The sequence below is a fragment of the Paenibacillus sp. FSL M7-1414 genome (assembly GCF_038003195.1).
GTDB classification, from domain to species: Bacteria; Bacillota; Bacilli; order Paenibacillales; family Paenibacillaceae; genus Paenibacillus; species Paenibacillus amylolyticus.
In genome coordinates, this window is record NZ_JBBOOS010000001.1 from 3,229,605 (window position 1) to 3,287,275 (window position 57,671).

Below are 57,671 nucleotides of genomic sequence, written 5' to 3' on the forward strand. Positions count from 1 at the left end.
TTGAACAGCAGGGGGTACGCTTCCTGTACGATTCACCAACCAACCAGCAGTTTCCGATTCTGCCTGATCGTTTGCTTGAGAAATTACGCAACGGTTATACGTTCACCTTCTGGGAAAAGGTTGACGATACACATAGCGCGGTGCGCTTCTGTACCAGCTGGGCAACGCAGCAGGAAAATGTGGATGCACTGACTCGTGACATCACTCAATTATTGCACGGAGAGATCCACGTGCCAGAACGGGTCGAAGCATTGGTCTAATCTTGTTCAAAAATTAAGGAGAACAGCTCCGATTTCCTTTCATAAATACGAGTATTTTGAAAATTCCAAAAGATATTACGCAGAATTCTGATACTGAACAAAGGACAACTCATTGTGGTTGTCCTTTTTTGGTATGCCTTTTGTGTGATAGTTGTGAGATAGAGAGTGAATACTCGGTTACTCACTCAAGGCCATGTCATATTTCTCTTTCAGCCGTCGGATATCGGCTCTTGGCGGCGCACCGAACATGCGTGCATATTCGCGGCTAAATTGAGAAGCACTCTCGTAACCAACCCGAAACGCTACATCTGCCGCGTCAGCAGATTCGGCCATCAGAAGTCGCCGGGCTTCCTGTAATCTTAATTGTTTCTGGAATTGTAATGGGCTCATAGCTGTGATCTCTTTGAAGTGACGATGGAATGAAGAGACGCTCATACTCGCGGTCTCAGCCAGATCTTCAATGCGAAATGGCTGTTCCCAATGATGAACGATGTACTCAATCGCTTCTCTGATCCGATAAGTGCTGCTACCTTCAACCGCAATCTGCGCCAGTTCTCCTCCGTAAGGCCCTTGAAGGAGACGGAACAGGATTTCTTTAATGTACAACGGAGCCAGAAACGGAAGCTCTCCCGGCGTATCCAGCAATCGAACAAGTCGGAGTACAGCATCCTGAATGGACGATTCCATCTGACCTACAAACATGGCTCGTCTGGCGTTTTCGTTGAATGTTACCTTGATATTACATTCGTTAAGTACTTCGAGAATTTGGTTCGGTGTGAATTCGAGCTTAAGACTTAAGTAGGGTGCATCTGCGGATGCCTTGATAATCTGCCCGATGACCGGAAGATTCATGGAAGCAATCAGGTAATATTATAAAGCTTACCGTACAGAACCAAAAGAGGGCCTGAGAGGATCAGGCAATCAATTAAGACGATTGATATACCGCTTGCAGCCCATGACTCGGCATACTAAGAGTATGTTAACAGAGCCAAGCGATTAAAGTTTATCGAAAAGTTGGGTGAACAAAGTGATGAAGTGGTTATCAAACCATGTGAGGCAAATATTAATTGACAGGCTCGAATCACAAATTAAGTATGAAGAAAATTCCGTACATCGAGAGATATACTTCACATGCTGGTTAGAGCTAGTGACCGAAGAGGTCGACACAACATCAGTTTACAGCACAAATTCAAGGAGAGTGTAAATTAGGGCACACAGGTCTAGGGGGAACGCGCTCCATCGTCTCTGAAAGAGGAATAGAGTCGCCATCTGGCGGCTTTATTTGTGATTGAGTGATTAGTAAATTGACAGTTCCTTTACATTAAAGTTATTATAGATACATTAGATCCTTAATTGAAAAGGAGATTATAATCTATGAATAACGGACATTCATCCGGTCAAGTGAACGAATCATCGAGTGGTCACTCCGCTCCTTTTGCTACGTTACAGGGCACACCTATCTTATCATTGCTCCAGCCATCCCAAGGTGAACGTATTCTTGATGTGGGTTGCGGTAATGGCGATCTGACAGCGAAAATCGCAGCCGCAGGAGCGCTGCCAACAGGTATAGATTTTTCAGAAGAGACGATTAGGCAAGCTAAACAGAAATACCCTGATATGAATATTCAAGTAGCAAATGCTTGTCATTATCGGACAGAAGAACCGTTTGATGCGGTCTTCTCTCATGCCGTTCTGCATTGGATAAAGGATGCTCCAGCTGTAGTACAATCAATACAGTTAGCGCTCAAGAGGGGCGGGCGATTCGTGGCTGAGTTTGCTGCAAATGGTAACACGGCTATATTAATTACAGCGGTACAGGAAGAACTGGATGTCCGTGGATACAAATGGGAAGGACGGAATCCTTGGTATCACCCGACCATTGGCGAATATGCTAATCTTCTGGAGCAACACGGATTTCGAGTTAGTCTGGCTCAGCATGTGGATCAATTTACCCCGTTCAAGCCAGGTGCCAGAAAGTGGTTGACCAGCTTCGCGGAGTATTTATTCAGTGGTATCACACCTGCGGAACAGGATGTTATTATGGAAGCAGTTGAGAAAAAAGTACAGCCACAACTGATGCGGGATGGACAGTGGTATCTGGACAGAAGCCGACTGCGAGTTGTAGCTATTAAGGAATAGGGGAATACGGGATGAAAATGGACAAACCCAAGATTCAGGAGCAGTTGCTCGAACCGGAAACGATTGCATTCCTGGAATCAAAAATGGAGTACAAATACAAACTGATCGAGAACATTACATTGGATCAACAGGAAGCGAGTAAGGTTTCCTTTGAAAATGTTGTATTTAGACATGTGACTATCTCGGAGTCTACCTTGGAACAATTTGAATTCACCGATGTCAGGTTCGAACACTGCGACTTCTCCAATGTCAATCTCTCAAGTGCCTTCATGCACCGGATCGAATGGCATAACTGCAAGTTTGTCGGAACGGATTTTTCCAATAGCCGATTGCAAAATGTCAGTTTCCTTCATGGTCTAGGCGACTACAGCAATTTCCGTTTTGCCCATCTAAAACAGGTCTCCTTCTCGGAATGTACCTTGATTGGTGCGGACTTTGCCTATCTGGCACTGCAAAAAATAGAGTTCATTCAATGTAACATCGACCAAGCTTCCTTAACGGGGACCAAAATGAAGGATTTGGATCTTAGCGATTGCGAATTTGACTCCTTGGTGCTGACCATGGAAGATCTCAACGGTTGTGTGATTTCACCACATCAAGCCGCCACATTTGTAGGATTAATGGGTTTGATTATCAAATAAAGGGCATGATCACATTTACGGGGTTGCCAAGATAGTGGAAGTGTGTATAATTGGAGTCACATTAGAATAAAAACAGGTTTTCTAGGGTTCCGCGATGGATGTGTCGGTCTGGTCCGAGAGAAAACCCGCAACCTGTTGGTTGTGCCACGGAGGGATAAAAGCCTGGGAGATGAACTGCTACATGCAGTTTGTTTCCCGGGCTTTTTTTGTTTTTACGCTAATGAACCTTACGGGTTGTACAAAAAATGTAGTAGAGAAGGAGTGTTACAAGAATGAATAAAACGTGGATGTCGGTTGTGATTGCTGCTTTGTTTGAAGTAGGTTGGGTCATTGGATTGAAACATGCCAGTGGTCTGCTGGAATGGGGGGTTACGTTGGTTGCAATTATCATTAGTTTCTCCTTGATGATTGCAGCTTCGCGGACACTGCCTGTGGGAACCGTATATGCCGTATTCGTTGGCCTGGGTACCGCTGGCACGGTACTTGCAGAGATTGTTCTGTTTAATGCGACTGTTCAAACCGGAAAAATGGTACTCATTGGTGTACTTTTACTTGGCGTAATTGGTCTTAAAATGCTGAGCAAAGAGAAGAATAAGGAGGTGCAACTATAATGAACTGGGTATTTCTTATCTTGGCAGGTATATTTGAGATGATCGGAGTGCTGATGATAAACAAGTTGCACAAAGACCGTAATCTCATTTCACTGGTTCTATTGGTAGCCGGGTTTGGTTTAAGCTTCATGTTCCTGTCCATTGCAATGGAAACTCTTCCGATGGGCACAGCATATGCCGTATGGACGGGAATCGGGGCCTCCGGTGGTGCCATTCTGGGCATGGTGTTTTATGGAGAAGCTCGAAATGCCCTTCGAATTCTGTTTATCGCTATGGTGCTCGGATCGGCAGTTGGTCTTAAATTGGTCAGTTAAACAAAGTGATTTTAAAAAGATAATGTACAAATTACGTTTTTAATGGTAACCTTATACGTTACGTGTGAAATAAAAGATGCGTCATATTGATAGATGTGCGTAAATGAAGGAGACAACATGACATTTAAGGACTTAAATATTATCCCCTCTATTATGGAAGGGTTAAGCAAAGCAAACTATACTAATCCTACCCCTATACAGGAACAGGCCATACCAGCTGTATTAGCTGGCAGAGATCTGCTGGGATGTGCACAGACAGGAACAGGCAAGACGGCAGCATTTTCAGTGCCGATCATTCAATTATTAAGCGAAAGATCCAAAGGGCAAGGATCGAAGTCCGCACGACATATTCGCTCATTAATTTTGACACCAACACGAGAACTGGCGATTCAGATCGCGGATAACATCAAGGTATATAGCCGGTATACGGACATTCGTTGTACGGCAATCGTTGGCGGCGTTTCGCAAAAAGTACAAGAGCGTGCGCTGAATCAAGGTGCAGATATTATTATCGCAACGCCTGGCAGATTGAACGATCTGATTAACCAGAAACGTATTGATCTGAAGATGGTTGAGATTCTCGTTCTGGATGAAGCAGACCGGATGTTGGACATGGGCTTCATTCATGATGTGAAAAGAATCATTGCCAAAATGCCTAACAAAAAGCAGACGCTGTTCTTCTCAGCTACGATGCCTCCTGAAATCACCAAAATGGTTAAAACCCTGCTGGTTGATCCAGTCAAAGTAGAAATCACACCGGTATCTTCAACGGTAGACCGCATTGAGCAGTCTATTTATTTGTTGGAGAACGGCAAGAAGCAACATATGTTGAACCAAATTTTGGAGGATAAATCCATCGTCACGGCATTGGTGTTCACACGCACGAAGCGCGGCGCTGACCGGGTTACACGTGATTTGGCCAAAGCGAATGTTACGGCACAGGCTATTCATGGCAACAAGTCTCAGAACGAGAGACAACGGGCACTGAACAACTTCAAGAGTGGTGCAACACGTGTATTAGTTGCGACGGATATCGCGGCAAGAGGAATTGACGTAGAGGAACTTTCACATGTCATTAACTTTAACCTGCCTAACATTCCGGAAACGTATGTTCACCGTATTGGACGTACAGGGCGAGCTGGCAAAAGCGGGATGGCCATATCGTTCTGCGAGAAGGATGAACTTCCATTCCTGAAGGATATCGAGAAAGTAATCAAAAAGACGATTCCTGAAGTGAAAGGTCATCCGTATCCAATGACAGGTGTACCTGTGTTTGATAAAACCAGCAAAGCATCAGGCAGTAAACCTTCGTTCAACAAATCGGCTGCAGGCAAACCGGCGAAGTCCAAAGCTAACCCGGCACGCAAGCCCAAATCCGAATGGTTTGCCAAGAGTGGTAAATCAAACAGTAGTCGTTCAAACGACGGTAGACCCAATAGCAGTAGATCAAACAGCAGTAGCAGTAAATCTAACCATGGCTCATTCAGCCGCAGCAGCAAAACTAGGAATGATAGAGCCAATTAAGATCTAAATAAATCCAGATAAAACCTTCTCCATTCATTTGGAGGAGGTTTTATTATGTGCTTTTATGTACAACGAGCTTATTTACATACGAACTTACATTCGGTATCATTATATCGTCTACTGGTGAAAGGGAGGTACTGACTTGAAGGATACGATGATTGAATACAGTTTGAGCAAGAAAGGTGCGACCAAGGATTATCCATTTGGGCCTGATCCAGTCGCGATTAAGGTTGCGGGTAAGATGTTCGCGCTTATTTTTGAAAACAAAGAAAAGAACTGTCGTTTAAACTTAAAATGTGACCCCATTATTGCAGAGAACCTGAGAGAGCAGCATGAAGCAGTTCAACCGGGATATCATATGAACAAAAAACACTGGAATACCATTACGCTGGATGGTTCACTATCCGATGAAGATGTCTACGTCATGATCGATCACTCTTATGATATGGTTATTAAATCCCTTCCAAAAAGCGTTCGGGAATCTTTGGCCGAATGAGGAGAACGTATACCACTTTCTCTACACCTCATTCATCATGTTATTGACATTTAAGAGGTAGGTGAAAAGGCTAATGGTCTGCTTCTCTAACAGAATGAATATCCTATGAAAATGAAGACATATTTGAAGTCCATTTGGTTCCATTACCTTGGAAATAAACAAGATCGAACGGCCTTGTTTAATGTGGCTTCCCTTGTTATCAATGCGGTAACAGGGATAGGCAAGTTAATCCTGGGCATATATCTGCTTTCGGGATGGTTCATTACAAATGCTGTATATTATCTGATTCTGTGTGTGGCAAAAGGACAAGTGCTCCATAAATATACAGTTACCAAGAGAATGGACTCTCCCGAAGAAAGATATAGATTAGAACTTACGGTATATAAGCGCGGAGGTCTGTTCCTGTGTTTACTAGGCGTGTCCTATTCGATGGTCTGCCTGCGAATGTATCTAATCGGCGATGCCTTCATATATGAGGGTAACATCGTGTATATCGTATCTACAGTTGCTTTTACCAAGCTGGTTTTTGCCGTGTATGGTACCTGGGCGAACCGTCATCTCCATAACCCGATCATATCTACATTGAAAATGATTAACTTCACCGATGCGATGGTATCCATTGTGGTGACCCAAGCGACGTTACTTACCATGCAAGGCTCACCTCTTGCATTAAAAACCAGTAGCTTGTTTGGCATGGGGTGCAGCGTTTTATTTTGTTTGATGGGGGTCTGGATGATGTTCCACAAAAAAAAGGAAACAAGCACGGACCCAAACCAATCTCCTGGCACTGAATGTTAACATTGAAGCATTAAGAGCAGGGGAAGGTAATTTTGGTTGACGTTTCAGCATGTTGATCAATACATATCGAATGAATTGCACATGACGGAATAGACGAGTGTCATCTATACTTAAGTGACAACGGAAGTAGGCGTATTGGCAATCCACTAAAGGAGTGATATCTATGGATCAACAACAACAATTGGCAATGGTACAACGTATGCGTCAAAATGTCGTCGGTACAGGTGCAACTCTTCAACCCAGTTCCACGTATGCGGTCACAGTAAAAGAAGTCATGATTCCTACAACTAAAGGGGATACACGTGTACTTGTGTATACACCGGATAGGGAGCATTCCACGCCTCTGCCGGTCTTCTTTAATATGCATGGGGGTGGTTTCATCTTGGGACAAGCAGAGATGGATGATCCATGGTGTCGCTTGATCGCTGATCGATCTGATTGTGTGGTCGTTAATATCGATTACAGTCTTGCACCAGAGCACAAGTTCCCAACAGCGGTCGATGAATGTTACAACGTTGTACAGTGGGTCAGCGCCAATCCGGAATCCTTATCTGTTCACCCGTCTTTATTCGCTATTGGGGGGCATAGTGCTGGTGGTAATCTTGCTGCAGCAGTGTGTTTACTGAATCAGCAACGAGGTAGCGAGCTGCCAATTGTTCTGCAAATTATGGATTATGCCGTGTTGGATGTGGCTACAGATCCGGCCGAGAAACCGAGTTTTGCAGAAGCCATTCCAGCCGATATCGCCAGAACGTTCAATGCCATGTACCTTGATACGCCAGAAGATGCGCAAGACCCGCTGGCTTCACCTGTGCTCGCAATATCAGTGGAGGGTCTTCCAGAAGCATTGATTATTACCGCGGAAAAAGATTCACTAGCCCAAGAAGCAAGAACATATGCAGCAAGGCTGGAAGCAAGCGGTGTGAAGGTGACACTTAAGGAGTACGAGGGAGCCGCTCATGGATTTACGCATTTTGGCGATCTCCAGATGGCTGAGGATGCCTGGTACCTGATGAGTGACAAGATCAGAGAAGCATTTTCCAAATAACGTGTATCAGAATGACGCTTAGAAGGAATATAGTTACCTTGGAGTCGCCTAATGGCGGCTTTTTTCGTTCATTGGTGTGATTGCTTCAATGGCTTGGCGAAACCAAGCTTCTGAGCTTGCGGATGTGTTAATAAACTAGATTAGGAGCCTTATTGAGATTATAACGATATCGTTAAGGGTAAGAGTTGTTAAATTAGAGGAAATAATGACCAATACCAGGAGGTTTATTATGAACCAATATAACAGTCCATCCGATATCGCGATTCTTGGCATGGGAACGGCTCTACCTGCTCACCCCGTAGCACAGTCAGATATTGCAGAACTAATCGCTTCTTCTCTTCAGGATCGGCCAGATTTGGCCCGTTTTGCCAGACGAATATTCAAGTCCTGTGGTGTTGAAACACGATATACCGTGGAACCGAGCTATCTGGGTTCACTCGAAGAATGCCGTTATCTGCCCTCTGGTGAGCGATCAGACATCCCGACAACCGAAGAACGAATGAATACATACAAGCGAGAGGCGCTTCCGCTCGGGGTTGAGGCTGCAGAGAAAGCCCTGGAGGATTCAGGCGTATCTCCAAAGAGCATCACACATATCATCACGGTCAGCTGCACAGGTCAATATCTGCCGGGTCTTGATGTTATGCTCATCCGTCATTTGGGTTTGTCTGCCCGAGTTAATCGACTGCCGCTAATCTTTCAGGGTTGTGCCGCAGGGCTGAAAGCCATTCAGATGGCACGAGATGTGGTGCAGGGAGCTCCCGGATCACAGGTCCTTGTGGTCTGTGTAGAGTTGTGCACCATTCATTTTCAGCCCGTACAAGATCGGGAAGCGCTGTTTGCAGCTTCATTCTTCGGAGACGCTGCTTCTTCTTGTGTAGTGGGCACACCAGAATCTCAGCACAAGAATGTTTTGAGTCTGGGAACGGGTTATTCTGTGCTTCTTCCGGATTCGACTGAAGATATGACCTGGGAGGTGGGGAATCTGGGGTATGACCTGTATCTATCCCCTCGTATTCCGAAGCTGTTAGGTGTTCATCTGGAAGAGGAACTGCGTCTCTTATTGCAAAGTGAACAGCTTCCTGAACTATGGGCCATTCATCCGGGAGGACGCGGGATTGTGGACTCTGTGCAGAATGTAATGAAGTTGCGAGACGAGCAAACGAAGTATAGCAGGGATGTCCTCAGAACGTATGGTAACTTATCCTCCAATACCATTCTGTTTGTAATGAACGCGATGCGTGAGGACATGAAGGTACAGGGTCAATCCTCCACAGATGGTGTAGCCATGGCATTTGGACCGGGACTCACCGCAGAGTTGATGAAATTCACTTATGTACCCTCATTATCTTCAGTGATGGAGGAGCACGATCATGTCCTTTTTTAGAACATTGTCCATTCGAGCCAAGGAAGATGAACTGATGGATGACTTCTCTCTGGGAGGGGAGGAGCTGCGTGAAGCGCTTAGACATCTGAGACGTCTTAACAAAATATTTGCAGCACCTGGCCCAACTCTGGCTGGTGTAGAGAAGTTGTGGAACTCAGTCGGTAAGCCGAATAAGCTGACCTTGCTGGATGTGGGGGCAGGTTCAGGAGATGTGAACCAGAAACTACTGCAATGGGCAGATCGTCAGGGTGTTCAGCTGGAAATTACGTTGGTTGATCTGACGGAAGAAGCGTGTGAGGAAGCGAGACAACTATTTCGTCACGAACCCCGAGTTCGGGTACAGCGTGCCGATCTTACACAACTGCCGGATGCTTCCGCAGATATTGTGACAGGCTCCCAGTTTGTACATCATTTTGACGGAGATCAGCTGGTCGATATGGTTTCTCATATGCTAAGAGCATCCAGATACGGTGTCGTTATTAATGATATTCACCGTCATCCCGTATCCTATAAGGCGGTCTGGATTACTACACGGATGATCTCGCGCAATCGTTATATTCGTCATGATGGGCCTCTTTCCGTAGCCAAAGGTTTTACAGGGAGGGATTGGAAGGAACTTAAACAACGTCTCAATCATGATACGATGACCTATGAATGGAAGCCCTTATTCCGATACTCTGTTGTTATTCCCACGAAAGGCAGGTGATCTTACGTGTCGAAATCGATAGATGTGATTGTCATCGGAGCCGGAATTGCCGGCAGTACATGTGCAATGCAACTGGCAGGGAAAGGACATCGGACCCTTCTGCTGGATCGCCAGGAGTTCCCGCGGCACAAAACCTGCGGTGAGTTCATGTCACCCGAAACCAAGGAGATGTTAGAAGTTCTGGACATTCACCTTCTGGACCAGTCGAAGAAACCTAGCACGATGGATCATGCCAAAATCGTTATGCCACAAGGCGGAGTGATCGAAGCACCGCTGCCGGGATTCGCATATGGCATAAGTCGATATGAGCTGGACCAGATTTTGCATCAGAAGGCTCTGGAGGCCGGAGCCCAGATTGTGACCAAAGCGACCTTAACGAGCATCGAGCAGCTTGAGGATGCCAGTTATGAGGTTCAGGTGAAACAGGGAGATGAGCGGATCAGCTACAGAGCCAAAGCCGTTATCGGGGCACATGGGACCAAAAAGCCGCGCGGGATGGCTTCCGCACCTGATCTGCGGGACCAAACCGTATACGTTGGCGTTAAGTCCCACTTCAGCGGGATAGAGATTCCCGCACGGGTAGAGTTATATTTTTGCGAGGGTGGTTACGTGGGCATTTCTCCGATTGAGGATGGTATTGTGAATGTCGCCGCATTGTTGACACTGGATACCGTCCAGGGAAGTGGCAAATCTGTAAACGATATTTTACAGGCGGCATCCCTGACAAACGTGAGCTTGGCGGCCCGTTTAGCCGAGGGAAAACCTGTAGATGGAACGCAAGTGTCGATTGCGCCGTTGCATCTGTCCAACGTTCCTGAGCCGTGGTCCCAATATCCGCATATTGGGGATGCCATGCTGATGATACCGCCCTTATGTGGAGACGGAATGTCCATTGCCCTTCGCTCCTCACTCCTGTGTGCAAGGTGGACTGACAAGTACCTGCAAGGCGATATTGAACATGCCGATTGGCAGAGTAATTACACGCTGGAAGCAAGCCGTGAATTCACCCAATTGCTCAGACGCGCAAGAAGAATTCAAAAGCTGGCTTTTGCCAAAACCAATAAATTCTATCCTGGTCTGGCCCGCATGATCCCCGGTCTAGCCGCTTATGTTGTGAAGGCCACACGGCTATCCGAGATGAACGCAGCGCGCTAATAGGCTGAAAGTTTACTCAATACTTATGCAAGGAGGTTGCTGAAGGCGGCCTCTTTTTTTGGCGTACAAACATTAATTTTGTGGAGACAGTTTGGAAATTCGGGAAATGCTCGTATAATAGAATCTAATGTAATGATAGAGAGTTAATTCAGATGAAATGTCGGGAGGCACTATTTAAGATGAACTATTCATTTTCCAATCGTATCGCAGCACTGCAACCATCCATTATTCGTGAGATTCTGAAGGCTTCTTCGGGGCAAAATGTGATTCCATTCTCTGCGGGAAACCCAGCTCCGGAAACCTTTCCTATTGAGGCGATTCGCACATTCACTCAATCCATTCTGGAGCATGACCCGGTCACAGCTCTGCAATATGGGATTACGGAAGGATATGTTCCCCTCAGGGAAGCGTTGACTCAACATTTGAAGACGGGTTTTGATACCGGTAAACCATCCGATCAATTGTTCATTGTATCTGGAGCGCAGCAGGGGATTGAACTGGCCTGTAAAGTGTTCTGTAACGAAGGGGATACAATCATTTGTGAGAGTCCGAGCTTTATTGGTTCCCTGAACTCCTTCCGGGCATCCGGTGCGAAGCTTGCCGGTGTTCCGATGGAGAATGACGGTATGGATATCGAGAAGCTGGAACAGGCGCTGCAAACGGAGCCCAATGTGAAACTGATCTACGTGATTCCGAGTTTTCAGAATCCGACTGGTGTAACGACGAGCCTGGAGAAACGTAAAGCCATATACGAGTTGGCTAAGAAGTATGGCGTGATGATTTTGGAAGATAACCCGTACGGAGAACTTCGATTCAATGGAGATGATGTACCAACGATCAAATCTATGGATGATGAAGGTCTGGTGATCTATGTTGGATCATTCTCCAAAATTCTGTCGGCGGGACTGCGCGTCGGTTTTGTACAAGCGCCACATGAAGTGGTGGAGAAGATGGTTGTCGCCAAACAGGGAGAAGACGTACATACGGCGATGCTTCCACAGATTCTGGCATACAAGTTCATGACAGAGTATGACTACGCGGGGCATATTAACAGTATTCGTGAGGTCTATCGGAGAAAAGCAACATTGATGATGGACAAGCTGCAAGAGCATATGGGTGAGTCCATTACCTATACCCAACCGGATGGTGGACTGTTCCTCTGGTGTGATCTGCCAGCACATGTGCCCATGCTTGATTATGCCAAGACAGCGGCAGCTCAAGGTGTTGCGGTTGTACCGGGAAATGCATTCCTGGTGAACGAGCAAGACCCTTGTAATGCCATCAGACTTAATTTCTCAACCCCTTCAGACGAACAGATTGTCAAGGGTGTAGAGATTTTGGGGCAGGTATTGAAAGGGTATAACGCTTAAAAATGCTTCAATGTAATATATTTACGAAAAGCCGCCAATTGGCGGCTTTTTTGGGCTTTTTCTCGTCCTTAATTATCGATTAAAGCACTTAATTCTGCCTGAAATACCTTTTGATTCTTCTGATTGAAAGTACTCAGCAGCACCGTAACAATCCCATTTCCTTTTCGTCTGGGAGTCAGTCCAATGACTTCTGCAATGACATGAAGTTCATCATCTGGAAAGACCGGTTTCAGGAATTGAATGTTATTCATTCCGGTGCCCGCCACGACATGTTCTCCATAGACCCCGACCTCAATCCATAATTTAAAGGAGATATTCATCGTTTGCATGCCAGAAGCAATTAAACTGCCGAATCGGCCTCGCTTGGCCTTTTCCTCATCCAAATGCATGTACTGTGGGTCATAGATTGTGGCAAACTCAATAATATCACTCTTGGATAATGCCAAGGATGTGGTTTCGTAGCGCTGACCTATTACATATTCACTAAATCTCATGAAGGCACCTCGGTTTCTTTAATATGTTTTATCGTAGTTGATGTTTTGCTAAGAGACATGACTGGACTGACGTGTTAAAATGCTAGTGAACTATCCCGTGTGTATTGCTGTGTTACTGCCATAATGAACTAAACAGATGAAACTGTCTTTGAGGAGTATATATGATGACAACGATTAAAGATGTAGCCAAGATGGCTGGTGTAGCCAGTTCGACCGTATCTTGCGTACTCAACGATAAAGGAAATGTAAGTGAGCCGACAAGACTTCGAGTGCTTGAGGCAGCGAGTCAACTCAATTATGTTAGGCATGGTCCTGCATCGGAATTAAAACGAAATAGTACACAAACCATTGGTATTATTGTCCATGACATGTCCAGCCCGTATTTCTCGGAGTTGGTGAATGGAATAGAAACCGTCGTTATGAGTCATGGATACGATATGATCGTATGTAGTTCGTTGGGTGGAGAGAAGTCGACAGCCCATCGTTACATTCGTGAACGAAGAATTGACGGAGCTATTGTTATTGCTCAGAATATTCAAGATCAGTTGCTGATTGAAGCATCTGAAGCAGGGTTTCCGATTGTTGTCATGGATCGGGATCTGGATGCTCAACATATTGTAAAGGTTTTGATGAGTGATACGCAAGGCGGTTACTTGGCTACCCGTTATCTGATCGATAAAGGGCATCGGACTATAGCTTATATTAGTGGCCCGTCACAATCGGAATGTAATCTCCATCGTTATCAAGGTTATTTGAAAGCCCTGAAGGAGGCAGGTATCGAAGAGAACCCCGAATGGAAAATTGGCGGACAATACATGAAGCAAGATGGGTACGATGCAGCCAAGAAACTGCTTGAAGGAGAGTTGCCATCCGCTGTATTTTTTGCAAATGATGAAATGGCCATCGGCGGCTTGGAAGCCTTCAGGGAGCATGATATCTCAATACCTGAACAGTTATCCGTAATTGGCTTTGACAATATACCTGCATCTCAGTACATGAATCCACCTCTAACCACATTTCGTCAGCCGAAGAGGGATGCAGGCCAGCTTGCAGGTCATGTTCTCTTCCAACTGCTGAACGGAGAGATCGTAGAGACGTTATATACACTGGACATCCAATGCGTGGAACGTGATTCTGTTCGGCTCCTCAACCTGAGTTGAGGAGTTTTTTTGCATTCTATAGAATTTTAAATACTTAAAAAGAAAGGAGAGTAGCCATTAATGCATAATATAAAGATGAGGAGTATTTTGCATTGGAAATAAATGGAGGTTGATACGATGGGCGTACCCACTTTTTTGGAGACAGGCCATATGCAAGAAGGTTTTCCCATTCGGGTAATTCATACAGGAAATCAGTTCAATTATGCTGCGCACTGGCATGATGAGGTTGAACTGGTTCTCGTTAATGGTAAGAGCGCCAGAATTGGCGTGAACGACCACGTGTGTGAGTTGGAAAAGGGGGATGTGCTGCTGATCAAACCAGGGGATGTGCACTGCTTTTTGCCGGGGACCGAACATTTGACCATTATCTTGTTCCGACTCGAATTGTTAACCGGGAGTTTCACGACCGAAGCCGAAATTCAGGATCTCGGACAACTTTTCAACAAAACAACTGTTATTCCCTCGAATACGGGAAGTCAGAGCAATCTGACTCAATATATAGATGACATCATTACCGAGAAGAAAAATCAGAAGCCGGGATACCGATGGTTAATGGTATCCAGGTTGTATGATCTCATCATACTTTTATTACGTACCAAAGTACCGGTTACCACCGACGAATCTTCATCTTCAGGATGGGCATGTACTTCCTCCAAAAAATTTGAATTCCTTGAATCGGTCTGTGAATACCTGGAGGAGCACTATGCTGAGCCCATTAAGCTGGAACAGGTGGCAGAACATATTAAATTCAGCAAGTTCCATGTCTGCAAGCTGTTCAAAGAGATCAAGGGAGTAACACTGATGGAATACTTGAATCATTTTCGAATTATCAAATCCGAGTGGGCCTTATTGTTCCGTCAGGATACGATTCTGGAGATTGCGATCGGACATGGCTTTAACAATGTTAACTCCTATAATCGTCTTTTCAAAAAATATAATGACTGCACACCGTCCGAATTTCGTAAGAAACATCGTACGAATATCACAAAATATGGAGGGTAATGCACAATATTTGTGGAGAAAGCCCTCTCCAAAATCAATATACTCTAATAAATTGTAAGCGTTTCCTTTTTGAAGGAGGGGGCCTATGAAGAAGTGGTTTAAGCCAACTATTGTATTTGTATGTGCAGCGATGTTGTTAGCTGGTTGTCAGTTCAGTCCATCGAGTGAAACCAAGCAACAGGAGATTACCGTGTGGAGTTTTACGGATGAAGCAGGGTACGCCATCGAAAAATTTGAACAGAAATATCCTGACATCAAAGTGAACTTTGTCAACATCCCCGGTAATTTCTATATCACCAAGCTGAAATCTGCGCTACAGACAACCTCGAAGGCTCCAGATGTATTTATGATTGAAAATGCGAATATTCGAGAGCTGATTGACGTTCCATATCTGGAGAATTTATCAGCTTCACCGTATAACGCCAATGAACTTATCCAGGAACAATATGCTTTTGTTCAGGCCAATGAACAGGACAGTGAGGGAAATGTCAGAGCGATAGGTTATCAGGGAACACCAGGGGGCATCTACTATCGTCGGGATTTGGCGAAGAAATATCTGGGCACCGATGATCCTGAGAAGGTGGGTTCACAGATCGATACATGGGAGAAGATCTTCGAGATTGGAGAGAAGGTACAGCAACTTAGCGGGAATAAAGTACATGCATTGGCGAATTGGAATGCTATATCGAATTCATATGATGGTATACCTTGGGTGAAGGACGGCAAACTTGTTATCGATCCAACGTACTTGGAAGTGCTCGATCTTGTACGTGAAGCACGTGAGCGAAATGTACTTGCCGAGTATGAAGATGGAAGTGCCGGTTACGCTGCATCTATGCAAAAAGGTGAGGTCATGTTTTATCCCGGGGCAACCTGGGGTTTGCAATATACGTTCAAGGCAAACGCTCCGGATACCGAAGGGATGTGGGGCTTAGCCCAGGGACCGTCAGCCTTTAGTTCAGGTGGAACCTATATCGCGATGTACAGTAAAAGTGAGAAAAAGGATTTGGCCTGGAAGTTTATTGAGTTCTATAATTTTGACCACGATTTTCTATCCGAGTTAGCGAAAGAACAGGATTATTTCACCAGCAACATGGTTGTGAATGATGAACTTGCCCCGTCTCTCTCATCGTCCTATCTAGGAGGACAGAAGCATTTCGAGTTTTTCTCGGAGGCTGCAAAACGGGTACCAGTATACGAACGCACCAAATATGATGCCACGATTAATAATGATATCTACAAGATTGTACTCCAGTTATATCTCAACAAGGACATTCAGACCAAGGAAGAAGTCGTAAAGCGAATCAAACGTGATGTTACCTTGAGATTTCCGGAGCTGGAAGTGGATTAGTAAGCGATTGAATATACACATCCGATGATAACTGGGGGGATAGAACATGTTTGCCAAAACGATTCGCAAGGACCATTACGGCTACTACTTCATTGCTCCGTTTTTTATTATTTTCACCACTTTTGGGTTGTATCCCATTTTATATTCGCTCTACATCAGTTTCACCAACTTTGATGGAATCACGACACCTGACTTTGTAGGGATCGGTAACTACGTTGCCGTATTACAAGACCCGTTGTTCTACAAAACCTTGTTTAATACGTTATTCATCTGGGGCGTATCTGTAGTTCCACAGCTCACAATCTCACTTGTGTTGGCTTTTATCCTGAATGATAAGTTGCTCAAAGGACGGGACTTTTTCAGAGCCGTATACTTTTTTCCCAACATCGTTACGGCGGCATCACTTGGATTGCTTGTCAGCTTGATTTTTGACTGGCAGTCTGGCGGACTGAATCATTTTTTGGTGCAGACCGGCATAATACAAGATCCAATCAACTGGAAAAATGACCCCTGGTTTATGCGTCTGATTGTATCATCCATTTTGTTTTTTCAATACTTCGGTTATTCCATGGTTATCTACCTTGCAGGTCTTCAGGGCATTGATCCTTCATTGCTGGAAGCTGCACAGATGGATGGCGCGAAAAAGAAACATATTTTCATCCATATTATCGTGCCGATGCTCCGTCCAATTATTCTGTTTCAGATGATTACATCTATTATTGGGGGCATCCAGATTTTCGATCAGCCATTTACACTAACCAACGGCAATGGCGGTCCTGACCGAGCAGCCATGACGAGCATTATGTATCTCTATAATGTAGCATTTCAGAGCACACGATTTGGTTACGGCGCTGCCATAGCATTTTGCCTGTTTATTATCATCATATTGTTGTCCGTTGCATCCTTCATCATGACCAAGCGGAAGAGCCGTTCATAGGGAGGGGAGTTCTTATGCAAACTGCAAAATCAGTTGAACAACCAAATGCGGCGATTCAGCAATATGCCAATACAAGAGGGCTGACGGCAGGCAAAATCATCATCTATCTGTTGCTGACAGGTCTTGCCGTGCTCTGCATTATTCCATTTTATCTGATGCTTATCTATTCCACACATAACAATGCAACGATTGCTTCAACGTTCACATTTCTTCCCGGATCATTCTTGATTGATAACTATATGAACATGGTATCCAAAATCAACATATGGCGTGGGTTTGCCAACAGCATATTTATTGCCGGAACATCGACCGTATTATCTCTGTATATTGGGGCCTTAACTGCGTATGGATTTGCTAAATTTAAATTCAAAGGACGAAACGGATTGTTCCTGTTTCTGTTAGCAACCATGATGGTACCGGGTCAACTGGCTTTGATTGGCGTATATCGACTATTCAGCATGATGGGACTTCTGGATAGCTATGCTGCAATTATTTTGCCGGCTGCGGCTAATGCATTTAATGTATTTTTTATCAAACAGTTCATGGAGAGCAGTATCCCGGATGAAATTATTGAATCTGCGCGGGTGGACAGTGCCGGTGAGTTCCGGACGTTCAATCAGATTGTACTGCCTATCCTGGGGCCGGCAATCGCCGCCCTTGGCATATTCACGTTTATCGGATCATGGAATAATTTCCTGACACCGCTGGTGCTATTTTTCTCTCTGGATAAATATCCGCTTCCGGTATTGGTTGCGCTAGTGCAGGGGTACTATGGGATGGATTATGGGCTCTTGTATTTGGGTGTAGCGATCTCAATCCTGCCTATTATTATTGTATTCTCTATATTTTCCAAACAGATTATTGGAAGTGTTGCTTTGGGTGCTGTGAAAGGATAGCGATCAATAGAAAATAGGGAATTTCAAGGAGCAAGATCAACGGATTCATAGGAATGAATAGCGTTCTAAATCATCAGAGTCGCTCATGAGGGCGGCTTTTTTGGCATTCTATATTTTGCGTATATATCCCAACTGATAAGTAAAGGATACCTTTAACTGAGAATATCTGGACGGAGCGTTTACGGAAAGGGGAGGCGTCATGGACACATCAGCGATAACACAACAGGACCTGCCGTTAACCGGAAATCTTGCTATTGATCAAGAAATGTTACGCTCCGTTTTTGCGGGTTGCTCGGACGTTGTATTTCATACATTCCAAACCGCGTGTCTTACATCAGCGTTATGCGTATATTGTGTTGGTGTATGCGATACGGAGCGCCTGGAACGACAGGTACTAACCCCCCTTCAGGAAATGGGGATCGAAGCTGCGCAAGTTCCGCTAGCTTCTGTTAAGCAAGTTGAAACGACTACTCAAGCAGTACAGGCCATATTTGAAGGAGAAGCTCTGTTACTGCTGGACGGTTCAATAGGCGGAACTACATACCCTCTATACCTAGCTGCAAATCGTTCAACGGAAGAACCGTTAGCTGAATCGACCGTGCGTGGTGCACGGGATGGGTTCACAGAGTCGTTGACCATGAATATGTCTTTATTGCGCAAACGTCTCAAGACACCTGCATTGAAGATTCATACACGTAACATGGGAGATCGTACAAACACCAGTATTTCACTTGTATACATGGAGGGGATTATTGATCCCAAACTTGTAAAGGAAGTGGAGACACGACTTGCCGATTTAAAGCTCCGAGACGTACTGGAGAGTCAGTACATTGAAGAAGGCATTGTTGATCAGCGATATTCACCATTTCCACAGATGATTGCGACGGAGCGTCCGGATGTCGTTGTTTCCAACTTGCTGGAAGGTCGTTTTGCTATTCTCGTTGACGGAACTCCGTTTACCCTTATCGCACCAGTAACCATTTTTTCCATGTTACAATCCCCCGAAGATTATTATCAAAATGTGTTCATGAGTGTTTTTGTACGCTGGCTGCGATACATTTTTTTTGTTTTATCCATGCTGCTTCCATCGGCTTATGTAGCGATTACGACGTTTCATCAGGAGATGATTCCTACGGTATTACTTCTCAGTATTGCTCGGGCGAGAGAAGAGATCCCTTTTCCTGCCCTGGTGGAAGCACTCATTATGGAAATTGCCTTTGAAGCATTGCGTGAGGCTGGCGTCCGATTGCCCAAGCAGGTCGGATCAGCGGTCAGTATCGTGGGTGCCTTAATTATTGGGCAAGCGGCGACGAGTGCCGGAATTGTCTCAGCCCCCATGATTATCATTGTCGCGATAACCGGTATCGCTTCTTTCATGATCCCTCGCTATGCTGCCAGCATCGCGACTCGTCTACTACGTTTTCCCATGATGTTTCTTGCAGGAACGTTGGGACTCACGGGTGTCATGCTGGGAGTCATCTTGGTTGTCATTCATCTAAGCAGTCTTCGTTCATTTGGAACACCTTATCTCTCACCGGTAGCACCTACGATGGCTAAGGAACTTAAGGATGTATGGTGGCGTCCATCCCCAAGGAACAAACCACACTAGAACAATCTACAATCGAGCAAACAAGGGAGCGGGATTACATATGTTGACGGACAAAGGGAAAATATCGGTGACTCAATTGGCATTTATGGTCTTTCCCGCCATTATTGCGACGGCTATCCTGTCTGTGCCTGGAATTACAATGCATTATGCAGGACATGACATGTGGATGACTCCAATTATAGGTTCTATTGTTGGATTGGCTGCCATTGGTATTTCCGTTGGACTTGATCGTCTGTACCCAGGAAAAACACTCATTCAATCCAGTGTATTGATTATTGGTCGGATTCCGGGCAAGTTATTCGGCCTGATATATATCGCTTTTTTGCCCCACCTGACGGGCTTGATTATTCGGGAATACGGTGAATTCATTGTCAATAATGCACTTCCGCGTACACCTTTGTTTGTTGTGATGGGTACGATGGTTGTTGTATGTGCGATTAATGTCAGACTTGGGATCGAAGTTGTCGGACGAACCGCTCAGGTGTTTGTTACCCTGCTGATCGTTCTGCTGGCTTTGATCTTTATATTGTTGATTGGTGAACTGAATCCTGCCGAGCTGTTTCCTTTTATGGAGAAGGGTCCAATTCCCATTATTACGGGGGCTGCTGCACCTGCTGCATGGTTTAGTGAATATATCGTGTTGGCTTTTCTGCTACCTTATGTGAATGAAAAAAAACGAATAACCCGGGTCATGCTGGGTTCCCTTGTGTTTACAACAACTGCAATGACAGTGACCAATCTGTTTTGCCTGTTTTTAATTGGTGATTTAACGGATACATTTGTATTTCCGGTCATGATCGCAGCAAGATACATAACCATTGCGGACTTTTTGCAACATATCGAATCCCTTATTATTGCCATCTGGATTTTCGGTATTTTCGTTAAAATTTCCGTTTTTCTATATATCTTTGCTACATCAACCGCGGAATGGTTTGGTTTGCGAGACTACAAACCTGTGGTTGGTCCACTTTCGTTCGTGTGCATGGTATTTGCTTACTGGGTTGTGTCCGGTGGATCCGGTATTTCCAGTTTGGTTAGCGCTTCAGCCAACTTGTATACGATCAGCATTTTATTAATCCTTCCGGCTATGATCTACGGTGTCGCATGGCTGAAGAAAGGGTGGGCACATTTTCGGAAGAATCGAGCGAACACCTGATTGATGGGGGAGGAGCACTTGCGAATATATAGAGTACTACTAATGCCAATATTGTGTTGTGTGCTTTTAAGTGGATGCTGGGATCGCATCGAGATAAACGATTTGGCTATCGTGCTGGCTACAGGGATAGATTATGAAGATGGCAAAGTACAATTGACTTCACAGATTTTCATTCCGCGAAAAGCGAGTGCAGGAGATAGCAGTGGGAGTGGAGGTAGTCCAAGCGGGGTTACAATGATTCGAACAGCGGAAGGACGTACAATTGCCGAGGCATTGAATCGGTTACAACGTAAAGTTCCCCGGAATATGTTCTGGGGCCACTGCGAAGTCATCATCATTAGTGAGCAAGCCGGCAAACGCGGTATCCGCGAGTATATCGATTTCTTCCTGCGTTACCCTCAGTTCAGGGAGCATGCATATGTCTTTTCCAGCGAAAAGGCTGCGAAAGATATCCTTGCGTTACTTGATCCACTGGAGCGAAGTTCTGCTGAATCGCTACGTGAGATGGCCAATCTGAAGTTAGGTACACGTGTTACTGCGCTTGAACTGGCTAAATCTATTGAAGGTCCGAGCAGTTCAGCCATTTTGTCTCGCATGTTAATCTTACCCCCGGAGCCCGATCAGGATAAACTGACGACTACGCCATATGTGAAAGGTCTGAGTATGTATAAGAAGGATCGTTATGTCAAGACGGTCAAAGAACCACTAAGTGTAGGTGTATTACTACTTGCAAAAGAACTGAACAGCATTATCATGCCCGTTGAGTTTGAGCCGTTAAAGGGTTCTTTTTCGATAAGACTCATTGAAAATAAAACCTCCTTGAAGCCGCGAATTGTAAACAAACAGTGGAGTATGAAGGTCGACATCCAAACCAGGGGGGAAGTGGTGTTAAATACGACGGATGCCAATCTGACTGATCCCGCTGTATTAACTAAACTGGAAAAGGAATGGTCGGCTAAACTGACATCTTTGGCTCATGATGCTTTAGTCATGTCCCAGAAAGAGCTGCGCTCCGATTTCTTCAAATTCGCAGTTGAATTCCGCAGATATTACCCGCATCAATGGAAAGCGCAGGAGAAGAACTGGGAAACCATCTATCCTGATATGGACGTGGAAGTCAACGTAGATGCACATGTAGTACGTACCGGAAAATCAACAGGACCACAGGGGATACCTAATGAGGACGAAAGTTGAACAGAATCGGCTCCTGTACAAGCCTGGAAGAGAGGTGATTGCATGAAACTAGGCTCAATCCTTGGAATATTGATGCTGGCGACTGCGATAGTGTATGGAGAGTGGAAGAGCAGCAAAGAGAAGCGAGCCAGAATAGTGAGCGCGGGATTTACTGCTGTGGCGGCAGTAATTGGGATCATTCTTCTCTTTCAGCCCCGTTTGCCTGGTCCTACCCAGTTTGTGAAGCTTATATTTGGAAGTGTGGATAAATTTATAAAATAAGATGATGGGAAAAAGAAGGACCAAGTCTCTGCGTACTGGTCATAGCCCCGTCAAGTAGACAATAAAAAAAGAGAAACTCCATTAAGCGGCGACTTTTTCCCGGAATTCAATTGGGGAGAGGTCGCCGAGTTTGTTTTGGAAACGGTCCTTGTTGTAAAACAACATATACTCTGTAATTTGGATCCTTGCTTGTTCCAGATTCTGAGGCTTCTCCAAATATAACTTCTCCGTCTTTAAGTGGGAGAAGAACGACTCAATACATGCATTGTCATAGCAGTTCCCACGCCGAGAATGGCTTCCTGTTAGCTTCTTCTCTTCAAGCAATTTGGCATAGCTCTGTGTTGTATACTGGAATCCCTGGTCGGAATGGAGTAAGGCCGGTCCACATTTCAGTTTCTTTACCGTTTCCATCACAAGTTTTAAGTCATTTCGCTCGGAGAGTTCCCAAGCTACAATCTCGTTGTTGTATAGATCCATCACAACCGAGAGATAAGCAAAATCATGCCCGATCCGGACATATGTAATATCCGTCACGAGTTTCTGCACAGGAGCTGCCGCCGAGAATTCCCGATTTAAGACATTACGGAATAGAACTGACGGTTTCCGGCCAGCAAATGGACGTTTCTTGCGAATCACGGAACGAATCTGGAGTTCTCTCATTAAGCGGCGTACCTTTTTGTGATTCACCACAAGGCCTTCCTTTCCTAACGCGGTTCGCATACGTTTGTAGCCGAAATAAGGACGAAGCCGGTGAATGCCTAAAATATGTGCTTTTAGATCCGTATCCCGATCTGCTCGTTTCTCTCGGAGGACGATATTCTTCTTCCATTTGTAGTAACCTGCACGAGAAATTTCAGCAATTTTACACAACCAAACCACAGGTGCCCACTTACTTATTTCTCGAACGGACTGGCACCGGGCTTCGAAATCCAGCTTCCCTCTCCGTGCAAATTCGGATTGAGCTTTTTTAGATATTCTACCTGCGCTTTCAGATAAGCATTTTCTTCTTCTGCACTGCTAAAATGCTTCTTCGTCCAACGTCCTCGATAATCCTCAAAACTCTCTCCATTTTGGCTTTTACGTACCCAAGTAATAATCTGGCTCTCACTCTTAATACCAAACTTCTCCATGATCCGACTGTATGTCCAACCTTCTTCCAATCGCAGACGAACAGCCTCTTTCTTCGTTTCTTCACTATATTGATTAAAAGTTTGGCCCTTTTTCGCTGGCATAGCAAAAATCCCCTCCGGTTTTCAGTGTTGAGTTCATTTTATCATGATCTCTTTTTTCACTGTCTACCTTGAGGGGATAATACCATACCAGAGGCGCGGTCCTTCTTTTATTTAAGTTGTAGCCAGTTAGAAAGTTTACTCTTTGATCACAGAAGCATTTACGGCATCTTCCATTTTCGTATTGTAGGAACGGAACAGACCCAGACGCCAGAACGCGGCTCCTTTGAGGTCATAACGTTTGGCGAGACCCAGCTTATCATCAACAGAGGACGGCGTTTCACTGCTTAGACTGATACCGAGCAGAAGTTTACTCTTTGGGACACCGGCCTGAATGGCTAATTGAATCGCCTGATCTACAAGACTATTTGGCTCAGGTACCTGAGATTTGGTGCCAACCGGATTATACTGATAGGCCATAATGATAAGATCATCTGCAATAGAGGCAAGTGTTTTGTAATCATAACCTTTATAAGCACTATTTAGCGGCGGTACTGCCAGAGATAAAGCTGTGTCCTGGGGCAAGGAACTTTTTAATTGTTTCACGTAAGCATTGAGCAGCTTCTGTTGTTCTACCGCATCCAGTTTAAAGCCCAATCCTTCAAAATCCAGAACAACTCCGCCAAAACCATGCTCTGCGACAGCAGCAGTTATGCCTTCAATCGATTTCTGCCGCAGGCTCTTGTCGCTCAGAACTTTGGTCAGTTCGCCATTTCCGTCCAAGGCATACACCATGAGCTGTGGTTGGATCTGTTGATCTGCTGCATCAGCAACGATGGACTGCGGTGTAATATCACCCGCAGCAGCAGGGAGACGGTACTCATCTCCTTGGAGCGTAAACTGACCTTCACGATCAATGCGGCTCCAGCCAAAGGCTACGGAATTCATGGAAGTAATAAGGTCCTTTTCTTGAAAGGATTGCAATGCATAGAAGGCTCTCAGGTGCATCTCGCGTTGTGGGGAGACAAGGGAGACCGTCTTGGTTGCTTGATTCCAGCTTACTTGTACACCAAATTGGTTACTGAACGAACTTAGTGGAATAAGTACGCGGCCCTCCCGCTGAACGGGTGCTGCAGCAAGTGTAACTTTTTTTCCATTTACGGTCGCTGTGGTGCTGCCAACTTGTAATAGTACCTCGGTAGTTTGTCCTTTCACAGTGTTCGTTGCTTTTACAGTCTGTGATTTGCTGTTCCAGGTAATATCGATACCTAGGGCTTCCCCGACCGTCCGAAACGGAACGTAAGTGACACCTCTATCAATACGTGGAGCTGCATCAAATATCAGGGGCACATCATCCAATTGAACTGAGATGGCCGGGGCAGCATAGGCTCCACCGATATTGGGGGTACTTCCAAGAATAGAGAGAGCAATTACGGTAACCGCAGCGATGTTTCCTACACGTTTAATAAGCATCGTTTGTGTCCTCCAACTCCGTACATAATAGTAGAATTATATTTTGAACAGAATCTAGTAATCTAACATATGTAGCATAACAAAATTTTCATATCGTTCCAATATAAGAGTCTGGAATATAGTCATATATACCATATCGCTGTTTAATGGATTCTTCCAACCATAGTGTAATTGAATGATAGCTTTGGTGAGTTGTTGGCTAGAAGTCCAAACACAATAGTACGCTACGAATATACTATCCTATCCCAACATTAGGAGGTAGATTGATGAGCACATTTCTGGATGCAAGAACATCACAAAATGCCAGTTTGGCCAACTCAATAGCTATTCCAATATTATTCCTGAACACCCCACAGCTCTTTGGTCAAATTGGTCTGCAAACTGCCGGAGCAGGAGCCAATCCCAGAGTTCAATTTAAAGGGACGGTTTCTGTACAATTACCTTTAGCTCTTGTGGGCATAACGATTACCGTTGTAAGAGGTACCTTGTCAACGGACCCGGTTATTTACTCCGCAACGTCCACATTTGGTTTAAGTGTATTGGCACCACAAGTAATTACATTCTCTGGAAATGATTTTAATCCACCGATTTTACCACAATTAACTTACACTGCTTTTGTAAGCTCCAACTTGCTGGGAACAATCCGCGTTGGTCCCGAGAATTTTGATGGATTTGTGGTCTCTGATTAATAGCTCGCTCTAAAAATAGTTATGTTATCGTAAAAACAACCCCATATCTCTAATCTACGGGAAACCGATTAGAGGTATGGGGTTGTACGTGTTTGTTCAATCTGAAACGACATATCCGTCGAAACTCTCGGGTCCCACCCGAGTAGTACCGAGCAGGTTTGTGCTGATAAATGCGGTATAGGTTAATTGAGGCATAAGCGGTGGGTTATAGTCAGTGGAAGAGAAGACAATCACTTCAGGGTTAAGCAGACCATTCAGACCATATGTGTGGTTTCCCGAGTATACAATTGGATCGGTTGCGATTATTCCTCTTACCACAGTAATCCTCACTATAAAAAGTGCACGCGGCAATTGCACCGTGATGGTTCCTTTTAATGAAACTCTTAGATTGGTTCCGGCTCCAGCGGTGATGAGACCAATCTGGCCGAATAATTGTGGCGTAAAAATCACTGGAATCGGTATGGAAATGGAATTAAACAACGCAGCATTTTGCGATGATCTTGCATCCAGAAATTGAGTCAACGTATATACCTCCTATCTGTTTCAGATAGAATAATATATTCATCATTCAGATTTTCGCATGGACGGAGGGTGCAGCGCTGGAGATATTAAAGACAAAACGACTGCCCATAGGACTGGACTCTTTAAGCCATACAATGCCACCCATTAATTCAGCGAGTTGTTTACAGATGGACAGGCCAAGCCCCGCTCCGCCATACTTTCCTGAATTACCATGAATCTGGGAATAGGATTTGAACAACAGATCCTGACGGTCCTGCGGGATGCCGATGCCCGTATCCTTTATTTCGTAGGATGCATGGAGAGTACCTTTTGTATCAGCAGATACCTCAGTAGAGATGCATACTTCACCTGTCTCCGTAAATTTTAGCGCATTCCCAACGAGATTGATTAAAATCTGACGAACTTTGTGCTGATCGCCCATAAGCATCAGATGATCATTAATATTATATTCTGCGTACAACCTAATTCCTTTTTTCTGTGCTTCAGAAGAGAATAATTGTAATACATGTTCAACTGTTTCAGTGACACTATAGGGCTTGATCTCCAGAGAGATCGCACCAGCTTCTGCTTTGGAGTAGTCCAGAATCTGATCCATCATCGACAGAAGGCTGGCGCCACTTGACTCAATGACATTAACATATAACGATTGATCCTCACTTAGCCTGGTCGATTGCAACAGATTGGCCATTGCAAGAACACCATTCATTGGCGTCCGGATTTCATGGCTGAGAACGGCCAGCAAATTTTTCTTTTCTTCAAGCACTTTTGCAGCGGTCTCTTCCGCCTGTTTTAATTGTTGCAGAGTTGTTTCCATCTCAAGAAGACTCGTGAAAAAGGAAGACAAGGAGAGAAGCAGATCCACGTCCTTTTGTTGATAGGAATAGAAATCCTGATCAAATGAGCAAAGGGAGCCGTAAATTTCTCCGTTCTCATTATGTATAGGCACACCAACAAATGAACACCCACCTACGAATTCGGTTGCGTCCATATGTCTGGTTAATGGATGTGTTAGATTATTATTGATTACTAACGGGCCTTGGGAATGTTCAGTCACAAGTGCACAGTATGACTCGGCGTTATCAACGACCAGCCCCTCACCCAGAATTAGTTTGTCACGATTATATACGTTCAGAACCTTGGTGGATAGATGATCCAACTGGGCAATACAAAACGTGTTTGCAGGAATTAACCTGCTTGCCGTGTCCATGACATTAGCAGCCGAATCATATAATTTATGTGAGACAAGGGATAGTACATCAATGAATTCTGTTTTTAACATATTGATTTGACTCCTCCTGATTGTAGAAATTCGTTGTGCACTGTATTCAGTATATATGAATTTGAAGAATCGATCATGTATGGTTTTGACAGTGGAAGACGGAAATGAGAAAATATAATGCTGTGCAACATGTATATATTAATAAAGTTTTGGAGGCAAATCAATGAATCAGCGTTTTCGAATTACCCGATCCATGCAAGATAGTAATGCCGAACAATCCATCTCGCTGGAAGAGTGCAAACTCTACTTCGAATCCCAACCCGATTTTACCTATTCACCGGTTCTTAACATTGTAGGAGCAGAGAGCACCATGACCATTGAGGGGGACTTTTTTATGTGGGACCTTGAGGGTGCACAGATTGCTTTTCGTTTGTACATGGGGGATCTGTATGTAGCTATTTCTAACGAAGCTATTGTACCCAAAATGATTGAGATTGCAACAGATCTACGTGCAGATATCGTTGAAGGATAAGAAGTAGAGAACTAGAGTTTGATAAAAATGTAATGATGTTAGTTGTAGTATGTTTTAGACATCCCTGTAAAAATGAGACTAAAGATTCATTTATATTCCATATGTTAGATTGTAATATATGGAATATAAAACATTTTACAGGAGGGTAATGAAGTGAAAAAGACCAAATTAATACTTGTTGTATTCCTGAGCATGATCCTTGCCTTATCAATAACTGGAATAGGATCGAGTTCAAAGGCTTCTGCAGCTACGGCACGTACACCCATTGTATTGGTACATGGATTGACCGGTTCAGATAGCAATTTTACAGCAATTGAGAGTTATTTGCGTAGTCAAGGGTGGACAAGAGACGAATTATTCGCGATTGACCTTCCTAGCAAACAAGGAAACCAGCTGTTGAACTCCGCAGCAATTAGTCGATTCGTAGATGATGTTCTGCGCCAAACGGGTCATACAAAAGTCAATATTATAGCTCATAGCATGGGTGGAGCTAATAGTCTCTATTACATACTTAACCGTGGAGGCGCTTCCAAAGTGGATAAGTTGATTACCCTTGGCGGGGCTAATCGATTGACCACAACGACAGCTCCGAGTGGAATAAAGGTGACTTCGATCTATTCCACCAGTGACACGATTGTGTCCCCGGTACTTTCCCGTTTGAACGGGGCGAACAACGTTTCGGTTTCCCTCGTATCCCATATCGGTCTGCTGTTTAACTCGCGGGTGAATGCCCTGATCAAAACTGCGTTGAATGAGTAGCTGAACATACAAATGTGCATTCTTTCATAATATTCTGAATGATTGACTTGAACACGACTGGCCATTCATGGTTAGTCGTGTTTTCGTATTACCCGGAAATGGCTCGCTGAGGTAAGTTTCAAAAATAGGTACATCCATTCTATAATTAGAAATCAGAATAAAAATGGAACAAGTTAAAGGAGTCTGTATACATGCAACCTCAACCGAATGATCGGATTAAAGTTCATCCAGGCTTTTGGGCTGGATTACATCAATTAGGGATTGGTGCTGATGACATCGCTCGCACAGCACAACTATCTCTTGAGACAATAAATAAACCTGTAGTGACCCAATCTCAATACTTCGCAATCTGGCAGGCCTACTCTGATCTCAATGGGGACACCGCCGAGGGCATCATCAAACTTGCAACCGGATATGAAATATCGAAGTATCCTCCGCCTGTACTGGCGATGTACCATGCTCGTGATTATCGTGATGCGTTGAATCGCATGGTGCGTTACAAGCAAATGTGTCCTCCCGAGAGTTTGCAGATTACCGAAGCAGGGGAGGAATGTATCATTGAACTAGGATGGTTACATAAGGAGCAACCAGGTCCGCCATTACTGGTCGGTATTACGCTGGCATTTCTGATCGAACTTGGACGGAGGGGCACAGGACAGCCTTTGATTGCAAAACGGGCTGAGTTCTCCCAACCGATGGGTGACGTAGCCACCCTTGAGGATTACTTCGGCTGCCGAGTCGATACGAATTCCAACTATAATCGGCTGACGCTGGAACGGAAAGATCTGAGTCTTCCATTTCTATCGTATAACGAGGAGTTACTGGAGATTCTGACCCCGGCACTGGATCGGTCGCTGGACGAACAAGAGAGCAATCGTTCCGTTACTGAAGTGGTCAAATGGATTATGAAACGCAGCCTCACAGGAAAGCGCCCTGACATCCAGACGGTCGCCAAAGAGCTTCGCATGAGTGATCGTACTTTGCAGCGGCGACTGACGGAGGAGAACACAAACTTCAAGCAATTATTAACCGAGGCCAGACGTGAGCAGGCTCGAGCGTACCTTGCAGATCCTTCACTTGATATCAAAGAAGTGGCATTTCTGGTTGGGTATGAAGATCAGAATTCGTTCTATCGTGCTTTCAAGATCTGGGAAGGGGATACACCTTCAAATTGGCGTGTCAGGCAATAACTCTGGCGCAAAGTGCTAGTTACTAGATCCTTCAGACTGCGTAATATTGTATCTATCCGGTGTATGAAGCTTGTTGGCAATGTTCAAGAAACGGTTACCGGATAGTTGTAATCAAGAAGGAGAAATGCAGGATGGATATGGGACTAAAAGAGAAAACAGCCTTAGTTACAGGATCAACAAAAGGAATCGGTAAAGCGATTGCTATAGAACTCGCTCGAGAAGGTGTTCATGTTCTGATTAATGGACGTAATGATGAAGAGGTAGAACGAACCGTTCGCGAAATCAAGTCCACTTTTCCGGAGACCTCTCCGCAAAAGGCTACGGCTGATCTTGTGGATCTGGCGCAACGCCAAGCTTTATTCGAGAAATTTCCTGAAGTTGATATATTAATCAATAGCATGGGGATATATGAAATCATGAGTTATGAAGACGTAAATGATGAAGTGTGGGAGAAATATTTCCGTACCAATGTTCTGGCTGCCAATGGCTTATCCCAATTTTATTTACCTAAAATGGTGAAGAACAATGACGGACGTATTATTTTCATTGCAAGTGAAGAAGCCCTTATGCCTTCAGGCCAGATGCCTCAGTATTGCATGACCAAGTCAATGCTGCTGTCATTATCCAAAAGTTTGTCCAAACTGACAGCAGGAACCGAGGTTACGATCAATACGATCCTGCCAGGTCCAACACTGTCCGAAAACGTACAAGAAATCATTGAGGGCATATACCCTGATGAGGCACTGACTTTTGAGGAAAAAGAGAAAGACTTTATGAAGAGTAATCTGCCACAGTCCGAATTACAGCGATTCATCAAGCCAAGTGAAATAGGCAGACTCGCTGCATTTGTATGCAGCCCATATGCTTCAGCCTTCAGAGGCTCTCCCATCCGGATGGACGGGGGCATGGTTCCCACCATATTTTAAAATTGTTCAGGATACAGGATATCTATCCATAAGATGTCGCCAGCATTGGCGACTTTTTTATTTGTAAATGATCTATGCGAGGGGCGTCAATCGAGTTTATAATACAGGTATGATTTTCGAAAACGATTTCTGTTCATTGGAAGCGATTACTTTTATCGATTATATGAATCTAAAAGGGGACACTATCATGATAGAAGCAATAAATCTGGAAGGCATATGGAAACTCCAACTTGATGAACATAAGGTAGAACGTGGTCTGAATTTCTCAGACGTTATTACATTGCCAAATACTACATCTCATGCGGCCAAGGGCAAGAAAAACGAGAATGTGTTAATCGGTGCGCTGACGGATGAGTACTTATTTGAGGGTTATGCCTGGTTTTCACGAGAGATTGAAATTCCCGAACACTTGGCTGGAAAATGTTGCTTCTTGCATCTGGAACGAACACGAGTAACCACAGTTTGGATCGATGGGGTGGAATGCGGAACACAAAACAGTCTGAACACACCTCACCGTTACGAGATTGAGGCAGGGCTAACCGCGGGGACTCATACAATTACCATTCGAGTGGACAATACCAATTATCCAACCAAAGGTGGTCACCTTACATCCGAAGACACGCAGACGAATTGGAACGGCATCACCGGGAAATTGGAACTTCAATTTTTCGAGCGTGTTTTCCTGGATAATGTTCAGGTCTATCCCGATCTTGCGACTCGATCTTTCGATATCAAGGCAGTACTTGTTGGTGACCTGCAAGAAGTACGAATCGTGGTTTCGGCTGTTGCAGTCAGTGCAGATCCGGTGTATACGACCGAGGAACAGATTTTCGCCCCGGATTCGCAGGAAATCCAGCTGACGTACAAGATTGGTGAAGATGCGATGTTATGGAGTGATGATGAACCTAACCTGTACCAACTTCATATTCATCTGCAAAATCAGGACGGCGAAGTGCTGGATTCCACCGAAGTATGGACGGGATTACGGGAATTCCGGGCTGCCGGAGACAAATTCACCATTAATGGTCGCAAAACGTTTCTTCGAGGCAAACATGACGGGCTGATCTTTCCGCTCACCGGATACGCGCCAACAGATGTGGATGAATGGGTTCGTATTCTCGCTATCTCCAAGTCCTACGGTATCAATCACTACCGTTTCCATACCTGTTGTCCTCCGGAGGCTGCTTTTATTGCAGCGGATCTGCTCGGCATCTACATGGAGCCTGAGCTTCCGTTCTGGGGAACCATTACGGATGAATCTTCGGATGGGCATAATCAAGCCGAGCAGGATTACTTGATTAGCGAAGGATTTGCGATGCTGCGTGCTTTTGGTAATCATCCTTCGTTTGTCATGATGTCCATGGGGAATGAACTATGGGGAAGCAAGGACAGATTGAATTCGATCCTGAAGGCATACAAAGCATATGATCATCGTCATCTATACACCGAAGGTTCGAATAACTTTCAGTTTGTGCCGGACATTCTGGAGGAAAGTGAATTCTTCTGCGGGGTTCGTTTCTCCAAAGAGCGCCTGTTCAGAGGTTCATATGCGATGTGTGATGCTCCGCTCGGTCACGTGCAGACCGACCTGCCAAATACATTGAAAGATTACGATTCAAACATTGTACCTGAGCAAGGCAGCGATGCTGACCCTTCTGGTCAGACTGGGGACAAAGAGATTCAGATTCAGTATGGGACAGGTTCCAAAACAGTGCAGGCCGAAGCTGGAAGTGACCAACTTGTCTCACACGTACCAATCATCTCGCATGAAATTGGACAGTACGCCACGTTTCCTAATTTCGAGGAGATCAACAAGTATACGGGTTCTCTCAAAGCCAAGAATTTCGAAGTATTTCGAGAGCGTCTGAATGCCAAAGGACTGGGACATCTGGCGGAAGCATACTTCAGAGCCTCTGGTAAACTCGCGGTCGCATGTTACAAGGAAGAACTGGAAGCTGCTTTTCGTTCGCAGCAACTAGCCGGGTTCCAGCTGCTGGATCTTCAGGATTTCAGTGGTCAGGGAACGGCGCTGGTGGGTGTACTGGACGCATTCATGGATTCCAAAGGCATGATTACACCTGAGGAGTGGAGAACGTTTTGTTCCGACGCTGTGTTGTTGGCGAGATTCCCCAAATATAATTATCAAGCGGGTGAATTGTTCGAAGCACGCATTGAACTAAGTTACTTCCGGAGACAAGCATTGGATGGCCTTCAATTGAAGTGGGAAATTCAAAGCGAGCAGATCGAAGGAAGCGTCCTATTGGAAGGGAAAGCAGACTTGCCAGCGACCCATGGAGAACATTATGTGAATGTCGCGGATCTCAGCATTCGCATTCCTGAAGTCTCCAATATGACCAAAGTGGAGCTTAGACTGTCCATTCCGGGCACGGATATCCGTAAGTCTTACGACCTGTGGATCTACCCGAGTCAGGAGGAAGTGGACCTGAGCGGTTTGAATCTATTTACCGAACTCTCGGAACAGGCGTTGGCGCTGCTTGAGCAGGGCGAGGATATTTTACTTTTCCCGAATCCCAATCAACTTCAACACGCGATCCAAGGTTTCTATAGTACCGATTTCTGGTCTTACCCTATGTTCCGATCCATCTCGGAGAATATGAAAAGAGAAGTTCCTGTGGGCACAATGGGCTTGTTAATTCAACAGGATCATCCGGCCTTCGAACATTTTGTCACAGAGGAGCACTCAACTTATCCGTGGTGGAGCATCGTGTCCGAGTCGTCATCGATCATCTTGGATGAGTTGGATAAAGACTTGAATCCGATCGTGCAGACCATTGACAATTTTGAGCGAAACCACAAGCTCGGCCTGTTGATGGAGTGTCGGGTCCGGAAGGGGAGAGTGCTGATGGGAGCGCTGAATCTGGAGCGTCTGATGACTACATTGGAGGGCAGACAGCTGTTATACAGCTTCCGGCGTTATGTACAAAGTTCCGCTTACCAGCCAGTTGCACGTCTGGAAGTAGAGGAACTTCGCAAGTTGTTTAACTAAGATATAGGGAGAAGAAGTGTCAGGTTTCCCTTAATTATGCCAATGAGCCCCTTCCGCGAATGGAAGGGGCTATAAGACACGCAGATTGAATCGGTTCATTCTCTCATTATGCGTTAAATGAACCTGCACTTTTTAGGATTACATTCCAATCTTCTTCAAAAAGTATGTTGTCTTTCTCCTCTGTTACTCCGATCCGGACCTCAAGGATCACCATTCTGGTTTCAGCCAGAATAGAAAAGAGACTCTCCTTGGTAATCACGAACTGATTGCCCATACTCACTTGCATGACCTTTCCGTTGACAAGCACTTGCCCACTGCCTGCAAGCACGGTCCATGCTCTACACCCAGTTCTATGCCAGTTCAACCCGATATGTTTGCCCGGTAGAACCGTTATGTTTAATGTGGTTACAGTTGTATTCTCATCGTCTAACGAACTCTCAATGACACGATAACTGCCCCAGGTTGCTTCACCATACATCGGTTTTAATGGCAAGTTACCCAATTGAGCTTTAATTTCATTTGAATTATTTTTGTTGGCAATGAGAATGCCATCCGGACTTGCGGCAGCGATAATACCTGGCACGCCAATGACTTGGATGGGGTAGGGAAGCTCGTTAATAATATAGGAATCGGAGGAAGAACCCGAGATTCCACCGTGTCCGATTACATGGGTATCTAACTGTGCGCACAGCGTATCCCAGCTTCCGATATCCTGCCATACTCCCTTATAAGGCAGGACTACGGCCCGCTGTGCCTTTTCTGCAACATGCTTGTCAAAACTGCGTTCAGGCAACGCTTCATACAAGGACGACAATTGATCATAATGAACCGGAAGCCCCATTTTTTTAATATGGGATATCATAAACGCGACGGTGAACGCGTACACACCGCAGTTCCATAGTGCCCCACGTTGTAGCAGCGTTTCAGCAATGGAGGCTTCAGGTTTTTCTATAAATTGTGTTATGGGCGCATAAGCATTACGTTCTTCCCCACCCGGCAGGATGTATCCATACTGTTCTGAAGCATGTGTAGGCCTTGTCCCAATTAAAGCGATTTCGGCTTGAGAATGTTTCAATATGTCCGGCAGTAATTGGAAGTTACTGAAAAAATCTTCACCTGCGAACACATCAGCTGGCGCGATACAGATCACATCGTCATCTTTGGCCATTCGGAAGGATTGCAGATATAACGTCGCTAAGGCCGCCGCAGTAAAAGTGCCTCGTTTATAAGGTTCCCCAATGACTGGTATTTTGCCTTGAGTATGTCGTGCCGTAATATTAGCCTGATCCTGATGTGAAATAATGAGTGTTGAATCCGTTAGGGATGAACTGTCAAGCTGGCGGCATACTCTGCTGATCATGGATTCCCTACCTCCAGCGGGTGATGGAAGTATATCTATGAACAGCTTGGAGCGAAGCTCATTGGATAACGGCCAGAGCCTTTTGCCAGAGCCGCCGCACAGCATTACGATATGCATGGGCTTCCTCCTTAAGCTCAGGGAGCTTTACTATAGATTTTCCGTTTATGAAAGGAAAGAGAACGATATTTAAGAGCCAGGTTGCGGATTTGTTGCTCTTTTAACGAAGAAGCGTTCACATTCAGACTTTTATTCTTGGAACTTCTAAGGACCATGCTGCCTGGGTTTTTCGTATACATAAAATTGGCATACGTTTCATACTCGGAGAAACCAAACTGCTTTTTCTTATTGATATTGGAGATGATGGCTTTGTACCATGGCAGTTTATGAACCGCTTCAATTTTCTGTTTTAAGGCAGCGAGTTTCGATTTGTCGAACAGCATATAATGGGTGACAAAAGAGCGGGGACGCGGAGCTTTCATGCCAAACAACTTGCGGTAGGTATTGAAATATTCCGGCTGGCTCCAGTCACGGCAGTAAAAGACTGTTTTGCCTTCTACAAGAAATGAATGAGGTTTAATCAGTACGGTATCTGCATCCATGACTAGAAAGTACTTTGCCTTCACAATGGAATCTCCGTTCATTTTGAGCAGCTGCTGATATAACCAGCCTGACCGATTCCATCGGGAGGACTGGTAGTGTATGTCGTTTTTGGTTATAGGCAGGACGGATAACTCATTAACAAAAATGCAGTTTTTAAGGGAACAGAGTTTTCTGATCTTGGTGCTGACCGGAGAAACAATATATATGCTTCCAATGGGATGTTTTACATAACGGCGAATGTTATCGATGACGAGGGGAAGGGTAGCCAAATCTTTCTCGATCGCTGGTATAAGAACATCAATCTTAGGCGCATTATTCAACCGGATTCCAGGCTGGACGGACATCTACTCATCTCCTTGCACAAATCGTGATGACTCATTATATGGTATGTGTGCAAAAGTGTTTTGGTCAGGGCATGTGCAAATATACATTTTTACGAATAGGGGCTTTTGTTGAGGGTTCCTTTATCGGTATTACATATAATGCTTGCAGGATCTTGATCAAACAGCAGGCTTTGATGCGGTTGCTGAAGGGAGAGTTTACGACATGGGAGTTGATAAGTTGCAGCCGTTAAGAAGCAAGTGGTTAAAAACAAAATTGATCATTAATAATGAATTAATTAAACCATTTATCCCCGACACACAGAAATATAACAAAACGAATCTGAAATCCATGATCAGCAAATATGGAATGGTCTATGTCAAACCCGAGAGAGGTACTTTCGGGATGGGTGTTATTAAGGCCGAGATGGAAAGTCAGCAACATTTTGTCTATCAGATCGAGCAAAAACGTCTGACGTTTGACAGCTTTGAATCGTTTTATAACAGTCTGACTCGTCTGGTGAATAAAAGAAGTTATCTGATTCAGAGAGGAATCCATCTGCTTAAGCACAATAACAGACGTTTTGACATCCGTGTCATGATACAGCTAAGCCCGACCAAACATTGGGAAGCTACCGGAATCATCGGTCGACTGGGTCATCCAAAGAAAATCGTAACCAATTATCATAGTGGTGGTACACCGATGGATATTCACAAGCTGCTAAAATCACATGCATCCACCAAACGCAGAAATGAACTGATTCAAGAGATGAATGAGCTTAGCCTGCGCATAGCTCGTCATATGAAAAAAAAGTACCCGCATCTTAAGCAAATTGGTGTGGATATCGGCCTTGACCACAGTCTGAAACCCTGGATTATTGAAGTGAATGTCAAACCTGACCCATATATATTCAATCAATTAAAGGACAAGACGATGTATCGCAAGGTAATACGGTATTACCGCCATGCTTTCCCCAAAAAAACAAAATAACAGACCGGACTTTTCATAGGAATGCTGGAGAAGGTTACAAGCTCAAGAGTCGCCAATGTGGCGACTTTTTTTGTTGATCTGCGTTTTAGGGTCGGAATAATGCATTTCATCCCCATTCGACTCCGAAACCTATGTTAAAATAGTATATTCGAGAGTGAAATTCAGAGTCGATGTCGATGAAAGGCGGATGTTCCCCCATGTTCAATATTGCAATCTGTGATGATGAGGAGCAGCAACGAGAACGTGTGAAAACGATGCTGGTCTCCTTATCTCTAAAAACCAATTTTGATTTTCAAATTAGCCTATTCACATCTGGTGAACAACTGCTCTCACACTACAGAGAGGTTGGGGACACATTCAATATTCTTATCTTGGATGTGGAGATGGGCGGAATGAACGGGATTCAGACCGCTAAAGAGATCAGGAACATGAAGTTTCTGGATGTACAGATTATGTTTCTGACCAGTTACCCGGAATATATGGTGGAGAGCTTTGATGTCATCACCTTTCAATATCTGATCAAGCCAATACAGCCGCAAGTTTTCGAGGAAAAGATGATTAAGCTGTGTCAATATTTTCAGGCATTGGACAAAAAGTATGTACTAATCAAATCAGACTATGATGAACTGTTGCTGAAATATGATGATATTCTCTGGATTGAGGTCGTCAAAAGTTTAACAATCAAGAACAAGTTGAATTTTGTAACACAGGAAAATGTACATGAGACCAAAGGTATTCTATCTAGTTACGCATCTGGTTTGAAAGACCATGGTTTTTTGCAGATACATCGCTCGATTATCATTAACCTGATGCATGTTCAGAAGTTTTCCGGTACCCAAGTCATTATGTTGAATGGAACGGAACTGCCCATAGGTCGATCCAAGGTCAAAGAAATCAAGGATGCCTACACCAAATACATGATCATGAGGATTCAATGATATGGGTACCTATATGATCTTTTCCATCATCTTTGTGACCTTACTTATGGCATTTCAGGCGAACTTTTATTTTGATTCTGTGTTGGGCAAGTCCAGGCGTAAGCCGCGCAGAGCGATCTATTTCATGGTATTTCTCATGTTGGGTTATTTTTATTTGGTCTCTTCCTTCTCTGATATCATTTCTACTGCTGTTGCTCTGCTGTTAATCTTCAGTCTGGCACAGTCCTATGAAGTGGAGTTTAAAATCAAGCTTGTTTTTACCATCCTGTATGCGGTTCTGATTACAATGGCAAATACGATAGCTGTATATATTCTCGGAGTCTTGGAATCCACAGAATTCATTTCATGGGAACAGTTCAACGGAGAAAACCACTGGATTCTTTCCAAGGTAATGCTGGTTGGTTGCAGTATCATGTTTATTGTTATTCAAATTGTACGTTTAGTGGCTAAACGCAGAAGTTTTGCCGTGCATTATCGTTATTATTTGTTGTTTCTTATCGTACCCATTATTACGATCTATCAGATCAATGTGGCCTCCATATATAGTGAAAAAAACATATTCTACGTCTTTTCTGTACTAGGCTCGCTATTTCTCAACGTGTTCATTGTATATGTATTCGACAACATGGTGGAAAAGGTACAGCTTGCGCATGAAAATACCCAGTTACAGCGTCAGATGGACTACCAGGATGCCAACTATGAGAAGACCGTTCACAGTTTCAAAAACATTAAATCCATCATCCATGATATTAATCAGCAATTTCTGTATATTGATGAATGTATCCAACGTAACGAACTGGCGGCGGCAGGTGACCATATCAAGTCAACATTAAATACCATTGAAGGTGCGTACCAGCGGGTGAACTCCGGTAATCTGGTCATTGATGCACTCGTTACAAATACCTTGGCTATGGGGCAGGCAAACGGGATCAAAATCGACACCAAAGTCCAGCTCCACTCGCAACATATCCAGATCGATCGATATGATCTGTGTGTGGTGCTTGGTAACATGCTTGATAACGCAATTGAGGCCTCCAAGAAAGTTAGACAGGCCGAGGATCGATACATCCTCATTGCCATTCACTCCACATCATCTACACTGGTCATCCAGATTATGAATCATGTGGAGCAACCGATCGTTGACTTGAAAAGTGACAAGCCCAATCCGGAGTACCATGGGATCGGTCTAACCAATATATCGCGAATGTGCGAGAAATATGGTGGACATATGAGTATTGAGCATCAGCATCGGAAATTTAACAACATGGTCGTGCTTCCGTTCCACACCGACAACCCCTGAACCTGCCGTTCAGGGGTTGTTTTTTTCCATTCAGGGTCCGTTTGCGTTTGATCAGTCTCTTCCCGGATATGATGAATTCATTCATAAGAACATTTGAGGGAGGACATACGATGAAGAAACTAATTAGTCTTTTATGTACAGCGGTGCTTGTAATTACACCGCTGGCAGATGTCAGAGCAGAGGCGAATAACAGCGGTACGATTGAGGCACGGGCGGAGCAGATCGCCAAGGAGATGGTGCAAAACTACGGTGTCACCAGTGTGCAATATGCGATCATGGATGAAGGGGAATATATTTTATCAGATAGTGTCGGATTGCACGATAAGGCATCACAGAAGCCAATAGACAAGGATAGCATGTATGGCATAGGCTCGGTTAGCAAAATGGTTGTTACGGCAGCCGCCATGAAGCTGGTTGATTCCGGTAAAATAGATCTGGATGAGCCGCTTACTTCGTATATCAAAGACTTTAAAATGGCAGATGCGCGCTATACTCAAATCACACCGCGCATGTTGATGAATCATTCATCCGGTCTTTACGGTACACATTATGGAAACAGCATGTTGTTTGAAGATAATGACACCCGCAATCATGATGAGTTATTGCTCAAACTTCAGTCCGAAAAACTGAAATCCAAACCTGGCGCATACTCCGTCTACGCCAATGACGGTTTTCAATTACTTGAAATTCTGGTTGAACGGGTGAGTGGATTAAGCTACAGCGAATATATCGCCAAGTTCATCAGCGAGCCGTTGAAGTTGGAATCAACGAAGACACCACTAGATTCCTTTGACAGAGCGCAATTATCCGAAACCTATTGGCCTACACTTGAGATGAAGATGCCTACCGAAAATGCAAACATTATCGGCACAGGCGGAGTGTACTCTACCGCAGAAGAATTGAGTCAATTCGGAGAGGTTTTAATGGGGAACAGACCGGATATTCTGTCCGAATCTGCTGTGAAGGCCATGCAATCTCATGAATATCGTAAGGGCATATGGGTATCTGATGAGCAAAATACGATCAATTATGGCTTGGGATGGGATTCGGTTGACCTTGCACCTTTCAGCGATTATGGGGTTACCGCGCTTGCCAAAGGCGGGGATACCATGTTGTACCACGCCGTGTTAATCACTATACCTGAACATGATATTTCAATGGCGGTTCTATCATCTGGCGGATCTTCCATCTACAATCAGATGTTTGCCAGCAAAGTGCTGCTGGAAGTTCTGGCGGATCAAGGCATCATTGACAAGGTTAAACCCGATCAGACCTTCTCGTCACCCGACAAAGTGAAGATGCCAACAGAATTAAGCGCGTACTCCGGTCTCTATGGTACGGTAGGAGAGACATTGGATATAACGATTAAAGATGGTGAAATGCAACTGCCTGCTTTGCTGGGTGGAATTATTCCAGAGCAGAAATATGTGTACACAGGGGACGAACATTTTACAAGTGCGGATGGAAGTGTGAAAGCTAGTTTTGTGAAGGAAAGTAATGACAAGGTGTATGTTAAAGTTCAAGGCATGATAACGTTACCCGGCATAGGTCAAACGGTAATGAACACGTATGATTATCAAAAACTGGATCATAATGCGCTTGACGCAACAACCAAAGAGAAATGGACAGCTCGTGACGGCTCAAAATATTACGCGTTGGATGAAAAAATAACATCGATCTTTTATCTGCTTCCATCGATGCTGATCAAGAACCTTTCCGTTGATGCCAAAAATGGCTATGCTAATGGCACGCAAATCATGGATGCAAACAACGCAGAGAATATCGCCGAGATTCCTGTAATGAACGGAAGAGACGCGTTTGATCTGCAATTTTACACAAAGAATGGCGCCGAGATTTTGCTCCAGGATGGGCAGGAATACATTGCCGAGGATGCGATTACTCCAATCTTTGGTGGAAAAAAAGGAATTACGACTATTCCGGCAAACGGTCAAGCCCGGTGGTATGTGATCGACGCACGCTCGGGTAACAAATCCATCACGGTGGATTCTCCGAAGACCGGAGGTTATGCAGTGTATAATGATAAAGGGGAAATGGTTGACTTCTCTGTAGCAACCAATCAGGAATCGACGAAACTCCCGAAAAGTGGTTTTATCGTTTTTGGTGGTGATGCGGGGGATGTCTTCCAGATCCAACTAAAGTAAAGCAGAAACTTCATTAATGAGTCACGTTCGCAACTTATCACCGAAAAAATACAGTTATCAAGAAGTCGCCTGGTGGCGGCTTTTTTGATATTTTCTTTGAATAATTTAACAATCATGTAACTATTTGGACCCATCACACGTTATGTTTATGTAGTTATATCTCAGGATTTTAATAACAGGAGGAATTCATTTACCATGGTCAATATACATAAACGTCAAATGAATAAGGAATGGAAAAGAAGAGCAAGAAGACCCATCATTGCAGGCATTACTGCCGGAATGCTGATGGTTCACGGCGTTATCGGCGTGTTGCCATCGCAGGCACATGCTGAAGCATCGGATGTATCCATCCGTAACTGGTATTCGTATCAACGAATCACTGTACCTGAACTGAAACCTTCTTGGACAGCGAAAGTAGATAACTATCTGAATATGAACGAGACGTATGTTGGAGTTAATGCCATCGCAGAAGAAGGCAAAGTATTCACGTTTGCTGGATCGAAGCTGATTGCACTCGATGCGACAACAGGTAAACGGTTGTGGACTTACGGCAAAGAACTGACTCCTTATATTACCTATCAAAGCGGGATTCTCTACGGACTGACCATTGATCACAAGCCATATGCCTTGAATGCGAAGACAGGCAAAGCAAAATGGCAGTCAGGCACATCCACCTGGATTGATACGTATAACCGTACGGAAGCTCTGATTCCAACGGTGGATACCCTCTACGTGATTAAGGGGAGTACAACGTTTGCACTGGACATCCAGTCAGGCAAACTGCGCTGGGAAGCAGATGAACCATTAGGTGAAGGTAATGGTACTGAGTATCTGAGAGAATCTAATGGTGTGGTGTTGAGAACCTTTTTTGTCCAAGGGGCACTTACATCCTTACAGCTTAATGCATATGACAAGAAAACGGGCAAGAAGCTATGGGGTCATTTTGGTCAGGGGGAAGCTATTCAGATCAAAGACGGACTTGTATACTCAGCGGACTACTATTCTTCGATGTTGGAAAATGACGAGTCTTCACCAGAACGTAAATGGAAAGTGAATGTGTACAATCTGAAGACCGGTGTGTTAAAAGGAAGTCAGGAGTATAAGTGGACCATGCCGGGAGATCCACCGTATGTGAATGGGGATGGAGGGATATTTTCCAATAAAGACAAACTATACATTCTACAAGGGGATAAGATAGCGGAGTATTCGTTGACCTCAACCAAGTCAGGTCCCGCGCCACTTCGAACTTTTCAGCGCCCTTACGGCGAAAATATGGTATGGCTTGGCGTTACACAGGAAAGGTTGATCTTCAAAAACGGAAACACGGGAGAACTTACAGGCATCAAGCTGGCTAATGGTCAAGAGGTCCAGTGGCATGGTGATGCCCCCGTTTCTCAGATTGATGTTTACGGTAAAGGGATGTATCGAGCACAACGTAACGGCACACTGCTTGTCCTCAACATGATGTCGGGTCAGTCGGTCTTCCGCGTCTCCACCGGTGGAGATCTGCACAACACGACCTTGAAGACAAACGGAATGATCATCATCCAAGCCGAAGGCAAACTTCTCGGCGTTAAGCTGCCAGCGTCGCTGAAATAAGTGATTCAGAATGAAAGATATGTGAGAAGACCGGATCACGGCATAGCTGCCCATAATCCGGTCTTTTTTTATTTTTGCGCATAAAACACTGCAAAGTCCAAGTATTTATACATGCAATCTGCCACGCGAAACCCCGCTTCCTCCAACCACACCAATTGATCCTCCAGCGTGGCATTGATATCCACCTTGCTTCTTTCGATCGATGCCGAGGTATCCGTATCGAGGGTTCTTCCCTGACCCTAGGGAAATACTGATTATGGATAACTTCATAGGTTGGACCTATGGATTCCGAGTCTCTGCTATGGGTAATAACATGTAAGCACAGAATATAGACAGGGGGAATGAACCTGATGTTTCAACCACGTTCTATTATGATGAGTATCTCGTTAATCGTTATAGTTCTAACGCTTGCAGCTTGCTCTGGTAGTAATGAACCTTTGCCTAGCCCTCAACCATCAATGCCAGTAGGTGAACCTGCTCCAGCACCTTCAACAGAAAATGAACAACCATCTGAAACAGATGGAACAGAAGAAGCAAATGAAACGGAGCGTCCACAGACCTCAAGTTTTGAAATGTTGACCGCAGATGGCAATCAATCACTAGAGGCGACCTTGCAACAAGGAGAAGGATTTTCCTTGTACGTATTCGAGAAATTCACATTTGATGCTGCTCAAGGCCGTCTGTCACTGACTAGTAACGCTGACTATTATGTGGATATTGAACCACTGCCTTCGGATTATAATCTGGCAGAACTGGAGACAGCGGGTAAAGAAGAATTAGAAAAAAACGGTAAGGTATCTGATTATAGTGGAGAACTGGTAGAACACCCGCTTGGTCATGCCGAGCTTTATCTTCAGGCCTCTGGTGAAGAAGGCATTAGCGATTATATGGTCTGGAAATCAGAAGAAGAGGAAGCATTTTTATTCCGTCTTCATAATCCAAAAGGAGAAGAGGCCTCTGATTTCGCCAGTCCGGTCCTTGTTTCGTTATCCACCGTTCAGGGTGATTCGTAACTTGGATGACTATAATCATTTCAACGAAAGTCGCCAACTGGCGGCTTTTTTTACTTTTGCAGTTTGCACGGAGAAGTTGCAGGTGATGTATTCACTTCCATTTGACTTAGAGTACGCTCTAGGGTGTAGACTTTGAAAAAGTAGAAATATTACTAAGGAGATGAACAGAATGACACAGGAAAATAATACTAGAACTTTACAACATAAAATGGACTCTGGCTTCAACCATAATAGTACAGCGGAGGATGTATTGAGGGATCTGGACTTGTCCGGACAGCTTGCTATTGTAACGGGTGGATATTCCGGCCTGGGGTTGGAGACGACACGTGCGCTTGTTAATGCGGGAGCCCGTGTAGTGGTGACTGCACGTCGTCCAGCGGTTGCGAAGGAAGCACTTTCGGGTCTGGAAGGTGTTGAAATAGATGAATTGGACCTCGCTGATTTATCCAGCGTTCGTGCTTTTGCGGAGCGGTTTCTGGCGAGTGATCGGAACATTGATATGCTGATTCTTAATGCGGGCATCATGGCTTGCCCGGAGACGCGGGTTGGTCCTGGCTGGGAAGCTCAATTTGCAACAAATCATCTGGGCCACTTTGCCCTGACTAATCTGTTATGGCCAGCACTTGCAAGTCAGGGGGGAGCACGTGTTGTTTCCTTGGCATCAGCGGGACATCATTTCTCACCGATTCGTTGGGATGACATCCACTTTGAACATGGATATGAGAAATTCCCTGCCTATGGACAGTCCAAAACAGCAACGATTTTATTCAGCGTTGAGCTGGATCGTCGAGGTGCAGAGCACGGCGTACGGGCTTTCTCAGTTCATCCAGGCGGAATTATGACACCACTACAGCGTCATATGCCAAAAGAGGAAATGATTGCTCTGGGCTGGATTGATGAATCTGGACAAGTGGCCAACCCTGCGTTCAAAACACCTGAGCAGGGGGCAGCGACGCAGGTCTGGGCAGCAACCTCTCCTCAGCTTGAGGGAAAAGGCGGTGTCTACTGCGAGGATTGTGACATCAGTGAAATGGCTCCTGAGGATGGAGGTTTCTATGGGGTTAAAAAGTATGCCATCGACCCTGAGCAAGCTTTTCGTTTATGGGAGCTATCAGCCAAGCTGACTCAAACAGACATAGAACTCTCATAATCATGTAGTTGCGGCAACAGAGCAACAGCTTGCTTCCATGCAGGAACTCACGGAAAAGTTCAAAATCTAAAGAGAATGTGATTAATTATAATGAAAACAACATAATTTCAAACAAAATCTCCTATTTAGCATATAATAAAGAAGAAGCATCTCATTTTCGCGATGGTGCAATCATTTCTTTATGAATTCAGGGAGAGAAAATCATGAATATTTTTGAGCATCAGATACCTTTGGAAAAAGTGAAATTCAATGAACCACTAAAAAATCACACGTTTATTAAAATAGGTGGCAACGCAGATATTCTCATCCATCCAACAACGATAGACGAAATCACTAAAATCGTGGAAATTGCCAACTTACATCAGTTACCTCTGACGGTCATTGGAAAAGGCTCAAACGTCATTATTAAAGACGGGGGCATCCGGGGAGTAACGATTTCTCTTAGCCACTTCGATCAAATTAAAGTGAATGAGGACAGCATGATTGCGCAAAGCGGCGTTGATATCATTGAGGTATCCAGACTTGCTTTGGAGCATAGCTTGACCGGTTTGGAGTTTGCTTGTGGCATTCCTGGTAGCACGGGGGGCGCACTTTACATGAATGCGGGTGCTTATGGCGGTCAGATCGCCGATGTTGTGGAACGTGCGACTGTGATCACCAAAGACGGCGCAGTGTTGGAGATTCCGCGAGAAGAGATGAAGTTTGGTTATCGAAATAGTCTCTTCAAGATGGATCACTATATCATACTGGAGGCCGAATTCGGGCTCGAAAAAGGAAACAAGGAAGATATTGCAAGCAAAATGAAGGAATTAACGTTCCTAAGAGAATCCAAGCAGCCGCTTGAATTCCCCTCTTGTGGAAGTGTATTTAAACGACCCGAAGGACATTTTGCCGGTAAACTGATTCAGGATTGTAACTTGCAGGGCACTCGCATCGGAGGCGCTGAAATCTCCATGAAGCATGCAGGTTTCATCGTAAATGTGGATCACGCTACTGCCCAGGATTATATGGATCTGATCCAATTTATTCAGAAGAAAGTATATGATACGTTCCAAGTTGAATTGGAAACCGAAGTAATCTTTCTGGGAGAATAGCTTCGATGAATGACTTGAAAGGTCGCCAATGGCGGCCTTTTTTGATTGTCCGAATTATATTTAAACAAGAACTAATATGCTAATTATGGTAATATCAGAGTGATTGTATTTAATACTTCATCGTTATCATAAGGAGTGTACATGGAGATGTTCAAGCGTAACAGGAGAATTTTGCTAATCACTGCAATGGTAATTTTACTATCGCCCCTGTCAATCTTGGCATATATGTATATGAATGAACGAGCTGGCGGGCTAGCCGATCAACGGATATCCAAAGTTTGGGGATTGAATGAACCTATACATATTCCTATAGCGAACAGTCCTCAAGGGGCCGTTCAAGAATTTAGAGGTGAATCTTATACCTCCCAATTCATTCATCAGGAGGCTGTGGACGGGGGCATGATTTTGTTTACACAAAAAAAGGGTCGGGAAAATAACAGTAATCTTCAGATGGAGTATACCCGCAAGAACATTTTCGGATGGAAATGGGTATGGGGTGGAGGATATTCCATTAATGAATCAGTTGAATCCAAGTTTGCGTTGAATTATATGAGCATACCGAAATTAGAAAAAGTCTCGGCCCCGTTACCGATGTTATTTGGTGACATCATAGACTCCACTATCAAACGTGTAACTGTTGAAATCAAGCAAAATGGAAAGCCCGAAACTTTCGATGCGAAGCTGGTTGAGGCAGGTGAGAACCAACAAATCTGGTATGCATTCCTGCCTTCATCAGCTACTCCTCCTTATACAATCAAAGCATATGATGAAAAGGAGAGCCTCTTAATCAACAAAGACATTGAAGAGGCAGATGGCTTTGGCTCATTATTTATTAAATAATCTCAAATAGAACTCCAGTAAAAACAGCGGCATTCGAAGACTTTAGGTACGAGTCTAAGATTGTTGCTGTTTTACAGTTAGAGAATAAATAGTTACCTGGACTTTGAATCATCTGCGGTTCGATTGGCCTTCACATATTTGAGCTGCGCAACGATGATGACACTGATGATGACCAGCAGGAACCACGAACTAATTTTGCTAAAGCTAACCAGTTGCCAGGCATCATGCTGATCAGGATACTTCCAGGCATTGAAGAATGTAGCGATGTTCTCAGCAGTCCAAATGAAGAAACCAACAATGATAAAAGCAAGGGATAAGGGCATTCGATAGGTCGTTGCTCGTACCCGGTAAATAATCCAGGTTTTCCAGAAGACAATAAATACAAGCGCCGTCAGCCACCAGCGAAAATCGGGCATAAAATGATGAGTGAAAAAGTTAATATAGATAGCTGCTCCGAGCAGCATCGAAGGAGCAAAACCAGGCCATCCGGTCATGTCCATTCGCAGTCTTCGCCACACTTGACACATAAAACTGGCTACACTTGCATACATGAATCCGCTATAAAGAGGGACACCCAGGATTTTGCTGTATGCTTGCTCAGGGTATGACCATGATCCCATCCATACTTTATAGATTTCTAGCACCAGGCCAATAATGTGAAATACACAGATGACCTTGATTTCATCCTTGGTTTCCAAGCCGCTTCGATACATCAGGTACTGCACAGCAAGCAATACGAGCAGAATGGCATCATATCGATAAAGGAAAGGAATAGGAATTATGCTAGACAGGGCCAGTGTTCCAAAGATCGCTACGGGAAATATGCAGCTCATGGCCTGATGATAGCCAAAATGAAGTAGTTGTATTAGAGATTTCAAGTCGAGTTAAACTCCTTTCCAAACATGTTGGAGCAAGATTCATTTAAAATTTAAGGTTCTTCATCACGGGCGTTTTTGCCTACACTTCATAATATAGATATGATCCATGAATAAAAAGAGAAAAAACCACGCAAATCTGTTCTTGTTTTCAAACTGGAATCATCATGAGAGGGCTCTATGTGAGGTCGACAGGGTCACTCCATGTATATTCTCTTGTGTGGTTATGTTAAAATGAAGTTCGTACAATTACATTAGATAAGGAGGCCGCTATGCAACCGATTAAACCTCAAGACATTCAGCTCCGGATCAATAATCTTGCTGATCAGGACTTATACGTACATCTAGAACTTACGTCAGGTGCTTACGCACAACATATGGACAGTACAAAACATCCAGCATCGGCATTCATTACTAATGCGGCCATACGATATACGCAGGGGTCCATTTCAGGTACAGGTCCATACCGTGTTGGTCTGAAAACAACGCAGGGATGGCTTTACGCCGAAGGACTTACACATATTGATGAGCAGGAACAAGAAAGACTGATTCTCGCCGGTCACGACAGCCAAGGTAAACTAGTTGTGGCGTTACAATTAAGCCGAGAGATGTTCTGATGAAAGCGGAGGATTGAATAACCATGAATACTACACACAACGAGCATGAGCGCATCTTGGTGGTATATCCACATCCAGATGATGAAGCTTTCTCTGTATCGGGAACGTTAGCCAAATACATAGATGGCGGTGCCCATGTAACCTATGCTTGTCTAACACTTGGCGAGATGGGGCGCAATATGGGGATTCCTCCATTTGCCAACCGAGTGACGTTGCCTGGCATCCGTAAACAGGAACTCATCGAAGCTTCTGAAGCGATTGGTATTCAGGACTTGAGAATGCTGGGTTTCCACGATAAAATGCTGGAGTTCGAAGATCCAGAGTTACTGGAAGACACCATCATGTCGCTACTTAAAGAGTTGAACCCTACGCTGGTCATAACGTTCTATCCGGGGTACAGTGTTCATCCCGATCATGATGCAACGGGAGCCGCTGTTATACGTACAATCACTAAACTTCCTGTGGATGAACGTCCGATTGTTCATTGCGTTGCGTTCGCTAATAATCAGGAACAGTACATTGGCAAACCGGATGTATTTGTTGACGTATCCGAATTTTTGGATCGAAAAATGGCGTCCATTCGTGCCCATCGTTCACAATTCCAGGCAGCAGAGCTTGTAGGAAATCGTGAGCTGAATAATGAAGAAATCAAAAAACGTTTTGGCAGAGAAACATTTTGGACCTATCCATTTGAATAATATATTACTTCGAAGTCGCCTATATGGCGGCTTTTTTTGATTTACATCACAATATCGACACAAAAATGTAGCGTCTATAGCCTAATTGAGCTATATGGAATAAATATCATTTTAAGTACACTATGATCAGGATTGTGATAACGCTTCATTTATTACGTTGCTTCAATGGATGAGGAACATGGAGAGTTGATTTTAAGTGGAATGGAGGGATGGTGTGTACAACCAACGTATATTTTGGATTAACGTAAGACCCGTTGAATACATTGCCACAGCAATAAGCAACTGTAACAAGAAGCCGGAATTGCGCGGTTTGAATCATGAGTAATCCTTGGGCAGGCTTGAGTGCATTCAACAGTTGTAAGAAGAGTCGGGTTACAGGTTTCATTTTTCTAATCGGAATGATGATGCTCCTACTACCCCTTCCGCACGGTGTAGTCATGGCCTCTTCCGGACATCGTGATCTCATTCCCCTTCAGCCTATGATTGACCGCACTGCACCTGGAGAAATCATTGAACTTGCATCAGGTCGTTATTCTGGACCCGTGACGATTGACAAAAACATCACCATTCAGGGTGATCCTACGGTCATAGTTGTTAATGCGGAAGCCACCTCTACGATAATGATTCGCTCGGATGGGGTGAAACTGAGCGGTTTTACAATTGAACATGATACGAATGAACAGACTGCAGCGATTCAGGTTGAAGGGAAAAACAGTGAAATCACAGATCTGCACATTCAGACCCAAGGGTATGGGATGATCATCCGGAATTCGAGTCAGGCAACGATTCAGCGGAACAACATTACGTGGGCCGGGTCTGATTCTGCTTCCAGTGGCCAGAAGGGCAATGGCATTGATCTGTACAACTCCCATGATAGCTACATTGAAGCCAATGAGATCACCGGCATGAGGGATGGAATCTATCTGGAGAACAGTCGCAAGTCTACTGTGCAAAATAACAGGCTGTTACATACAAGGTACGGCATCCACTGTATGTACATTGACGGCTCTTCTGTCATGGACAATACCGGAGAGGAGAACATGACAGGTGCCATGATTATGGGCGTCAAGAATACGGTCATATCGGGTAATTCTTTTCGCAAACAGAGTACCAATGTTCACTCCCAAGGGATTTTGGTGTATGACGTGCATCAATCCTCAATTCACAACAATGTGGTGGAGGGTAATCGTGTCGGCATGAATATTGCAGAGTCATCGGGCAATGAGATCCATGACAATGCGGTGCTTCGGAATTTTGTTGGCATACAGCTTGTTCTGGCAGAAGCTAATGAGTTTACACGTAACCAATTGGTGTCTAATGTCATTGAAGCTTCGGCGCTGGATAGCCCGAATAATGTCCTGATGGAGAACTACTGGGACTCCTTTCAGGGGCTCGATCTGAATCGGGATGGGATCAGTGAAATATCCTATGCTATCAATCCTTTTTATGAGCAACTGGTCAGTCGAAATTCAGCGTATCAGCTCTTTTTCCAATCACCGGGTATGGTCTTTCTGAGTGAGTTGTTTACAGAAGGCAGAGAACAATGGACTACCGACAAATCGCCACGAATGAGCATGGATACGGAATCTGATCTGCACATGTCAGTAGAAAGTGCTACAGATTCCAATGTGGTGTGGTTGTTCGGGTTAATTCTGTTGGGTATGGCAACTTTTATAATCATCTATATGGGGGTATTACGAAAATGAACAAAAGCTTGAACAGAAGATGGACATTCCTCATGGTACTTATGTTTGGCATGGTGCTGTTAACCGCTTGCGGAACAAAATACGCGGCATTGCCGATCAATGAAGACGTGGATATCTGTGCGATCTGTAAAATGCAGGTGAAGGACGATGCATATGCAACACAGCTCACTACGAAAGACGGCCAAAATTACAAGTTCGATGATATCGGCTGCATGAACCAGTGGAAAACAGAAAATGGCACAGATAACATCGGCATGGACTATGTACGTGACTATAATGACAAGGAATGGATTGAATACAGCAAAGCCACGTATGTATACGATGCTTCATTGCGCACGCCTATGGCCTATGGAATTCTTAATTTTAAGGACAAGCCCTCGGCTGAAGCTTTCATTGCAGAGCAAGGTGTTGGAACCATTATGACCGCTGAGGATCTTGCCTCCCATGACTGGAAACAGAACACAGAGAATATGGACATGATGGGTGAACATGGGCATGATGAGCACGGACATGGTGAAGAAGGAGATGGTAATGAGATGCATCAGGAAGGTGAGATGAAAGAAGAGTCAGGCCACTAAGTATGACAATAGAAAATGGTGATCAATGATGTCAGATATGATACAGATTGCAAGACGAGAAGTGAAAATGGGATTTCGCAATCCTTGGGCGTATTCGTTTCTGATCCTTTTTTGCACATTTAGCTTAAGCTTGTTACTTCTGAATTCGCAGAATCTGGTTGAAGGATACTCGGGCACAACAGGTTCGATGTTGAATCTCATTCTCTACCTTTTGCCATTAATGACGCTGTTCCTCGGTTCCTTCTCACTAACATCCGAAAAGGAAGACGGTAGCTGGCAACTGCTGTCCACGTATCCCATTGGCACGATGTCTTTTATTGTGGGCAAGTATCTTGGGCTGTCGATTGTTTTAATCACCATTGTTGCGTTTGGATACGGCCTGATGGGGGTCATTAGCGGAGTAATCGGGAATCCACTGGATGCCATGACATATCTTCTTTTTCTGGCATTCTCGTGTGGACTGGTGTTGTTATTCCTGACGTTGGCGCTATTTATCGGTTCGTTGTCGCGCAATCGGTGGCAGGCGTTAACCATATCCGTGACCGTATGGTTTTTCGCAGTCATTGGATGGCCTACCTTATTGCTCTCTGTGCTGGGACTGATGCCTTATCTATGGGTGAAACCGCTGCTGATTATACTAACGCTCATCAATCCGGCCGAGCTGGTGCGATTGTTTGTAGTCATCAAACTGGGAGGCGGCTCCATTCTTGGACCAGAATATTATCGATGGGTGGAGTGGGTGCAACAACCAAGTGGCAGTTGGATCTTCATCGGGATATGCCTGTTCTGGATTGCCTTCTCTGTCCTGGCGGTATACGCGATCTGGGAGAGGGGGCGTTCTCATGGATAAAGTGGGACTCGAAGTGATGGGATTGTGCAAATCCATTAAAAAGCAACCAATTGTTGAGGATATCTCCTTTCGCATTACTTCAGGCCAAGTGCTTGCCCTCTGTGGAGGGAATGGTGCAGGAAAGAGCACGGTGCTGCGTATGATCGCAGGAATTCTTCGGCCTACCTCCGGTGAGGTTGCGGTGAACAATGTGCGATGGTTGAAGGAGCGCAAGCGTTATTCAGAGCAGATTGGATATATGCCGGACGATTATCAATTTAATCAAGGACTGAGTGCGGAGGAAATGCTTCTGTTCTGGGCTTCTCTGAGGAAAGTTCCCAAGGAGAGAGTACAGGAAGTACTGACCATGGTAGGTTTGGAGGATCAAAAGAAAAACCGGGTTACGACCTTCTCCAAAGGCATGCGCCAACGTGTGTTATTCGCCCAGGCTGTGCTGTCGAAACCTCCACTGCTCATCATGGATGAGCCAACAAATGGATTGGACCCATTCTGGATGCAGGAATTAACTCAGCTACTCAAGGGCATCAAACAGGAAGGCCACATGGTCGTGTTCTCGACCCATCAGCTGGAGATCGCAGACGATATTGCGGATCAGGTGATATTCATGAACCATGGACGTAATGTTGGAGAGGGCTCTACTCACGACTTTTGTGATCAATTCGGTTCGCTCCATGCAGCATTTCATCAAAGTCTTGGTTTAAAGTGAAGGTGAGTTTATTGCAGAAGAAGAGTTTTAAAAGTAGACGTACACTTACAATTTTGATTGGTGTGATCGCATTGTTAGTTGGTACATGGGCTATTTTCGAAAATGTATCGACACCCGAATCTCAGCGAGGTAACGCCATTGAAGCTGGTGCCGTGGCCCCTGAGTTCACAGCGGTTAATTCAGCAGGCGAACAAGTCAGACTGTCCGATTATCGGGGCAAAGCTGTGATGATTAACTTTTGGGCTTCATGGTGCACACCTTGTGTAAGGGAGATGCCGCTCGTTCACCAGATTGCTCAGGACTATCAGAATGACGTGGAAACCCTGTTTGTTAACGTGGGGGAATCGAAGGGAACGATTCGTGAGTTTATGGATAAGCAGGCATTTGATTTCCCGGTGATCATTGACGTGACAGGCAACATATCAGGCATGTATCGGATTACAGGTTTACCGGCAACGATGGTTATTGATAAGGACGGAGAGTTCCGTCATATATTGCTCGGTGAACTGACCGAAGATACACCATTGCAGCAATGGCTGAAAGATAGTATCTAGTTGTAAGCGTTGGATGGTGAGAAAAGGGGCAGGAACGCCAGAGATCGCCATGTTACAAGTGAAATGAATTTGCGTTAAAAGTAACTACAAAAAGTAACCAGATAAAAAGCCGGACACCCATTTAACGAAGGGGTGTCCGGCTTTACTTTTGAAGTTATGCTGCTTCGCAGCCGATTACAATACAGCAGCTGAAGCGTGATTGTTACGAGCGATTCTGGTTGCGTCAACCATGTTACGCAGAGAAGCTACCGTTTCTTCCTGTCCACGGGTTTTTAATCCGCAGTCCGGGTTAATCCAGAACAGCTTCGGATCAAGAACACGCAGGGCACGTTCAATCATGCTGCTCATTTCATCCACACTCGGAACCCGTGGGCTATGGATATCATATACGCCAAGACCGATACCGAGCTCATACGTATTTTCTTCAAAGCTATGAATCAGTTCACCGTGACTACGGGATGTCTCAATGGAGATAACATCCGCATCCATAGCTTCAATGGAATCAATCATGTCATGGAATTCGCAATAGCACATATGCGTATGGATTTGAGTCGTTTCATGCACCGTGCACGTGGAGATACGGAACGCTTTGACTGCCCAAGCCAGGTAATCGGCTTGTTCATTTTCTTTCAGAGGGAGCCCTTCACGAACAGCCGGCTCGTCAACCTGGATCATACCAATGCCTGCCTGTTCAAGTGCTTCGACTTCCTGTCTCAACGCATACGCCAATTGATAGGCAATCTGCTCACGAGCAATGTCTTCGCGTACGAATGACCAGTTCATGATGGTAATCGGGCCAGTCAGCATGCCTTTGACAGGACGCTCTGTCTGCGATTGGGCATATTTCGTTTCTTCCACTGTCATTTCACCCGTAAATGCAACATCACCGAAGATAATAGGTGGCTTCACACAACGTGAACCATACGATTGAACCCAGCCGAACTGTGTAAAGGCAAAGCCTGCCAGTTTCTCGCCAAAGAATTCAACCATGTCGGTACGCTCAAACTCACCATGTACCAATACGTCAATTCCGATCTCTTCCTGAATCTTAATCCAGATATCAATTTGCTCCCGGATGAAGGCAGCATACTGTTCGTTGTTCAACTCACCCTTGCGCCACAACTGACGTGCTTTTCTGACTTCAGCAGATTGCGGGAAACTACCAATCGTTGTTGTCGGGAAGAGTGGCAATTGCCATTTGGCCTGTTGAGCTTCATGACGCTCTGCAAAAGGACGGGAGCGCTCCGGCTGTTGAACACTGATGGAAGCAACGGCTTTCTGTACAGCGGTACGGTTCCGATCTTCGGATTGCTGAAGCGCCAGAAGAGGAAGCTCTGCTTCGTCTATTTTGGCAGTAATCTCTGCACTTGGTGAAGATAAGGCTGTAGTCAAAAGAACAATCTCATCCAGCTTTTCATCTGCAAATGCAAGTGCATTTTTCAGTTCAGATGAAAGTTTTGCCTCACGGTCTGTGGTTACTGGCACATGCAGCAGGCTGCAAGATGATTGCACGATGATACGTTCAGGCGTCACGAACTCAGTTAATTCATTCAGCAAATTCAGTTTTGTCTGAAGGGAAGCTTTCCAGATCCCACGTCCATCAATAATACCTGCACCGAGCACTTTGTCTGCCGGGAAACCGGATGTCCGAATAGATTGTGTGTTACCAGAGAGTCCGTGTACAAAATCAAGTCCTACACCTTGAACTGGCAGTGCAACAATGTCGTTGTAGTTTTCAACAGATTCAAAGTACGTTTGCAGCATGATATTCAGGCCTGGAACGGCTGCTGCAAATGTTTCATATATTTTATTCAGACGCTGTACGTCTTCATCGCTTAATTTGGTTACCAGAATAGGTTCGTCGACCTGCACCCACTGAACGCCTTCGCTCGCAAGTTCTTGAAGCAATTGAGTGTAAAGTGGAAGCAAGCGGTCCAACCAAGCGTCTGTCTCGGATTTATCATAGCCTTTGGAGAGCTTCAGGAAGGTTAACGGTCCAACGATAACCGGCTTGCCTTCAATGCCGAGTTTTTCTTTTGCTTCACGATAAGCGAGAAGTGGTTTGTTCTCCGTCAGAGTTGGGGAAGCCCCGTCCAGTTCAGGTACAATGTAGTGATAGTTCGTGTTGAACCATTTTGTCATTTCACTTGCTGCGGCATCTTTCGTTCCCCGTGCAATGCCATAATATACGGACAACGGAACGGAACCACCATCATAAGCAAATCGTTTAGGGATAATGCCAAACATCACAGCTGTATCCAGGATATGATCATAATAGCTAAAGTCATTCACCGGAATGATGTCGATGCCTTTTGCTTGTTGTTTGCGTAAATGATCGATGCGGATCTCTTGCAAACGTGCGTGAAATTCTGTTTCCTCCAGCTTACCTGCCCAGAACGCTTCCAACGCTTTCTTCCATTCCCGATCAGCACCAATACGCGGATATCCCAATACACTACTTTTTGTCATCGTTTAAAACCCCTCTGCTTTTATGTTACACAAAATTTATCACAGATCCGGAGTTATAATGTAATTCCATTAAATTATACCTAGTTATAGCCTGAGGCTATATCCAAAGGTATGTTCAGCATGAAGTATAGAACTTGAAGAGATCATTACGTTTGAAATAGACCCCACTAATGTTACAATGGTGAGCTATGTTCATACGAATGATTGAAAGGAAGGCGGTACGCATGAATCTGTATCATATCCAGTCCACCGTGCACGGAATCAACAGGGTAACATCCTTTTTGGAAGACAATTATATTGGTATTGCTTGGTCAGGTACAGGGGATCTAGAGCAAACGCCTCCGGAGCTATGGAAGGAACAGTTGGTTCAACACTATCCCTTGGATGAAGCAGAATTGGCGAGCACACTCGCGACACTACATATGTTTGGTAACCTCATGCAGGATGGAGATTATGTATTAATTAGCGATGATGAATGGACGTATGTTGGGGATATCGGGGATTATTATTACGACGATTCCGCTGGCACAGAAAACGACTTGATCTGTCACCGTCGGGGAGTTACATGGTTGGGTCGTATTCCTCTCGCTGAGCTGAATGACAGAGTGCAGGCACTGCAAAATGATTCAGCCATCCTTGCGAAATTTGAGTATCCTATATCACAAGCACAGCTGGATCGAGGTCTTGCAGTCAGCATAACAGCCGAAGCAACGAACTCTCTCTCAACAGGGGTAGATGAAGCCACGATTCAAACAGCTCTTCATGTGCTGAGAGAAGCGTTACACAGTGAAGAAGAAGAGCTGCGAATCCGTGCGGCTACAGCCATTTTGCAGTATGCCAAACAATAAATAAACCCATAACTATATAAATTGAACTAAACATTTACACAAAACGGAGAGGACAGAAAGAACCTGAAGAAGCGGAGCGTTCGCCTACAAGCTTTCTGTAAGAAGCTACATCGGTAGCATACTATTCGTTAGTTCATTTTATATAGCTCTGAGATCTGTTCATTTACATTCCTATGAGTTAGTCCTCCGTGATAACAAACCACAGATGAAATGTCGAGTTCGATATACTTTTTCAAAGAGATTCGAGCAGTCTCTGTATCCAGCGTAGTAGGTTCATGAATGCCTCCAAGCATGCCGTCTACACTGTACATTGAATCTCCGGCGATGAGCGTCTTGCTGTCCATCAAATATAGACTGACATGACCTGGCGTATGACCAGGTGTATGAATAACGCGAATTCCACCGCAA

55 protein-coding genes, 1 pseudogene and 1 riboswitch (2 of these 57 cut by a window edge) are annotated in these 57,671 nt (G+C 44.7%); of the genes and pseudogenes, 45 read left to right on the forward strand and 11 right to left on the reverse strand.

The window, feature by feature from the left end; all coding sequences use genetic code 11:
- Positions 1-260: the final stretch of a threonine aldolase family protein gene (locus tag MHH92_RS14050; protein WP_340904457.1), read on the forward strand. The gene continues 820 nt to the left of window position 1, outside the view; the window shows 260 of its 1,080 coding nt (coding positions 821-1,080); the start codon falls outside the window, past its left edge; it ends in the stop codon at positions 258-260.
- A gap of 177 nt (positions 261-437) precedes the next feature.
- On the opposite strand, the pseudogene MHH92_RS14055 reads toward MHH92_RS14050, so the two are convergent.
- A pseudogene (locus MHH92_RS14055) lies at positions 438-1,127 on the reverse strand (AraC family transcriptional regulator N-terminal domain-containing protein); the annotation flags it as partial.
- A 507-nt stretch (positions 1,128-1,634) separates the two neighbouring features.
- Between MHH92_RS14055 and MHH92_RS14060 the strand changes: the two are divergent.
- The 12 genes from MHH92_RS14060 to MHH92_RS14115 all read left to right on the forward strand — a co-directional run bounded on the left by MHH92_RS14060 (position 1,635) and on the right by MHH92_RS14115 (position 12,449).
- A complete protein-coding gene (locus MHH92_RS14060; RefSeq protein ID WP_340904458.1) occupies positions 1,635-2,399 on the forward strand; it encodes a methyltransferase domain-containing protein in 765 nt (254 codons plus the stop codon).
- Positions 2,400-2,410: 11 nt separating this feature from the next.
- Entirely contained in the window at positions 2,411-3,040 is a 630-nt protein-coding gene (locus MHH92_RS14065; protein WP_340904459.1) for a pentapeptide repeat-containing protein, read from the forward strand.
- Between the two features lie 70 nt (positions 3,041-3,110).
- Positions 3,111-3,211: riboswitch (guanidine-I (ykkC/yxkD leader) on the forward strand.
- 101 nt (positions 3,212-3,312) lie between these two features.
- A complete protein-coding gene (locus MHH92_RS14070) occupies positions 3,313-3,651 on the forward strand; it encodes a DMT family transporter (RefSeq protein ID WP_340029563.1) in 339 nt (112 codons plus the stop codon).
- A complete protein-coding gene (locus tag MHH92_RS14075; protein WP_340904460.1) occupies positions 3,651-3,965 on the forward strand; it encodes a DMT family transporter in 315 nt (104 codons plus the stop codon). The genes MHH92_RS14070 and MHH92_RS14075 overlap by 1 nt, the downstream gene beginning before the upstream one ends.
- A 117-nt stretch (positions 3,966-4,082) precedes the next feature.
- On the forward strand, positions 4,083-5,489 hold the full coding sequence (locus tag MHH92_RS14080) for a DEAD/DEAH box helicase (RefSeq protein ID WP_036608186.1): 1,407 nt from the start codon (positions 4,083-4,085) through the stop codon (positions 5,487-5,489).
- Positions 5,490-5,631: 142 nt separating this feature from the next.
- Positions 5,632-5,985, forward strand: coding sequence for an MmcQ/YjbR family DNA-binding protein (locus tag MHH92_RS14085; RefSeq protein ID WP_340904464.1), 354 nt, complete (start codon positions 5,632-5,634; stop codon positions 5,983-5,985).
- Between the two features lie 105 nt (positions 5,986-6,090).
- Positions 6,091-6,783 (forward strand): hypothetical protein, encoded by a 693-nt coding sequence (locus MHH92_RS14090; RefSeq protein WP_036608182.1) that lies wholly within the window; start codon positions 6,091-6,093, stop codon positions 6,781-6,783.
- A gap of 163 nt (positions 6,784-6,946) precedes the next feature.
- Positions 6,947-7,831 (forward strand): alpha/beta hydrolase, encoded by an 885-nt coding sequence (locus tag MHH92_RS14095; RefSeq protein ID WP_340904467.1) that lies wholly within the window; start codon positions 6,947-6,949, stop codon positions 7,829-7,831.
- Between the two features lie 229 nt (positions 7,832-8,060).
- Positions 8,061-9,218, forward strand: a complete 1,158-nt coding sequence (locus MHH92_RS14100; protein WP_340904469.1) for a type III polyketide synthase — start codon at positions 8,061-8,063, stop codon at positions 9,216-9,218.
- A complete protein-coding gene (locus MHH92_RS14105; protein ID WP_339184894.1) occupies positions 9,205-9,924 on the forward strand; it encodes a methyltransferase domain-containing protein in 720 nt (239 codons plus the stop codon). Before MHH92_RS14100 ends, MHH92_RS14105 begins: the two co-directional genes overlap by 14 nt.
- A gap of 6 nt (positions 9,925-9,930) precedes the next feature.
- Entirely contained in the window at positions 9,931-11,079 is a 1,149-nt protein-coding gene (locus MHH92_RS14110) for an NAD(P)/FAD-dependent oxidoreductase (protein WP_315371617.1), read from the forward strand.
- 179 nt (positions 11,080-11,258) lie between these two features.
- Positions 11,259-12,449 carry an aminotransferase-like domain-containing protein gene (locus tag MHH92_RS14115; protein WP_340904471.1) on the forward strand — a complete coding sequence of 397 codons (1,191 nt, stop codon included), beginning with the start codon at positions 11,259-11,261 and terminating at the stop codon, positions 12,447-12,449.
- Between the two features lie 68 nt (positions 12,450-12,517).
- On the opposite strand, the gene MHH92_RS14120 is transcribed toward MHH92_RS14115, so the two are convergent.
- The gene (locus MHH92_RS14120; RefSeq protein WP_340904473.1) at positions 12,518-12,943 is read right to left on the reverse strand and encodes a MaoC family dehydratase; all 426 of its coding nucleotides are present in this window, start codon (positions 12,941-12,943) and stop codon (positions 12,518-12,520) included.
- Between the two features lie 161 nt (positions 12,944-13,104).
- On the opposite strand from MHH92_RS14120, the gene MHH92_RS14125 reads away from it, so the two are divergent.
- The 9 genes from MHH92_RS14125 (at position 13,105) to MHH92_RS14165 (ending at position 22,509) form a co-directional block, all read left to right on the forward strand.
- Positions 13,105-14,103 (forward strand): LacI family DNA-binding transcriptional regulator, encoded by a 999-nt coding sequence (locus MHH92_RS14125; RefSeq protein WP_340904475.1) that lies wholly within the window; start codon positions 13,105-13,107, stop codon positions 14,101-14,103.
- A 117-nt stretch (positions 14,104-14,220) separates the two neighbouring features.
- Positions 14,221-15,105, forward strand: a complete 885-nt coding sequence (locus MHH92_RS14130; protein WP_017688600.1) for an AraC family transcriptional regulator — start codon at positions 14,221-14,223, stop codon at positions 15,103-15,105.
- Between the two features lie 85 nt (positions 15,106-15,190).
- Complete coding sequence (locus MHH92_RS14135) at positions 15,191-16,456, forward strand: ABC transporter substrate-binding protein (protein ID WP_100528065.1); 1,266 nt, start codon at positions 15,191-15,193, stop codon at positions 16,454-16,456.
- Positions 16,457-16,502: 46 nt separating this feature from the next.
- Positions 16,503-17,393 carry a carbohydrate ABC transporter permease gene (locus tag MHH92_RS14140; protein ID WP_036608160.1) on the forward strand — a complete coding sequence of 297 codons (891 nt, stop codon included), beginning with the start codon at positions 16,503-16,505 and terminating at the stop codon, positions 17,391-17,393.
- Between the two features lie 14 nt (positions 17,394-17,407).
- Positions 17,408-18,289, forward strand: coding sequence for a carbohydrate ABC transporter permease (locus MHH92_RS14145; protein WP_083684212.1), 882 nt, complete (start codon positions 17,408-17,410; stop codon positions 18,287-18,289).
- Between the two features lie 199 nt (positions 18,290-18,488).
- Positions 18,489-19,898 carry a spore germination protein gene (locus MHH92_RS14150; RefSeq protein ID WP_100528066.1) on the forward strand — a complete coding sequence of 470 codons (1,410 nt, stop codon included), beginning with the start codon at positions 18,489-18,491 and terminating at the stop codon, positions 19,896-19,898.
- A gap of 40 nt (positions 19,899-19,938) precedes the next feature.
- Positions 19,939-21,054, forward strand: a complete 1,116-nt coding sequence (locus MHH92_RS14155) for a GerAB/ArcD/ProY family transporter (RefSeq protein ID WP_340904477.1) — start codon at positions 19,939-19,941, stop codon at positions 21,052-21,054.
- Between the two features lie 18 nt (positions 21,055-21,072).
- Entirely contained in the window at positions 21,073-22,248 is a 1,176-nt protein-coding gene (locus tag MHH92_RS14160; protein WP_180361745.1) for a Ger(x)C family spore germination protein, read from the forward strand.
- 42 nt (positions 22,249-22,290) lie between these two features.
- Positions 22,291-22,509, forward strand: coding sequence for a hypothetical protein (locus tag MHH92_RS14165; protein WP_036608149.1), 219 nt, complete (start codon positions 22,291-22,293; stop codon positions 22,507-22,509).
- Between the two features lie 81 nt (positions 22,510-22,590).
- Here MHH92_RS14165 and MHH92_RS14170 read toward each other — a convergent pair.
- Both MHH92_RS14170 and MHH92_RS14175 read right to left on the reverse strand, forming a co-directional pair.
- Positions 22,591-23,741, reverse strand: a protein-coding gene (locus tag MHH92_RS14170; protein ID WP_435303371.1) for an IS3 family transposase whose coding sequence is annotated in 2 segments (ribosomal slippage) — positions 22,591-23,480 and positions 23,480-23,741 — 1,152 coding nt in all. Because the reading frame shifts where the segments join, the coding sequence is not laid out codon by codon here.
- Positions 23,742-23,876: 135 nt separating this feature from the next.
- On the reverse strand, positions 23,877-25,151 hold the full coding sequence (locus tag MHH92_RS14175; protein ID WP_340904478.1) for a stalk domain-containing protein: 1,275 nt from the start codon (positions 25,149-25,151) through the stop codon (positions 23,877-23,879).
- Between the two features lie 266 nt (positions 25,152-25,417).
- On the opposite strand from MHH92_RS14175, the gene MHH92_RS14180 reads away from it, so the two are divergent.
- A complete protein-coding gene (locus MHH92_RS14180; protein WP_017688591.1) occupies positions 25,418-25,840 on the forward strand; it encodes a hypothetical protein in 423 nt (140 codons plus the stop codon).
- Positions 25,841-25,936: 96 nt separating this feature from the next.
- Here MHH92_RS14180 and MHH92_RS14185 read toward each other — a convergent pair whose 3' ends face one another.
- Both MHH92_RS14185 and MHH92_RS14190 read right to left on the reverse strand, forming a co-directional pair.
- Complete coding sequence (locus MHH92_RS14185) at positions 25,937-26,362, reverse strand: hypothetical protein (protein ID WP_338708767.1); 426 nt, start codon at positions 26,360-26,362, stop codon at positions 25,937-25,939.
- A 46-nt stretch (positions 26,363-26,408) separates the two neighbouring features.
- Positions 26,409-27,641, reverse strand: a complete 1,233-nt coding sequence (locus tag MHH92_RS14190) for a GAF domain-containing sensor histidine kinase (protein ID WP_340904479.1) — start codon at positions 27,639-27,641, stop codon at positions 26,409-26,411.
- Positions 27,642-27,804: 163 nt separating this feature from the next.
- Between MHH92_RS14190 and MHH92_RS14195 the strand changes: the two genes are divergently transcribed.
- The 5 genes from MHH92_RS14195 to MHH92_RS14215 all read left to right on the forward strand — a co-directional run bounded on the left by MHH92_RS14195 (position 27,805) and on the right by MHH92_RS14215 (position 33,995).
- Positions 27,805-28,113: a hypothetical protein gene (locus MHH92_RS14195; RefSeq protein WP_036608134.1), complete on the forward strand. Its 309-nt coding sequence runs from the start codon at positions 27,805-27,807 to the stop codon at positions 28,111-28,113.
- A gap of 192 nt (positions 28,114-28,305) precedes the next feature.
- Positions 28,306-28,872, forward strand: coding sequence for an esterase/lipase family protein (locus tag MHH92_RS14200; RefSeq protein ID WP_083677388.1), 567 nt, complete (start codon positions 28,306-28,308; stop codon positions 28,870-28,872).
- Positions 28,873-29,063: 191 nt separating this feature from the next.
- A complete protein-coding gene (locus MHH92_RS14205; protein ID WP_340904481.1) occupies positions 29,064-30,062 on the forward strand; it encodes an AraC family transcriptional regulator in 999 nt (332 codons plus the stop codon).
- A gap of 131 nt (positions 30,063-30,193) precedes the next feature.
- Positions 30,194-30,988 (forward strand): SDR family NAD(P)-dependent oxidoreductase, encoded by a 795-nt coding sequence (locus tag MHH92_RS14210; protein ID WP_340904483.1) that lies wholly within the window; start codon positions 30,194-30,196, stop codon positions 30,986-30,988.
- Positions 30,989-31,175: 187 nt separating this feature from the next.
- Positions 31,176-33,995: a glycoside hydrolase family 2 TIM barrel-domain containing protein gene (locus MHH92_RS14215; RefSeq protein WP_340904484.1), complete on the forward strand. Its 2,820-nt coding sequence runs from the start codon at positions 31,176-31,178 to the stop codon at positions 33,993-33,995.
- A 106-nt stretch (positions 33,996-34,101) separates the two neighbouring features.
- Here MHH92_RS14215 and MHH92_RS14220 read toward each other — a convergent pair whose 3' ends face one another.
- Complete coding sequence (locus MHH92_RS14220) at positions 34,102-35,472, reverse strand: sugar phosphate nucleotidyltransferase (RefSeq protein WP_340904485.1); 1,371 nt, start codon at positions 35,470-35,472, stop codon at positions 34,102-34,104.
- A gap of 17 nt (positions 35,473-35,489) precedes the next feature.
- Entirely contained in the window at positions 35,490-36,299 is an 810-nt protein-coding gene (locus tag MHH92_RS14225) for a DUF6492 family protein (RefSeq protein WP_127548387.1), read from the reverse strand.
- Between the two features lie 202 nt (positions 36,300-36,501).
- Here MHH92_RS14225 and MHH92_RS14230 point away from each other — a divergent pair, with 202 nt between their 5' ends.
- The 9 genes from MHH92_RS14230 (at position 36,502) to MHH92_RS14270 (ending at position 47,362) form a co-directional block, all read left to right on the forward strand.
- A complete protein-coding gene (locus MHH92_RS14230) occupies positions 36,502-37,266 on the forward strand; it encodes a YheC/YheD family protein (RefSeq protein ID WP_076249384.1) in 765 nt (254 codons plus the stop codon).
- A 197-nt stretch (positions 37,267-37,463) separates the two neighbouring features.
- On the forward strand, positions 37,464-38,204 hold the full coding sequence (locus MHH92_RS14235; RefSeq protein ID WP_340032933.1) for a LytR/AlgR family response regulator transcription factor: 741 nt from the start codon (positions 37,464-37,466) through the stop codon (positions 38,202-38,204).
- Position 38,205: 1 nt separating this feature from the next.
- Positions 38,206-39,504 carry a GHKL domain-containing protein gene (locus MHH92_RS14240; RefSeq protein WP_339187531.1) on the forward strand — a complete coding sequence of 433 codons (1,299 nt, stop codon included), beginning with the start codon at positions 38,206-38,208 and terminating at the stop codon, positions 39,502-39,504.
- A gap of 110 nt (positions 39,505-39,614) precedes the next feature.
- Positions 39,615-41,666, forward strand: a complete 2,052-nt coding sequence (locus MHH92_RS14245; protein ID WP_340904487.1) for a serine hydrolase domain-containing protein — start codon at positions 39,615-39,617, stop codon at positions 41,664-41,666.
- A 195-nt stretch (positions 41,667-41,861) separates the two neighbouring features.
- Entirely contained in the window at positions 41,862-43,265 is a 1,404-nt protein-coding gene (locus MHH92_RS14250; protein ID WP_340904488.1) for an outer membrane protein assembly factor BamB family protein, read from the forward strand.
- A 350-nt stretch (positions 43,266-43,615) separates the two neighbouring features.
- Positions 43,616-44,278 (forward strand): hypothetical protein, encoded by a 663-nt coding sequence (locus tag MHH92_RS14255; RefSeq protein WP_339286810.1) that lies wholly within the window; start codon positions 43,616-43,618, stop codon positions 44,276-44,278.
- A gap of 169 nt (positions 44,279-44,447) precedes the next feature.
- Positions 44,448-45,428: an SDR family NAD(P)-dependent oxidoreductase gene (locus tag MHH92_RS14260; protein WP_282321489.1), complete on the forward strand. Its 981-nt coding sequence runs from the start codon at positions 44,448-44,450 to the stop codon at positions 45,426-45,428.
- Positions 45,429-45,613: 185 nt separating this feature from the next.
- Entirely contained in the window at positions 45,614-46,522 is a 909-nt protein-coding gene (murB, locus tag MHH92_RS14265) for a UDP-N-acetylmuramate dehydrogenase (protein WP_435303347.1), read from the forward strand.
- Between the two features lie 147 nt (positions 46,523-46,669).
- Positions 46,670-47,362, forward strand: a complete 693-nt coding sequence (locus MHH92_RS14270; RefSeq protein WP_340904490.1) for a hypothetical protein — start codon at positions 46,670-46,672, stop codon at positions 47,360-47,362.
- A 92-nt stretch (positions 47,363-47,454) separates the two neighbouring features.
- Here the strand turns inward: MHH92_RS14270 and MHH92_RS14275 are convergent, their stop codons facing one another.
- Positions 47,455-48,240 (reverse strand): DUF817 domain-containing protein, encoded by a 786-nt coding sequence (locus MHH92_RS14275; protein ID WP_340904491.1) that lies wholly within the window; start codon positions 48,238-48,240, stop codon positions 47,455-47,457.
- 269 nt (positions 48,241-48,509) lie between these two features.
- On the opposite strand from MHH92_RS14275, the gene MHH92_RS14280 reads away from it, so the two are divergent.
- The 7 genes from MHH92_RS14280 to MHH92_RS14310 all read left to right on the forward strand — a co-directional run bounded on the left by MHH92_RS14280 (position 48,510) and on the right by MHH92_RS14310 (position 53,946).
- Positions 48,510-48,854 (forward strand): YojF family protein, encoded by a 345-nt coding sequence (locus tag MHH92_RS14280; RefSeq protein ID WP_017688572.1) that lies wholly within the window; start codon positions 48,510-48,512, stop codon positions 48,852-48,854.
- Between the two features lie 23 nt (positions 48,855-48,877).
- On the forward strand, positions 48,878-49,552 hold the full coding sequence (bshB2, locus tag MHH92_RS14285; RefSeq protein WP_340904494.1) for a bacillithiol biosynthesis deacetylase BshB2: 675 nt from the start codon (positions 48,878-48,880) through the stop codon (positions 49,550-49,552).
- A 317-nt stretch (positions 49,553-49,869) separates the two neighbouring features.
- Positions 49,870-51,258 carry a right-handed parallel beta-helix repeat-containing protein gene (locus MHH92_RS14290; protein ID WP_340904495.1) on the forward strand — a complete coding sequence of 463 codons (1,389 nt, stop codon included), beginning with the start codon at positions 49,870-49,872 and terminating at the stop codon, positions 51,256-51,258.
- Positions 51,255-51,836, forward strand: a complete 582-nt coding sequence (locus tag MHH92_RS14295; RefSeq protein WP_051447067.1) for a nitrous oxide reductase accessory protein NosL — start codon at positions 51,255-51,257, stop codon at positions 51,834-51,836. The genes MHH92_RS14290 and MHH92_RS14295 overlap by 4 nt, the downstream gene beginning before the upstream one ends.
- A 28-nt stretch (positions 51,837-51,864) precedes the next feature.
- A complete protein-coding gene (locus MHH92_RS14300) occupies positions 51,865-52,686 on the forward strand; it encodes an ABC transporter permease (protein WP_340907680.1) in 822 nt (273 codons plus the stop codon).
- Entirely contained in the window at positions 52,679-53,392 is a 714-nt protein-coding gene (locus MHH92_RS14305) for an ABC transporter ATP-binding protein (RefSeq protein WP_036670852.1), read from the forward strand. The genes MHH92_RS14300 and MHH92_RS14305 overlap by 8 nt, the downstream gene beginning before the upstream one ends.
- 2 nt (positions 53,393-53,394) lie before the next feature.
- Positions 53,395-53,946 carry a TlpA family protein disulfide reductase gene (locus MHH92_RS14310; RefSeq protein WP_340904498.1) on the forward strand — a complete coding sequence of 184 codons (552 nt, stop codon included), beginning with the start codon at positions 53,395-53,397 and terminating at the stop codon, positions 53,944-53,946.
- A gap of 174 nt (positions 53,947-54,120) precedes the next feature.
- Here the strand turns inward: MHH92_RS14310 and metE are convergent, their stop codons facing one another.
- A complete protein-coding gene (metE, locus tag MHH92_RS14315) occupies positions 54,121-56,415 on the reverse strand; it encodes a 5-methyltetrahydropteroyltriglutamate--homocysteine S-methyltransferase (RefSeq protein ID WP_340904499.1) in 2,295 nt (764 codons plus the stop codon).
- 224 nt (positions 56,416-56,639) lie between these two features.
- Between metE and MHH92_RS14320 the strand changes: the two genes are divergently transcribed.
- Entirely contained in the window at positions 56,640-57,263 is a 624-nt protein-coding gene (locus MHH92_RS14320) for a hypothetical protein (RefSeq protein WP_340904501.1), read from the forward strand.
- A 128-nt stretch (positions 57,264-57,391) separates the two neighbouring features.
- Here the strand turns inward: MHH92_RS14320 and MHH92_RS14325 are convergent, their stop codons facing one another.
- Positions 57,392-57,671, reverse strand: partial view of an MBL fold metallo-hydrolase gene (locus MHH92_RS14325; RefSeq protein ID WP_340904502.1) — the 3' end only. 386 nt of this gene lie beyond the right edge of the window; only the last 280 of its 666 coding nucleotides appear in the window; its start codon lies off the right edge, out of view; the stop codon is at positions 57,392-57,394.

Coding starts and splice junctions, on each gene's coding strand:
- MHH92_RS14060 (WP_340904458.1), top strand. CDS start 1,635: ATGAATAACGGACATTCATCCGGTCAAGTGAACGAATCATCGAGTGGT.
- MHH92_RS14065 (WP_340904459.1), top strand. CDS start 2,411: ATGAAAATGGACAAACCCAAGATTCAGGAGCAGTTGCTCGAACCGGAA.
- MHH92_RS14070 (WP_340029563.1), top strand. CDS start 3,313: ATGAATAAAACGTGGATGTCGGTTGTGATTGCTGCTTTGTTTGAAGTA.
- MHH92_RS14075 (WP_340904460.1), top strand. CDS start 3,651: ATGAACTGGGTATTTCTTATCTTGGCAGGTATATTTGAGATGATCGGA.
- MHH92_RS14080 (WP_036608186.1), top strand. CDS start 4,083: ATGACATTTAAGGACTTAAATATTATCCCCTCTATTATGGAAGGGTTA.
- MHH92_RS14090 (WP_036608182.1), top strand. CDS start 6,091: ATGAAAATGAAGACATATTTGAAGTCCATTTGGTTCCATTACCTTGGA.
- MHH92_RS14095 (WP_340904467.1), top strand. CDS start 6,947: ATGGATCAACAACAACAATTGGCAATGGTACAACGTATGCGTCAAAAT.
- MHH92_RS14100 (WP_340904469.1), top strand. CDS start 8,061: ATGAACCAATATAACAGTCCATCCGATATCGCGATTCTTGGCATGGGA.
- MHH92_RS14105 (WP_339184894.1), top strand. CDS start 9,205: ATGTCCTTTTTTAGAACATTGTCCATTCGAGCCAAGGAAGATGAACTG.
- MHH92_RS14115 (WP_340904471.1), top strand. CDS start 11,259: ATGAACTATTCATTTTCCAATCGTATCGCAGCACTGCAACCATCCATT.
- MHH92_RS14120 (WP_340904473.1), bottom strand. CDS start 12,943: ATGAGATTTAGTGAATATGTAATAGGTCAGCGCTACGAAACCACATCC.
- MHH92_RS14125 (WP_340904475.1), top strand. CDS start 13,105: ATGATGACAACGATTAAAGATGTAGCCAAGATGGCTGGTGTAGCCAGT.
- MHH92_RS14130 (WP_017688600.1), top strand. CDS start 14,221: ATGGGCGTACCCACTTTTTTGGAGACAGGCCATATGCAAGAAGGTTTT.
- MHH92_RS14135 (WP_100528065.1), top strand. CDS start 15,191: ATGAAGAAGTGGTTTAAGCCAACTATTGTATTTGTATGTGCAGCGATG.
- MHH92_RS14140 (WP_036608160.1), top strand. CDS start 16,503: ATGTTTGCCAAAACGATTCGCAAGGACCATTACGGCTACTACTTCATT.
- MHH92_RS14145 (WP_083684212.1), top strand. CDS start 17,408: ATGCAAACTGCAAAATCAGTTGAACAACCAAATGCGGCGATTCAGCAA.
- MHH92_RS14150 (WP_100528066.1), top strand. CDS start 18,489: ATGGACACATCAGCGATAACACAACAGGACCTGCCGTTAACCGGAAAT.
- MHH92_RS14155 (WP_340904477.1), top strand. CDS start 19,939: ATGTTGACGGACAAAGGGAAAATATCGGTGACTCAATTGGCATTTATG.
- MHH92_RS14165 (WP_036608149.1), top strand. CDS start 22,291: ATGAAACTAGGCTCAATCCTTGGAATATTGATGCTGGCGACTGCGATA.
- MHH92_RS14175 (WP_340904478.1), bottom strand. CDS start 25,151: ATGCTTATTAAACGTGTAGGAAACATCGCTGCGGTTACCGTAATTGCT.
- MHH92_RS14180 (WP_017688591.1), top strand. CDS start 25,418: ATGAGCACATTTCTGGATGCAAGAACATCACAAAATGCCAGTTTGGCC.
- MHH92_RS14190 (WP_340904479.1), bottom strand. CDS start 27,641: ATGTTAAAAACAGAATTCATTGATGTACTATCCCTTGTCTCACATAAA.
- MHH92_RS14195 (WP_036608134.1), top strand. CDS start 27,805: ATGAATCAGCGTTTTCGAATTACCCGATCCATGCAAGATAGTAATGCC.
- MHH92_RS14200 (WP_083677388.1), top strand. CDS start 28,306: ATGATCCTTGCCTTATCAATAACTGGAATAGGATCGAGTTCAAAGGCT.
- MHH92_RS14205 (WP_340904481.1), top strand. CDS start 29,064: ATGCAACCTCAACCGAATGATCGGATTAAAGTTCATCCAGGCTTTTGG.
- MHH92_RS14210 (WP_340904483.1), top strand. CDS start 30,194: ATGGATATGGGACTAAAAGAGAAAACAGCCTTAGTTACAGGATCAACA.
- MHH92_RS14215 (WP_340904484.1), top strand. CDS start 31,176: ATGATAGAAGCAATAAATCTGGAAGGCATATGGAAACTCCAACTTGAT.
- MHH92_RS14220 (WP_340904485.1), bottom strand. CDS start 35,472: ATGCATATCGTAATGCTGTGCGGCGGCTCTGGCAAAAGGCTCTGGCCG.
- MHH92_RS14225 (WP_127548387.1), bottom strand. CDS start 36,299: ATGTCCGTCCAGCCTGGAATCCGGTTGAATAATGCGCCTAAGATTGAT.
- MHH92_RS14230 (WP_076249384.1), top strand. CDS start 36,502: ATGGGAGTTGATAAGTTGCAGCCGTTAAGAAGCAAGTGGTTAAAAACA.
- MHH92_RS14235 (WP_340032933.1), top strand. CDS start 37,464: ATGTTCAATATTGCAATCTGTGATGATGAGGAGCAGCAACGAGAACGT.
- MHH92_RS14240 (WP_339187531.1), top strand. CDS start 38,206: ATGGGTACCTATATGATCTTTTCCATCATCTTTGTGACCTTACTTATG.
- MHH92_RS14245 (WP_340904487.1), top strand. CDS start 39,615: ATGAAGAAACTAATTAGTCTTTTATGTACAGCGGTGCTTGTAATTACA.
- MHH92_RS14250 (WP_340904488.1), top strand. CDS start 41,862: ATGGTCAATATACATAAACGTCAAATGAATAAGGAATGGAAAAGAAGA.
- MHH92_RS14255 (WP_339286810.1), top strand. CDS start 43,616: ATGTTTCAACCACGTTCTATTATGATGAGTATCTCGTTAATCGTTATA.
- MHH92_RS14260 (WP_282321489.1), top strand. CDS start 44,448: ATGACACAGGAAAATAATACTAGAACTTTACAACATAAAATGGACTCT.
- MHH92_RS14270 (WP_340904490.1), top strand. CDS start 46,670: ATGTTCAAGCGTAACAGGAGAATTTTGCTAATCACTGCAATGGTAATT.
- MHH92_RS14280 (WP_017688572.1), top strand. CDS start 48,510: ATGCAACCGATTAAACCTCAAGACATTCAGCTCCGGATCAATAATCTT.
- bshB2 (WP_340904494.1), top strand. CDS start 48,878: ATGAATACTACACACAACGAGCATGAGCGCATCTTGGTGGTATATCCA.
- MHH92_RS14290 (WP_340904495.1), top strand. CDS start 49,870: ATGAGTAATCCTTGGGCAGGCTTGAGTGCATTCAACAGTTGTAAGAAG.
- MHH92_RS14295 (WP_051447067.1), top strand. CDS start 51,255: ATGAACAAAAGCTTGAACAGAAGATGGACATTCCTCATGGTACTTATG.
- MHH92_RS14300 (WP_340907680.1), top strand. CDS start 51,865: ATGTCAGATATGATACAGATTGCAAGACGAGAAGTGAAAATGGGATTT.
- MHH92_RS14305 (WP_036670852.1), top strand. CDS start 52,679: ATGGATAAAGTGGGACTCGAAGTGATGGGATTGTGCAAATCCATTAAA.
- metE (WP_340904499.1), bottom strand. CDS start 56,415: ATGACAAAAAGTAGTGTATTGGGATATCCGCGTATTGGTGCTGATCGG.
- MHH92_RS14320 (WP_340904501.1), top strand. CDS start 56,640: ATGAATCTGTATCATATCCAGTCCACCGTGCACGGAATCAACAGGGTA.